Raw genomic sequence first — 57,671 nt, forward strand, 5'->3', positions numbered from 1 at the left:
CCTGCCGCAACAGCGCCGTCGCGCACCTGACCTATGCCAGCACGTCGAGTGTCTACGGCGCCAACACCGACATGCCGTTTTCCGAACATCGTCCGGCCGACCATCCGCTGCAGTTCTACGCCGCGACCAAGCGCGCCAACGAACTGATGGCGCACAGCTACAGCCATCTGTTCCGATTGCCGACGACCGGGCTTCGCTTCTTCACCGTCTATGGTCCCTGGGGTCGCCCGGACATGGCGCTGTTCCTGTTCACCAGGAACATCCTGGCCGGCGAGCCGGTCAAGCTGTTCAACAACGGCAACCACACGCGCGACTTCACCTATGTCGATGACATCGCCGAAGGCGTGATCCGTGCCAGCGACAGCCCGCCCACGGGCAATGCCGCCTGGGACTCCAGCCGTCCCGATCCGGCCACAAGCAGCGCCCCCTGGCGCATCTTCAACATCGGCAACAACAACCCGGTGAAGCTGACCGCCTATGTCGAGGCGCTGGAAAACGCGCTGGGCCGCAAAGCCATCGTCGAACTCTTGCCGCTGCAGCCCGGCGACGTGCCCGATACCTTTGCCGACACCTCGGCGCTGGAGCAGGCGGTCGGCTACCGCCCGACGACGACGGTGACCGAGGGCGTGGGGCGGTTCGTCGAGTGGTACAAGGCGTATTTCGGGCGGGGATAAGGCTCGGCGTTTCCCGGCTGATCCGCGCTGTTCCATGATCACGTAACCAGGAGCAGATGGAATCGATACGGCTCGCAAACAGGCAGTCTGCAATCCATTGCAGTCCCAGGCGCTATTGAGCGTCTGCATCCCCACGTTCAATCGGCGGGATCGCGTTGCGGCGCTGGTTCAGCAACTGTTGCGTACGGACTGCCCATTGCAGATATGCGTCCATGTCGACGGTTCGACCGACGGAACGAACGAAGCGCTTGCGGAAATCGCATCTCGCGATGCCAGTTTGGTGGTCACCACCGGCCCGAATGACGGCAGAGGCCGCGCGATGTTTTCGGCGATTGCTTCCGCCACTGGCGACTATTGCATGGTCTTCGATGATGACGACGATCTCTTCACCGATCGCTTGCCGGAAGTCTGTGAGCACCTCTCGCAGAGAAGTGTCGATGAGAAGATTGCGGGTTTTGTGTTCTCGATGGCTCTTGGCCACCCAGAGAGGGCAGCAGAGCCGTTTCCGTCGGAACGGACAAACCTGATAAAGATGCGGGCCGACGAACGGGTGGTCGGCGACAAGAAGGAGGTCATCAAAACTCCTTTGCTTAAACGGGTTGCCGTGCCCCCAGCGGGGCGGTTCCGCCGTGTTCCAACATCTCTTCTCTGGTCCAGATTGGCGATCGAATACGACGTTATCTGTGTCAATGTCGAGATTGGACGGAAACGATATTTGCCGGAGGGGATGACGGCAAGGATTCGGCTTCTTCAGCGGCAAAATGCATACCCGATGTTGTTGCTGAACTTGAACTACATCAAGGCGTTCTGGCTAGGACGATATCGGTCGGTTCGGTTCCTGGGCAAGGCGGTTCTTGCCTGTTTGAGCTTTGGTGCCTTGAGTTTCCCGTTCTTGCTCAAGAGGTCATTCGTGCGGGTGACTTCATGAAAGAAGCCAGCCTGTGGAAGTTGGTGGAAGCCATCGTAATACGAATTGTTCCTGGTCTTCTGAACATAGCGACGTTGCTGTACATCGGCAGCCATCTGGAGACTGGACAGTACGGTATTTTCAGCACGACGATTGCAACAGTTTCATTTATTTCGACACTTGTTTTTGGAGTCGCGACCTATTCGATAATGCCGGTTTCCGCAAAAATGCATGCCGCGGGAATGGGTAGAGAGTACGTATCGTCCATCTTGACCGTGCTGGCAGTTGTGGCGTTGTTTGTCGTCCTGTCTGGACTGGCACTGACGTGGCTGGGATTTGGCAATGCCGTTGCCGCGACCATCATCGTTTCTTTCGGCTTGCACACCGCACTTCAAGAGATTTTGAGGTCACAACTGCGCTTGTGGGCGTACGGTTGGTCGGCGATTGGCCAGGCCGTCGCATACCAGGCAGGAGCCATAGTCCTGCTTGTCGGAGATGCGAAAGTAGGCTCGGCTCTTGCAGCCTTTTCGCTCAGCTATTTCGTCGGAGCGCTGATTTCATTTGCCTTGCTGGGACCTAGGAATCTGAGACGGCCTGGCTTTTCCTATCTTGCCGGGTCTCTGGTCACTGGCTGGGGATTTGTGTTGAGCAATCTGGCCGAGAGCGGCGTGTTTGTCGGCATCCGATACATAGTTTTGTTGCTTGGCTCCGAGACCCATCTCGGTGTCTTCTCGTTTTGTGTCGATCTTTCACAACGGTCCGTCGGCTTCTTCATGAATGCGGCCAGCTTCGTTTTCGTGCCAAGGGCGTTTCTCAGCGCCGCAAATGGAAACGTCAGGGAGTTTCGGCGCGGACTGTTCGAGGGAGCGGCCATCGCACTCATTTTTGCGACCGCGGCGGCGGCCGGAATAGTTGGCCTGTTTTTCTCGGGCCATGCCTCCGGATGGCTGGGGAAGTCTTTTGACCCTGTGGTGTTCGGGATCGTTTCTTGTGCTGTTCTGGTCAACAGGACGAAAAAGGTGATCATCGATCCGTTTGCGCTTCGGTCGAGCAAAGCGATGACGTTGACCTATTCCTACGCGATAGGGGCGTTGGCTTGCTGTTGTCTGGCGGCATTGGGTCTTTGGTGGCGGGTGCCGCTTGGCAGTGAAATGGCGTTTTTGTTCGGATATGTCGTTGCCGCTGCCTGTTCCTTTTTCGCATTGAGGAATGTGATTGCAGACCAAGGGCCTGATGCGAAACAGCGCACTGTTTTGGTGGTCGGGCCGGATGCCAGAAATGAATGAGAAGAAAGCACTCTACGACGAGGAAAACAGGCGCATCGTCCATGTCGGCACGGTGGCTGATGACGACTATTGGGATTCTCACTGGGCCGAAGGGATTGTCTTGAGGCCGGATCGCTTTGTCGTTGAAACCACCAGGCGATACCTGACCGGATCGGCCAAGATCCTGGACGCTGGATGTGGCTTGGCCAATACGGTCCATGGCCTCCACCAGGCAGGCTTTTCCGCCTACGGGATCGACTTCGCGCAGAAGACCGTGGGGATGGTGAACCGTGCCGCGCCCCATTTGCAAGTGACCGTGGGGGATGTTCGAGCAACGGGCTTCGCGGACGAATTCTTCGATGGGGTGTGGTCTCTGGGGGTGATCGAGCACTTCTTCGACGGTTACGATGAGATCGCATTGGAGATGAGGCGCATCATCCGGTCAGGAGGAGTTGCCTTCGTGACAGTGCCGAGCATTTCTCCTCTCCGACGGCTGAAGATCAGAATGGGTCTCTATCCCAGGTTTTCAGGTGAACAGGCCGGATTTTACCAGTTCGTTCTTGAGCCGTCTTCGATTGTTTCCAGTTTCGAACAGCACGGCTTCAAGCTTCTGGGATCACAGCCAAGGGGAGGCTTCAAGGGGCTGAAGGACGAGACATTTTTCTCCAAGCCGATGCAGGCCTGGTACGACAGCAAGAATGGAATCCTGAGAGGTTTGCGTGCTGCCGCGGACCGGTTGCTCGGCCCATTTTCGCATCATACGCGGCTCTACGTCTTCCACAGGATATAGCGCGGATGTCAAATCCGAGTGGGCGCAGATCGCCAGACGAAACCGGTGGTGAAGCAGTGTCGATATTGCGAAAGTTTGTTCGCGCGAATGTGGCCATTTCCGAGCTCCTGGACAGTGCTCTGCCGCGGCGCCTTCGCATCGACGGCAACCGGACCTTTGCGACGGAGATAGCACCTCCCTTACTTACCTCAAACGCACGGGTTTACGATCTTGGCGGGGGTGCCAGGCCGTTCGTCAGTCTTTCGGAGAAGCGGCGCCTGGGGCTTTTTGTCGTTGGGCTCGACCTCGACGCGGAAGAGTTGTCGAAAGCGCCACGCGGAATATACGACGAGGAGATTGAAGCGGACCTTACCTCGTTTAGGGGGAGGGGCGATGCTGACGTCGTCATTTGCCAGGCAACGCTCGAGCACGTCCGTGATGGCGAGGGTGCCCTGCGCGGCATTGCCAGTTGCGTGAAGCCGGGAGGCATGGTTGCCATTTTCTCGCCCTCGCGCAACGCCGTTTTTGCCAGATTGAATCGGGTCCTGCCGGAGGGGATGAAGCGACGGCTGCTTTTTGCGATCTATCCTGAAAAGGGCATGGGTCATGACGGGTTTCCGGCCTTCTACGACAAGTGCTTGCCCAGTGACGTCGAGACAATCGCAAAACGGAACGACCTGGAACTTGTCGAGCGCCGTCTGTTCTGGAAAAGCTCCTACTTCTATTTTTTCGTGCCGGCCTTTCTTGCCTGGCGCATCTGGTTAGGCGTTTCGGCCCTGTTTCTCCGCAAGGATGCCGCGGAAACCTACGCCTATGTCTTTCGGCGAAAACAGTGAGTTCCCGCGGCTCATGAAAAGGAAGCTCGCGCTGATCGCCATTCCGCTCGACAGAAGAGGCGGTGCCGAAACCATCCTGAAACTTGTTGCGCGCGCACTCGCGAGGCGACCCGACTGGGACGTCGAAATCGGTTTCTTGGGTAGCCAGGCGGCGGGCGAGGCCGCTGGATCACACCAGGACGGAATTCGGTGCAGCTACGGCTTTGGCGGCGGCAAGGCCATGAGCGAGTTTTTGCTCGCCCCGCGGCTGCTCCGGCGTCGGTACGATTTGGTGTTCTCGAGTCACGCACGGGTAAACTCGTTTCTGGCTGCCGCCCGAAGCATTGGACTTCTCCGCAGCCATAGGCTGGTCGCCCGCGAGTCCACGGTACTTCTGGATCGCTTCAAGGGTCCTCGCGCGCTCGCTTACAAGGCGCTCTACGCTGCCTATGGCAGCCAAGACATGATAGTCGCGCAAACGAGCTATATGAATGAACGCCTGCGTGACGTATTGCCCCGGCGAGCAATCGCCAAGCTGTGTACTTTGCCCAACCCGGTCGACGAAGATCTCATCGTCAAAATGTCCATGCAGGCATTGTCCGGGCACGACGCCGAGATACTTTCCCGCCGTCCGCAGATAGTCTGGTGCGGCCGGCTGATCGATGTGAAGCGTCCGACGATCGCGGTTGATGTGCTGGCCGAAGTCAGACGAAGGACCGGCGAGGATTATGAGCTGACCATGGTTGGCTCTGGCCCCATGGAAGCGGAGTTGAGAGCCCGCGCCGGCAAGCTTGATCTGGCCTCGCGACTAAATCTGCTCGGCCAGAGAGACAACCCGTTTCCGCTGTTTCGCGCTGCGCGTGCCGGCTTGCTTACGTCGGCGACGGAGGGATTTCCCAACGTCCTTCTGGAAATGATGGCTTGCCGGATTCCCGGCATCGTCACCACCCCCTGTGCGGGAGATCTGGACATGCTGTCGGGCCTGGAGATTTCAGCCGGCTTTGGCGCGTCGGAAATTGCGGAAGCACTGCTGAAGGTCATTCAAGTCGGTGATCGGTCGGCCTTGTACGGAAAGACCTTGTCGGAAAGATCGCCGGATCGGTTTGCGGATATGCTGTTGAGAGCGCCGTCGTCATATCCGGGTGGGCAGAGATGACGGCCGTTGCTCGCAACAAGATAGTCGTCTCGATAAACACATCCTGGAATGTCGTCAATTTCCGCAAGGGACTGATCGAGGCGCTGCGGAGCCGTGGCTATGACGTGGTCGTCGTCGCGCCGAGAGACGAGTATTCTCCGCTGATTGGGGCCATGGGCTGCCGCTATGTCGAACTCGACATGGACAATTCCGGCACGTCACCGTTGCGGGATTTGGTCCTTCTGTGGCGCTACTGGCGTCTCTTGCGGCGCGAGAGACCGCTGGCGTTTGTCGGCTTCACGATCAAGCCCAATGTGTTCGGCTCCATCGCGGCCAATCTGAACGGCATTCCCGTCATCAACAACATTTCGGGATTGGGGACGGCGTTCGTCCGCGGTGGTCTGCTGCTCAGGATTGCCAAGGCCTTGTACCGGGTGGCATTGGCCCGTTCCAAAATGGTTTTCTTCCAGAATGACGATGACCGGATGCTGTTCGTCGACGAACGTCTGGTTCGCAAGGATCGAACCGCGCTTTTGCCTGGCTCCGGGATCGACCTCGTGCGTTTTGCCCCGTTGTCCGAAGCGCGCACCGGGTCTGGCGCCATCGTCTTTCTTCTCGTGGCCCGGCTTCTCTGGGACAAGGGTGTCGGCGAGTTCATCACGGCGGCCCGTCGGGTTTGCCGTGAGGTGCCCGGAGTGCGTTTCCAGCTACTCGGCTTTCTTGATGTCGAAAACCGGACCGCGGTCAGCCGCGAGCACGTGGAAAAATGGGTTGGCGAGGGATTGGTCGAATATCTCGGCTCCACCGACGATGTGCGGCCTTTCATGCGTGCCGCCGATTGTGTCGTGCTGCCCTCTTACAGGGAGGGAACGCCGCGCTCGCTGCTCGAGGCGGCTGCGATGGGCAAGCCGCTGATCGCAACCGACGTGCCAGGATGCAGGGAAGTGGTGGACCACTCCGTCAATGGCTTCCTATGCAAGGTGAGGGACCCTGATGACCTTGCGAGCAAGATGGTCGAGTTTGCGCGGCTGGACGGCTCGTCCAGGGACAGGATGGGGGCACAGAGCAGAAACAAGGTCGAGCGGCAGTTTTCGGAAACGATCGTCATCGAGAGGTACATGCAGCAGATAGAAAGACTGAGCGCCCTTGCGACGAAATGAGCGGACCGGCCGCACAGGGTCGGATGGAGGATGGTTTTGTCAGTCAGGAGCATAGCGTTGCTTGCCGTCGTGGCTGTTTTGTTTGGTGTTGGCTTTCTGGGCATCATCGTGATGCAGAGGGGCGGCCCGTCCCCCGCGAAGCCGGTAGCCGAGCTCAAGCCGTTTGACGGCAAGCTCGCAATCCCATCGGTCGATGATCTACGCGTCGGCGGTCGCAAGATCCTGCTGTGCGGAGCGGCGTTTTCCAGGCCTCAGGCTATGCGCCTCCTGGTGACGGAAGCGGCGCGCCGAGACTACCAGGGGCTCGTCCTGGCCTGCAAACCTGTCGGTGCCGGAACACCTTGCGACGGCAAGATCGCCTCCAGGGTTGGCGATACCCTTGTTGTGCAGTGCTTGACGGCCGAGGGCGAAGATTTGGCCACCATACTTACGCAGGGCGGAATTCTCTGCGGCCAGCCGGTTCAGGCCGGCGCAACGTACAAACCTTGCTGAGCAGGTCGCCAGTAAAGACCGGAGCCTCTTGCGGCGAAGTGAGTGGGTCTTGTTCTCAAGCTGGCCGGCTGCCCGTATTTGGGTATTTATGGGTCCTTTCTTGGGTATGTCGGTTCTTGAATTTTCGGGTATTTGTGGGTATATTTGTGGGTATGACCCTGAAGATCGACTCTCTGCAAATTACCACCGAAATCCTTGCCCTGGTCTCGGAGATCGACGAATTCAAAGGGGCTTGGCGAGCGATGGGCGCGCTCGCTCCGGAGCGCCTATCGGCTCTGCGCCGCGTTGCGACCATCGAGAGCATCGGCTCTTCTACCCGTATCGAAGGAAGCAGGCTTACTGACGGCGAAGTGGAGCGGCTGCTCGCCAACCTCGACATCAAATTCTTTGAGTCCCGAGACGAGCAGGAAGTCGCCGGATATGCGCAGGTCATGGGAATGATCTTCGCACATTTCGATGCGATTGATCTGACCGAAAACCACCTGACACAATTACACCGTGACCTGCTGGCGTTCAGCAACAAGGATGAACGCCATCGCGGTGCATATAAGACACTTGCCAATAATGTCAGTGCGTTCGATGCCGACGGAAAAGAGATCGGCGTCATCTTCGAAACGGCGACGCCTTTTGATACGCCGAAGCGGATGAAAGAGCTCGTCGAGTGGACACGCGACACACTCAACGAGCAAAGCCTTCACCCTCTGCTCGTCGTCGCAATCTTCACGGTGGTGTTTCTGGAGATACACCCATTCCAGGACGGGAATGGACGGCTGTCGCGCGTTCTGACGACGCTCCTGCTGATGCGCAGCGGATATGCGTATGTGCCTTACTCTTCCCTCGAAAGCGTGATTGAGAACAGCAAGGAAGGCTACTATCTGGCGCTACGCCAGACCCAGAAGACGATCCGCAGCCCGAACCCCAATTGGCAGCCATGGGCTGTGTATTTCCTACGCGCTCTGCAGCAGCAAAAGCGGAGGTTGGAGAAAAAAATCGAGCGGGAGCGCCTTGTGCTCGGCACGTTGCCCGAACTCTCGCTGCAAATCGTTGAGGCCATCAATGAGCGTGGGCGCATAACCATCAGCGAGATCGTCAACTTGACAGGTGCAAACCGAAATACCGTCAAAAAACACTTGGCCATTCTGGTCGAAGCGAACCATCTGGCCCAACATGGAACCGGCAAGGGAACGTGGTACGGCCAAAATAGGCGGTAAAGGCTCCAAGTCTGAGGCACGTCGACTTGGTGAATTGGATCGAGGTGGGGGCATGGAGCCAGATCTCCATGGCCGAGAGATGAGGAATGGGTAGCCGAGCCGGCCGTCTACCCCCGTTGGCCGCGATTGGTATCGAGCCGATCTCGAATTACATGCTGTCAGCAGGAATATCTACACCGAAAATGTATCTATAATTCAATATATTAGCTTGGGTGTCGGAAGGTTTGGCGCGCTCAGCTTGGTCAAATCTTATCGAGCCAGTCACCACAGAAAGGAGACGTCAAATTTTTGCCCGATAATAAGAAACCTGTGAAAGTTAGTCGAAAACTATTAATGCGATTTGGCTAAAGTACTGTGCTCGGACAGACACGCATCAGCTTAAATCGCTTCGCGCGCGCGAAACAGGTTGGAATTGTGGCCAAAAACTGGTACGCGCTGATGCACTGCCTTTGACTGGGTGCGTCTGAAGTGGTGCAGCAAGAAGGGATCGAAGACTGATGAACCTTGTGGTTAAAACTGCGCTTGCCGTATTTGTCGTGTCAATCGGGTTTGGTCCAGCTTCATCGTTTGCCCAGGATGCTTCGTGCAGCTGCGCGACACCCTATCAAGGTTCGGCAAACCCGATCGGATCCATCCGTTCCGCCATCGGTGATGTGATGGTGTCGCAGACGGCGGGCTATGGCGCTGCCAAGGTTGGAAGCGCGCTCGATTTCGGCAGCCGTGTGGTGGTTGGCGCCAAGGGCGAGGCCTCCGTTCTGGTCGGCGGCTGCAATCTGGAGGTTTCGGCCAATTCGAGCCTCGACGTTTCCCGCCTTGGCGACAACATTTGCCTCAAGCTTGTCGGCTCGGAGCAGACGGCTGCTATTCAGCCCTCCGGGGGCGGCGCTGGGTTCGGTCCGCCGGAGGCGATTTTCGCCGGGGCGCTTCTGACGTCTGGCGTGCTCGCGGCGACGCAGGACGACGACAACGGCGTCAGCCGCTGACGAAGATATGGCGGCGTCGGCCGCTGTAGAGAAGGGTCTGGATAGGTTGGCGGGGCCGGCTGGTTTGTTGGGTTTGTTAACCATATTGTTCTATTGCTTGGAGCGGGGCGGGCTGTAATTCGTACCAACAGGGCGAGTTACAGGTTTTGGTGGGGTAAAATGATGAGTTGCCATCGGTTCGGGGCTGCTTTTGCTTTTGTTGCATTCGTCGCAGGGGGCGTCCTGTTCGCCGCTCCCGAGGCTGTAGCTCAGCAAACCTGTTCCTGTCTTGCGCCCGTGCCGGCGTCCGAAGACGCGATAGGTCGTCTTACGCAGGTCCGGGGTGATGTCCAGATGTCCCAGGCCAGCGGCTATGCAGGGGTGGATGCCGAGGCGCCGGTGTATGCGGGCGCGCGCATCATGACCGGGGCGCATGCGTCTGCTTCGCTGGCTATCGGAGCCAATTGCGCGCTCGATATTCCAGCCAATGCCACCGTCAAGGTCGACCCTATCGAAGGCGGCATGTGCGTTTCGCTTGAGACACCATCTGCGACGATCGTACCCGCCAGCTCAGAACCTGGCATGCTGCCGGTTCTCTTGGGCGGCGCCGCCGTCGGTGGTGCCGTCGCCCTTATTATCGGCCTGCAGGATGACGACGACGCGGTCAGCCAATAGGCGGGATACGACCCCCGTTGTTTTGCGTAAATTTGTCAAATGCGTCATTCGCCTTCATGCGGGTGACGCGTTTCTATTTTTGTCGAGGCGAAGCTTTGCCTCCTCTCAACCAGAAACGCCAATGATCGACCTGCATTCACATATCCTGCCCGGTCTCGATGACGGTTCTCCTGACTTGGCCATGTCGCTGGAGATGGCACGGCTGGCAGTCGCCGACGGTACAACGCATATGGCATGTACGCCGCATGTAATGCCTGGGGTTTATGAGAACGCCACGCCAAACATTGCCGAGGCTGTTCAGGCGTTGGAACTGGAGCTTCATCGCGCTGCCATACCGCTTACCCTATACGTTGGCGCTGATGTTCATCTCGCGCCTGATCTTCCCGATCGGTTGAGGCTTGGTACGGTGCCGACTCTGAACGGATCCCGCTATTTCCTGTTCGAACCGCCACATCACATTCTGCCTCCGCGGCTCGAAGATTTCGCCGCGCGTCTCATAGGCGCCGGCTTCGTGCCGATCCTCACTCATCCAGAGCGGTTGACCTGGATCAAGGCGAATTACGACGTCATCGAGAGGTTGAATACGCTAGGCTGCCTTATTCAGCTCACGGCTGATTCTGTGACGGGGGCCTTTGGACGTACGGCGCTCTACTACTCGGAGAAGCTGCTGGATGAGGGCAGGGTGGATATTGTCGCCTCCGACACGCACGGCGCCAGCCGGCGGCGGCCAGGGCTTTCGCAGGCGGTTGTCGCCATCGCGAACCGGTGTGGGGAAGATGAGGCTTACAACATGGCAGTGAAACGCCCGGACGCGATATTGCAAAATCGGCCGCTCGTGCCCATCGGAAAGCAAAGCGCGAGGAAATCGGGCGGCAGCAGTGCGGGGCGGTTTGGCGGATTGGGCCGGTTGTTCAAGAGCGGGGCTCTTTGATGGGCATTTTCGATCTTGCAAGAAGTCATGCGGGCACCGTGCCCGCTTTGCTCGCATCGCTAGCAATATCTGCTTGCGCAAGCACTTCGTCGACATCGACGTCCTCCACCAGTTCTGTCGATGCGCTGCAGCCGATGGCGTCTTCATCGGCGCTCTCAGGCGGTGGTACGCTGCAGGTGGTCAAGGATCTCCCGCCGCCGCAGAATACCCAGAACGGCAGCGAGCAGCCGCTGTCTGCCAACGATGTACTCGAGGTCAGTGTGTTTCAGGTCGATAATTTGAACAGAACAGTTCAGGTCGACGCGGGCGGGCAGATTTCGCTTCCGCTGATTGGAACCATGACCGCAGCCGGCAAGACCGTTCGTCAGCTCGAGAAGGAAATCGAGACTGCCTACGGTGAAAAGTACTTGCAGTCGCCTGACGTGACGATTTTCGTCAAGGAGTCGATTGGCCAGCGCATCACGGTCGATGGTGAAGTCAACAAGGCCGGCATTTATCCGGTGTCCAGCAGCGCTTCCTTGCTCGACGCGATCGCCCTTGCCGGAGGGTTCAATCCGGTCGGTGATGCCGGTAAGGTCTTCGTCTATCGCAATGTCGGCCAAAACAAGCTGGTCGCAAATTACAATGTCGAGGAAATCCGCGCCGGCAAGAACCGCAACCCGCGGATCTATGGCGGCGACGTGGTCGTCGTTTTTGCTTCGAAGTCGAAAATCGCGATGAACAATTTGAAGGATGCGCTGGGCCTCGCCTCCAGCGCTGCCCGCATTGCGGTCATTCCGTAGACACGGACAACCCCAGGATCACCTCGCGTATGCTCGATCGCAACAGGCAGCCCCAACTTGCCGGACCCGGACATGGCCAGGCCCTGTCCGCGGACTCCTATTACGACGTGCCGCAAAACTACGGTCCCTATGGTCGCGACTATGCGGGCCAGGATGAGGGGTTCAACCCGCTCAAGCTGCTTTTATACATCGTCCAGTATCGCTGGCTGATCGTCATGATGGCAGCGGCCGGGCTCGTTGCCGGCGTCATCGTGACGATGATGCAGACACCAAAATATCTGGCGACGACGCAGCTCGAAGTTCTGGTGCCTTCGGCGAAAGTGTTTCAGGACATTGAGGTTGTTTCCGAAAACAGCGACGTCCGGGCCTTCCTGACCGCTCGGGAGAAGCTGAAGAGCCGGGCATTGGCTCAGCGCGTGGTGTTCCAGCTTGGGCTTAGCGAAAAACCGGATTTTCTGTTTCCGACGCCGAGCTTTTCCCCGAGCAATATTGTCTACCGTGCGTTCGGGATGTCCAAGTCACCCTCCATTGAGGAGAAAACGCCCGAAGAGCGCGAGGCAATTGCGATCAAGCGCATCCAGGAAGATCTGACGGTCAATCTGGTCACCAATACAAGCCTGCTATCGATCACCTTCGTCGATCAAAAGCCGAAATATGCAAGCGACGTTGCCAATCAGGTTGCGCAGAGTTTTATCGATCAACGTCTCGATCAGACCAGCGAGACCTCTGACCTGGCACGGCAGTTCATCCAGGAACAGGTTTTGCAAGTGAAGCAAAAGCTGCAGACCTCCGAAGAGGAACTGGTCACCTATGCAAAAGATGCCGGCATCACGGTTACCGGCGATGACAAATCGCTGATCGGCTCCAACATCGAAGCCCTGAACACCGCCCTGGCCACGGCAATCCAGGAGCGTCTTGATGCGGGGCGGGTGGTCGATCAGATAGAAAAGGGCCGCGGGTCGAGCCTCGGTCCGGTTCTGGAAAGCGAAGGTTTGCAGAAGCTTAGCGATAAGCTGGCGGATCTGACCAGCCAGTATCAGCAGAAATTGGGCATCCTGAAGCCCGGTTTTCCGGAAATGCAGCAATTGCAATCGCAGATCAAGGAACTGCAGCGACTCTACAACAACGGCGTGCTGGCGATAACCGATTCGTTGCGGCTGAAATATCAGGAAGCGCAGAACAAGGAAACCGACCTCAAGTCCAAGCTCGCGGAGATGGAGAGGCAGCAGGTCGTCTTCAACGACAAGAATATCAAATACACGATCCTAAAACGCGAAGTCGACTCCAACCGATCGCAGTATGACAGCCTTATCGCCAAGCTGAATGAAGTCGGCGTTAGCTCGGAGCTCAAGACGCAAAGCGCTGCGATAGTCGATTTCGCTTCGCTGCCCACAGCCCCCTATTCTCCACGTCTGAGCATCAATCTTGCAGTCGCTCTCGCGCTTTTCATGGCCCTGGCTGCATCGATCATCTACATCATCGAGTTGCTGAACAACACTTTCACCAACCCGGAGCAGATCGAGAAAGAGCTGGGGCTGGCGATGCTCGGCATCCTGCCGCTTGTCGGTGACCGCGAACTCATAGCCAGCATCGCCGATCAAAAATCCGGGCTCTCCGAGGCCTATCGTTCGCTGCGAACATCGCTGCAGTTCTCCGGTGCGGAGGGCGCGCCGCGATCGCTGCTGGTGACCAGTTCGGAACCGTCGGAAGGCAAGTCGACCACGTCGTTCAAGCTTGGCCAGGATTTCGCGGCACTCGGCGCAAGGGTTCTGCTTGTCGACGGCGATCTCCGCAAACCCAACCTGCACCGGCTGTTCGGCCTCGACAATGCGATCGGGTTGAGCAACCTGCTGACAAATACCGTTCGCAAGGACGATCTGCCGAGCATTTTCAGACCGACGAAATACCCCAATGTCACCGTGCTGACGTCCGGAACGATTCCGCCGAATCCGGCCGACCTGCTCTCGTCGCCGAAGATGGCGTTGATCTTGACCAATCTAGGCAAACGCTTCGATCTGGTCATCATCGACGCCCCGCCGGTCGTCGGTCTTTCCGACGCACCAATCCTCAGCCGGCTTGCCGAAGGCACATTGATGGTCGTTTCGACCAATCAGGTCACACGCAAGTCAGCCAAAACGGCACTCAAGCGTCTGCGCTCAGCCGGTGCGAACGTGATCGGAGCGGCGATGTCGAAATTTACGGTCAACAAGTTCGATTACAATTACGCCTATAAATACATGAACTATCAGTACTACGACTATGGCGCGAGTACCCCGAAAATTGAGGGCAAAGTCGATGACGGAGCAGGCCAGCCCGCTCACGCGAAATCTCCGGCGTTCAGGCGTTTGGTTCGTCGCCTCCGTTCTGGTGTTGGCGGTTTCGTCGATAGGGCTAAGTCGGCTTCTTGAGTCGGAAACGCCGGCCGTCTCGCTTGCGCTCGATCCCTTGAACACAGATGCCTTGATAGGCGAAATTGCCGGTCGGTTGAGCGAAACAGGCGACGGTGTTGATCTCGACGTCTTGGCGACAAAGGCGAAGGGCGCGCTTCGTTTCAATGTCGCGGATGCCCGGCTCTACAGCCTGATAGGCGAGATTGAGTATCGACAAGGTGAGAAAGACGAGGCTTTTGAACTCTTCGACCAGGCTCGAAAGCTGTCCAAGACTGAAATCCATTCGCTTCAGAGATCGATCGATCGCTCGATCGCAGTGGGCGATCTGTCAAAGGCCGTTGCCGAGATCGACACGTTGCTGCGTCGGTGGCCCGACAGATTTCCAGTCATTGCGGCGGGCATGCCGGCTATTCTTTCAAACCCGGACGGATATCAGGCTGTCCTGGCAGCCTTAAGGATCGAGGCACCGTGGAGGTCCAATCTTTTCTCCGCCCTTGGTAAGGATCCGCGGGGCCTGCGCGTCGCAAATCAACTGTTGCTGGACCTTGCCGGATCGAGCTCACAACCGACGTCGAAGGAGTTGTCTGCCGTAATCAACGGGTACATCCGGCAGAAGGAATACGAGGCGGCCTATCGGCTGTTCCTGTTCAGTCTGTCCGATCAGGAGCGGACACTGGCCGGATACATTTTCAACGGCGGCTTTGAGCATATCCTCAGCGACAAGCCATTCGACTGGCAGGTTCGCGACCCCTCCGGTCTGGAAATTACCTTTGCCGGGGCGCGCGATGTCGGCGAAAGCGATAGCGGAGCGACTGTTCGATTCCTGAATACGCCGGTGAAGAACGCCGCGCTCCAGCAATATGTCGAACTGCCTCCCGGCTCCTACAGGATTTCCCTGATCGCCTCCGCGAGAAACCTGAAGCTGCCCAAACAGTTGTTCTGGTCCATCAGATGCGCGGATCCGGCGGGCGAAATAGCGCGGTTCAACATTCCGGAAGGCACATTCAATCGGCGGCAGTTGAGCCTGGATTTCGCGATCGGACCAGGCGCGTGTCCCATGCAATTGTTGCGGCTGGAAACAGCTGCCATCGCTGAGAGCTGGCGATTTCGGTATGTTGGCACGCTGGTCATGCACAAATTGAGCATCGAAAGAGTTTCATCTTGAGAGAGCGGTCAACCCGGTCCACGGAATGGGAAAAATATCTGCTTGGGTCGGTTCTTTTCCTGTCAGTGCTGATTGGCGGCGGCACCGCGAGCGGTCTCTACACCGAAGCGCTGATCGAGGTGGCGGCGATTGCAGCGGCCGCGGCCGTCTTTTCAAGGCCGTCGGAGCACGGCATCCCTCGCTCGGCCCTGTGGTTGCTTGCTCTGGGCCTAGCCGTGTTCTGTTTTCAGATCGTGCCGCTGCCTGCCGCCCTGTTGAGCGGATTGCGGCCTGAGGTTTTACTTGCAAATCCATGGCTGAGCGGTGAAACCGGGCTGCGTTTCGTCAGTGTCGGCGTGGGACGTACGATCGAGTGTCTGTTGTACTTCGTGGCGATGGCTGCATTCTTTCTGAGCGTCACCCGCTTGCGCCCAGATCAGATCTACGGTCTTCTGCCCTTCTTTTTCATGGGTGTCATCTGTAACGGACTGGCTGCGGCGATCCAGTATTCGCTCTCCGACACGGTTGCCATACAGGGTTTGCTGCCGTTCACGATCAATGCGGGACTGTTTGCCAACCAGAACCATTTTTCAGCTTTGCTCTTCGTCTCCGTCCCCTTCGTCGTCTACTACGGCCTGTTTCGCGGGCACCTTCTGTCCGGGTCGCTCGGCTTGATAACGCTGCTGCTGTTGCTCCTGGCCGCCGGTTCGCGCGCCGGTATTCTGATAGGGCTGGCGATCACAATAATATCGGTTGTCTTTCTATCCGCGCGCTCGAGGCTGGGCGGGTATGGAATACCCGCTGTCTTCATCGGGCTTTCGCTTTACACGATCGGGGCGTGGACGAAGATCGATGAGGAAGTGGTTGACCCGGCCTTTGGACGGGCCGAATTTGCCCGCACGACGATCGCGGGAATTGAAGAGAACTGGGCGACGGGCGTCGGCTTTGGCAGTTTTCCGAAAGTCTACCAGATTTACGAAAAGGGAGAGATGATCTTCAAGCCCTACGTCAATCACGCCCACAATGATTATCTGGAATTGGCACTTGAAGGTGGCGCGCCTGTTGTCTTTCTGGTCGCGGCCTACTCGGTATTGGTTTTTGCGTTTTCCCTTGCGGCACGGCGAGATCCGCTGCAGAAAATGGCATTTCTCTCAGTATCGTTTCTGCTCGTTCATTCCCTGGTCGATTATCCCATGCGAACGGCGGCGCTTGCGATGACTTTCGCCTATATGAATGGCATCATCTTTCACAAGGGATTCGCTGGGCGGTTAAGCCAGAGAGGCGAGTCGACCGAGGCCCATGATGACAATCTGCTTGTTCCCGTCAGGCCGGCCTTGGCAAGACGATAGCAATGCGTCGCCTGGAATTGGCCATGGATTGGCGCTGGACCGTGACCCGGTCGTTTGCCGAACGCCGAGATTGACAAGCCATTGCATGGAACCTAAGCACGGGCGGCTGGGGCCGGGGGGTTCAGGCATGTCAAGGAGAGCTTCTTGAAAGGAATTATCCTTGCTGGAGGCAGTGGAACGCGTCTTTATCCACTAACATTAGCAGTCTCTAAGCAAATTCTGCCGATATACGACAAGCCGATGATCTATTATCCGCTGAGCGTTCTGATGCTCGCGGGTATCCGTGAAATTCTGATCATTTCGACGCCGCGTGACCTGCCGATTTTTCGCGATCTGCTTGGCGATGGATCGGAGTTCGGCCTCGACCTGTCCTATGCCGAGCAACCGCAGCCCAACGGGCTGGCGGAGGCCTTCATCATCGGCCGCAATTTCATCGGCAAGGACAACGTGTCGATGATCCTCGGCGACAACATCTATTTCGGCGACGGGCTGTCGCAGCTTTGCCGCGACGCAGCCTCGCGCGAAAAGGGCGCTTCGGTGTTCGCCTATCATGTCGAGGATCCCCAGCGTTATGGCGTGGTTTCCTTCGACAAGGCCACAGGAACGGCGCTGACGATCGAGGAAAAGCCGCAGGTGCCGAAATCCAACTGGGCGGTCACCGGTCTCTACTTCTATGACAACGACGTCGTCGACATCGCCCCTGCCATCCGTCCCTCGGCGCGCGGCGAGCTCGAGATCACGGCGGTCAACAACGTCTACCTCGAGCGCGGCCAGTTGCATGTGCATCGGTTGGGGCGCGGCTTTGCCTGGCTCGACACCGGCACGCATGACAGCCTGCATGAGGCCTCGTCATTCGTGCGCACCATCGAGCACCGCCAGGGCATCAAGGTCGCCTGTCCCGAAGAGATCGCCTTTGAACAGGGTTGGCTGACAGTGGACCAGGTTCTGCGTCGCGCCGACCACCTGGGCAAGAATGAATATGCCGCCTATCTGCGCCGGCGTGTCGTCGACCTGTCGGAGGGCTAGGCGTTGGAGGTCAGGCCCCTTGGCATCGATGGCGTGCTGGAAATCGTTCCGAAGCGACATGGCGACGCGCGCGGCTTCTTCGTGGAAACCTACAATGCCGAGCGCTTTTCGCAGGCCGGCATAGACCTGGCCTTCGTGCAGGACAATCATTCCTATTCCGCCGCGGCGGGCGTCTTGCGAGGGCTTCATTATCAGCTTGCGCCGCGCGCGCAGGACAAGCTGCTGCGCGTCATCCGGGGCAGCATTCTCGATGTGGCGGTCGACATTCGCCGCGGTTCGAAAACCTTCGGAAAATGGGTCGCTCTCGAAGTATCGGCCGAGAAGGGCAACCAGATTCTGGTGCCAAAAGGCTTCGCGCACGGCTTCGTGACGCTCGTGCCCGACACCGAGGTCCTGTATAAGGTGACCGACACCTATTCGCAGGCGCATGATCGGTCGATCCGTTTCGACGATCCCGACATCGGCATCGAATGGCCGTCATTGACCGGCGGGTTCCAGCTCTCGGACAAGGACCTCAAGGCGCCGCTGCTGGCCGCCGCCGAGGTGTTCGCCTGATGGGTTACGTGAGGACAGCGGCATGAATTTTCTGGTGACGGGCGGTGCGGGCTTTATCGGTTCGGCGGTGTGCCGGCATCTGTGCGCCAACCCGGCCTATCGGGTGACCAATCTCGACAAGCTTACCTATGCGGGAAACCTGGCCTCGCTGCGGCCGATCGAGAACGCACACAATTATCGCTTCGCGCAGGCCGATATCTGCGACGAAAAGGCGGTGCTCGACATCCTCCGGCGCGACGATATCGACATCGTCATGAACCTTGCCGCCGAGAGCCATGTCGACCGCTCGATCGATGGGCCGGGCACCTTCATCGAAACCAACATCGTCGGCACCTACAAGATGCTCAATGCCGCGCTGGAATACTGGCGCGGCCTGCCCGAAGACAGGAAGAGCCATTTCCGCTTCCATCATGTCTCGACCGACGAGGTGTTCGGCGATCTTCCCTTCGACGGCGGCATGTTCGTCGAGGAAACGCCCTACGCCCCATCCTCGCCCTATTCCGCCTCGAAAGCGGCCTCGGACCATCTGGTGCGGGCCTGGCACGAAACCTATGGCCTGCCGGTCGTGCTTTCCAATTGCTCGAACAATTACGGGCCCTATCACTTTCCCGAAAAGCTGATCCCGCTGGTCATCCTCAATGCGCTCGATGAAAAGCCGCTGCCGGTCTATGGCGCCGGCGCCAATGTGCGCGACTGGCTGTTCGTCGAGGATCACGCGCGCGCGCTGGAACTTGTCGCGACCAGGGGACTGCCGGGCGAAAGCTACAATGTCGGCGGCAATTCCGAGCGGACGAACCTTGGCGTCGTCGAGACGATCTGCGATCTCCTCGACAGCAGGCGGCCGCGGGCAGGGGGCAAGAGCTATCGCGACCTGATTTCCTTCGTCACCGACCGCCCCGGTCACGATCGCCGCTATGCCATCGACGCCTCGAAGATAGGCCGGGACCTGGGCTGGGCGCCCAATGAGAATTTCGACAGCGGCCTCGCCAAGACCATCGACTGGTTTCTCGACAACACATGGTGGTGGGGACCGATCCGCGAGCAGCGCTATGCCGGTGAACGGCTGGGCGAAGCGCGCAAGGGGGCGGCGTGAGGCTGGTTGTCACAGGACGCGACGGGCAGGTCGCGGCAAGCCTCCTGGAGGCCGGCCAGGCGACCGCCGGCGTTGAGGTCATCGCCATTGGCCGTCCGCAACTCGACCTTTCAAGACCCGACACCGTGATCGAAGCCATCGCGGCCGCGAAGCCGGATATCGTCGTGTCGGCTGCCGCCTACACGGCGGTGGATCAGGCCGAGGATGAGCCCGATCTGGCATTCGCGGTGAACGCCATCGGCGCCGGCAAGGTGGCGGAAGCGGCGGCGCTGCTTGGCGTTCCCGTCATTCATCTTTCGACCGACTATGTCTTCGACGGCACCAAGGACGCGGCCTATGTCGAGACCGACGCGACCGCATCAGCCAGCGTCTATGGCGCCTCCAAGCTTGCCGGCGAGCAGGCGGTTGCATCGGCCAATCCGCGCCATCTGATCCTGCGCACGGCATGGGTCTACAGCCCGTTCGGCAAGAATTTCGTCAAGACCATGCTGCGGCTGGCCGCCGACCGCGACGAGATCGCGGTGGTGGCCGATCAATGGGGAAATCCGACATCTGCACTTGATATCGCAGACGCAATCCTGCATGCGGCGGCACAGCTGCACGAGGGCGCCGCCACATCCGGCATCTATCATCTGGCCGGAACCGGCGAGGCCAACTGGAGCGGCTTTGCCCGCCATATCCTCGACACAAGCCGCGTGTTGGGTGGTCCCTGGGCGCGGGTACGGGACATTGCTACGATGGACTACCCAACCAAGGCGCGCCGCCCCGCCAATTCCCGGCTGTCGAGCGCGAAATTCGCGGCGGCGTTCGCGTGGGATGCGCCGGACTGGCGGCAATCGACGGAGGCGGTGGTGCACCGACTCCTAGCCAGTGAGATGAAACAAGTATTGACGGCATGAACAAGCACCCGTCACCCGAGACCTTGCGCGATGCGATGCCTGCTGGCAAGGCACGCGCCAAAGCCAAAACGGCAAGGCCTGCAAAGCAGGCTCTTTCACTTCGTGACCTGTACGACGCGCATCGCGGCAAAGTGTCGGATAAATGGTCGATCTATCTCAGCACCTACGACGATATTTTTTCAGAGTATCGAGACAGGCCGGTTCGAATCCTGGAAATCGGAGTTCAGAATGGCGGATCCCTGGAGATATGGCAGAAATATTTCCCCAATGCTGAAATAATCGTTGGTTGTGACGTCAATCTGGCTTGCGGGAATCTCGTTTTCGACAGCCGGAAGATAAAGATCTCCGTAGGTGACGCCAATACTGATGAAACAGAGCGCGACATCATCTCGATGTCGGAAAAGTATGATATTATAATTGATGACGGATCGCACCTATCCTCGGATATAATACGCTCGTTCGCACGATATTTCCCCCATCTTTCCGAAGGGGGCATGTACATCGCCGAGGATTTGCATTGCAGTTACTGGCAGGAGTTCGAGGGCGGTCTCTACGATCCGCTTTCCTCAATCTCGTTTTTCAAACGCCTGCTTGATGTAGTCAACCATGAGCATTGGGGACTGGATCGTCGTCGGGTCGATGCCTTGGCGACTTTCGCCGACAGGCACAAAGTCACATTCGATGAGGCTTCTCTCGCGTCGGTTCATTCCGTCGAGTTCTTGAACTCGCTTTGCATTGTCACGAAGCTGCCTATTCCGGAAAACGTCCTGGGCGCGCGCAACGTGCACGGGCGGGTCGCGCTCGCCGACGGGAGCGTGGTTCTTCTCGACGAGACGAAGAGCAAGGCGATCGATCAAACCGGAAATCCATGGTCGTTGAAGGCAACAACGATGGAGGAGGAGATCGAAACCAACCGGAAATTGGTGGGGCATCATGGGGCGCGTATCGAGGCTTTCTCCAGCGAGATGGCTGAAATGCGAGAACAAATCCGGACCTACAAAGACGAGATCTCAAGCGCAAGGACACAAGTCAGCGCAAGAGACGACGAGATTGCTCAAGGGCGGACACAGATCATTGCGAGAGACAAGGAGATCGAGCTCCTGCAACAAAATTTGTCGATGGCGCACAGGGCGACGAGTGCGCTGCTTGCGGATCGCGACGAGGCGCGATCCGAGGAAATCCGGTTGCATGAGGTTCTCGATGCCGTTTATGCCAGCACATCCTGGCGAGTGACCAAGCCTCTGCGGGGGATTGGGAGCCGCGTCCGCGCTATCGGCGATGTTCGCATACGGGTCCGCCGCTTGGCGATTCGGGGTGCCTACGGTTGTTGGCACAATCTGCCGCTCTCCATCGACCTCAAGCGAAAATTGAAGAGAGCGGCGTTTTCGACCTTTCCTTCGCTGTTTGGCGTTACGAATGCCTACCGCGCCTGGAGAAGCATGGAGGCACCCCAAGCGCCTGTGGGCAGCAACGAGATGGTCTTGCGCGGGGCGCTGGTCAGTTCCGGCCCGATCTTCTCGCCCGAACCAGTCTATGTGCCGCTTCTCGATGCGCCGCCGTTGCTCCAGAAGCCGGTGCGCGTCATCGCGTTCTACCTGCCGCAATTCCACCCGATCCCCGAAAACGATGAATGGTGGGGACAGGACTTCACCGAATGGTCTAATGTCCGGCCCGCTGAGCCGCAATTTATCGGTCACCACCAGCCGCACGTGCCGGATACGCTCGGCTACTACGACTTGCGCGATACTGCTGTGCAGCATCGCCAGATCGAAATGGCAAGGCTCTATGGAGTGGAAGGCTTCTGCTTCTATTTTTATTGGTTCGGCGGCAAGAGGCTCCTGGAAAAGCCGCTCGAAAACTGGCTCGAGGATAAGCGCCTCGACATGCCATTCTGCGTCTGCTGGGCCAACGAGAATTGGTCGCGCCGCTGGGACGGAATGGACCAGGAGATCCTGATCGCTCAGGATCACTCCCCCCAGGATGATCTCGCGTTCATCGCCGAGGTCGCGCCCTATCTTCGTGACCCTCGCTACATCCGCATCAATGGCAAGCCGCTGTTGCTCGTCTATCGGCCAAGCCTGCTCCCGGCGGCGGCTGAGACAGCGCGGCGCTGGCGGACTTGGTGCCGGGAGAACGGCATCGGCGAGATTTTCCTGGCCTACACCCAGTCCTTCGAATCTGTGCCCCCCCATCGCTACGGGTTCGATGCCGCCGTGGAATTTCCGCCAAACAATTCCGCGCCGCCAAATGTCACGCATACAGTGACGCCGCTGCATGAGGATTTTGCCACGACCGTCTATGACTGGTCGGTATTCCCACAACGCAGCGAAACCTATTCATCCCGCAAATACAAGCTCTTCCGTTCGGTTTGCCCGGGCTGGGACAATACCGCACGCCGCAAGCGCGGCGGCACGGTGTTCATCAACAACACCCCCGAGCTGTATCGCAGATGGCTGGACAATGCCATTGAGGACACCTTGGCCCATATTAGCGAGCCATCCGAGCGGGTGGTTTTCGTCAATGCCTGGAACGAGTGGGCGGAAGGCGCTCACCTGGAGCCCGATAGCGTTAACGGCCACGCCTATCTGCAAGCGACCCGCGACGCTTTGGAGGCGGCGAAGGGGAAGTCCAAGGCCAGGATTGCAATCGTTTCCCACGACGCCCACCCGCATGGGGCGCAATTGCTGGCTCTCAATCTGGCCAAGGGATTCAAGCAGCTTGGTTTTGAGCCCGATCTCATCGTGCTGGGCGACGGGCCGCTGCTCGGCCGTTTCGCCCACGCCGCGACCGTGCACAGGATCGACTTGCCTGAACAAGGCGATGCCGATGTGTTGAAACGTCTGGCCACCATTAGAAACAACGGTGCCGAGGTCGCCGTCGTGAATACCACCGTATCCGGAAAGCTCATCCCGCTGCTGAAGCAGGCAGGGTTCCGCACCGTTTGCCTCGTCCATGAACTGCCCGGAATATTGGCGTCCTACGGTCTTGCTGACGCAGCCGCAGCCATTGTTGAGAACGCTGAAACGGTCGTTTTCCCAGCCGAGATCGTCAAAGCCGGATTCGAAGAGTTTGTTGGCCAACCGGTCAGCCAGTCGGTAGTCAGGCCGCAAGGACTCTATCTGCGTACGCCCTATCTCGCCGATGATCGCCGACAGGTCCGCGAGGCGGTTCGCGCAAGATTAGGGCTTTCGACAAACGCGAGCATCATCCTGTGCGCGGGCTATGCCGACCATCGCAAGGGCCTCGATCTTTTCCTTGATGCTTGCCTCAAGGTTGTGGCATCCAGGCCGGATGCGGTTGCAGTCTGGGTCGGTCATGTCGATACTGTCTTTCACGCCAAGCAAATGCGGCGGGTGAAGGAAGCGGGACTTGAGGGCAGCTTCGTCTTTGTCGGATTGGTGGAAAATCCGCAGGAATACTATTTCGCCGCTGATATCTACGCCTTGACCTCGCGTGAAGATCCATTCCCTTCGGTGGTGCTTGAGGCGCTGGATGCCACAGTGCCGGTCGTTGCCTTTGAGGGCGCTGGTGGCTTCCAGGATCTGCTGAAGCGGGATTGCGGAATCCTCGTGCAGGCATTCGACACCGATGCGATGGCCGAGGTCATTGGCAATCTGCTCGACAATCCAAGTGAAGCCCGGCGTCTCGCCAGCGTTGGCCGCGATATCGTCCGCCAGGAGTTCAGCTTCAGCCAATACCTGCATGATCTGCTGATTTACGCCGAAAAGCCATTGCCGCGGGTGTCGGTCATCGTGCCTAACTACAACTACGCCCGATACTTGGGCGCACGTCTAGGCTCCATTGTCGATCAGACGATAAAGCCCTACGAGTTGATCGTGCTTGACGATGCTTCGACCGATGATAGCGTCGAAGTCATCGAGAAATTTCTGGCCGGTTGCGACATTCCATACCGGCTGGTGGCCAATGCGCAGAATTCAGGATCGGTATTCCGCCAATGGATGCGGGGGGTCGAAATGGCGCGCGGCGATTATGTCTGGATCGCCGAAGCCGACGACCTCGCCGATCCCGATTTTCTGGCCGAGCTTCTGCCCGCCTTCGAACGCGAGGAGGTGGTGATGAGCTATTGCCAGTCGCGACAGATGGACGGCGCCGGCCGGGTCTTGTCCGAACACTATCTCGACTATGTGTCGGACATCGACCGGTCTCGCTGGACGAAACCCTACGTCGTGGACGGCCGCCGGGAAATCGCCGAGGCACTTTACCTCAAGAACACCATTCCGAACGTCAGCGGCGTCTTGTTTCGAAGGGAGGCGCTCAGGAATGCGATGGCCAAACACAGCGAAGAGATCATGTCGTTGCGCAACGCCGGGGATTGGGTGACATATTTGCGTCTGCTCGAAAATGGTTCGATCGCTTTTTCCCCGCGTTCGCTCAATTCACACCGCCGGCATCAGTCGAGCGTAACCATAGGAAATTTCGATCTCAGGCACCTACAGGAGATCAGGCAGGTACAGGCCGATACAATCCGCAGCCACGATCTTGGACCTGCCGCGCTCGAACGAGCGAGCATCTACAGCCGTGAACTCAGTGAACGATTTGGTATTCCAATTCAAGAATGACGACGCTGGTGACTGTGGGGAATTAGATGTCTACAGAGCGTCGAGGAGACTTTAGTGAGAGTTCTTTTTCTGGGAGCGTCAATAGCTCCGCATCCCGACCCGCAGATTGCCTTTGAAAAGAAATTCGAAGTCATTGGATATAACACCGGAAATCTTCTGATAGGACAGTCTCTGTTCGAGGAACTTCGCTTTGAAGAATTCGGGCAGGGGTTGGGCTATTCCCCGCAAGAGGCAAACGAACGTTTCGACATCATAGCTATCTCAGCGGCAAATTTCATTTTCAAGAATTTTGATTTGTCCTATTTGGCTGACTTCATAGAACCGACCAAGCTGCCATGCGTGGTCGCCGGCCTCGGTGCGCAAGCACCCGCCATCGGCAACAAAGTCACCGATATTCCCGAGGGCAGTAAACGCTTTCTTCATATAATATCCGAACGCAGCAAGACCGTGGGCGTGCGAGGTCATTTTACGGCCGAGGTCATGAATGACTTTGGGATAAAAAACGTCAGCGAGGTAGGATGTCCCAGTCTGTTTCGCAAATTGCGTCGTGACCTGAAAATAAAGCGGCCGGGAACAGACGCCAGCCTGAGGGTTTCGGTGAACGGATCACGAAACGTATTTTTGCATTCGGCCAATCCCGAAGCTGCCCGGCGCGTTGAAGCTGATCTTTTGAAATTATCTATCGATAGAAAGTATCCCTACGTCCTGCAGAACGAAGAACCAGAAATGGCAATGCTCCGTTCTGGAGAGGGGAATAAAACCGATTTAGAGAACGCTCAGGCAATTATCAACCAGCTGAATATGGGCATGGACCCGTCGCTCTATGTAAAGCATATCAAAGAGAACGCAAAAATGTTCTTCGACCTGGCGGAATGGGATAGTTACATATCAAGGTTTGATTACACTGTCGGGACACGCTTCCACGGAAACCTGATCGCGTTGACCAACGGCGTTCCCGCGACCATAATTTCCCATGACTCAAGAACCACGGAGATGGCGGAACTTATGAGCATCCCGCACGTCCCTGTCGGTAAAGTGGGACAATTGGACGTCCGCGAGCTCGTGCAGGCTGGCGACTATGATGCCTTTCAGCGCAAGTACACCGTTCTATATGATCGTTTTGCCCAGTTCCTTTCGAACAATGGAGCCAACCACAGGCTGGAATAGCACCATGAAGTGGTACTTTTTCGCGATGCGAACCGATCCGCGCGAGCACGCCAAGTGCGCCGCCGTCTCGGTTAAACGCGATCTCCCGCTATCCCTGCCGCGAAGTAGAAAAGGTGTGCCCATTTGGGAGAGTTGCCCCAAAGTGCGGCGACCCACCTTCGTTGCTTGCCAAAGCCCAGTCGCTAAACGGAGGGCTGCATCAGCACCGACACTTGGAACGGGTCAATGATCGATCGATCATGTCCCACTATATCCCAACCGTCACCGCCCAAAAAGTCGATCTCGCAAGAGATGTCCCCATAGGTTTCGCCTTCGACGCCACCGTGAGGAAGATAAGCAAATCCGTTAAGGCGATGGTTCGACTGCATTTTCGCAGCGACCGAAGTCTTTCGAATCCCATCGATAAAAGGCCAGAATTCAATTGGTCGAATAGTGGCCACGAACAATCCACCAGGCTTGATGTGTTTGCGAACTGCCATAAGGCAGGCTTTCGCGCTCGAAGGCGCCAGATGTGTGAATACCGAGAATGCGAAGATCAGATCGAACTTCTGGTCGTCGACTGGTAGCACGGAAGGAATCCGCTCCGATTGAGCGAACATGCCAGGCAATCTTGCCTCTCTACACAAGCTGAGAGACTTATCCCAGGCGTCAATACCCCATATGGACGATGGATCGCTGTAGTAGTACATCATGCGCAAGATGCGTCCGTAGCCACATCCAAAGTCGAGAATATCAGAGCCCGCCAGCGGCTTTTTGGTATGTCGGGTATAATTGTTTTCAAGTTGTCGGGCGAACGACGCGGTTTGCCGGTACAGATCGAGACCGGATGCCCCGGTCCAGGTCTTCTGGACTTCGTCACTGGCCATCGCGGGCAGAAGACGTGACAAACTGGGATAATCCTTGTTCGGCAAGGAAATCATGAAGAGGCCGAAGTCGTCCAGGCTCATTCGGCGAAGAAAAACGAGAGCCTCTTCAGTTGTGCACCCGTTGGCCGCCTCGCGTTCGGCGGCATTCAAATGTGGGAAGGCTGTTGAGAACATGCTAATATTCTTGCTCTTTCTGGCGCTGCCTGGGAACACATAGCCGTCTAACATGCGACGGATTGCGGTCAACGAATTAATAGTCAAAGAAATCACCACAGAATACTAGCCCAGCTGGACTCGCTGATCCACGATCCAAATGGTTGGACTAACAATCTCGAATCGAGGGTTCTCCGTACCCTAAATGTAACACGCTGCCGCAGCCGGGCGATATCGGCGACGCCAAGGTTCGAAAGCGAAAAGGCCATTAAGCTGGCCAGACTCGACCGAAGCGAGATCGTAAGGCCATGCCGGGCCTTTCTATATACCGATAACTCAGCAAGGATAGTGGTATCAACATCGCAAGAGTTGCTACCACTGAGGCAAGGAACGGCAAGGATGCTCCATCGAAGGATGCGTAAACCGTCCGGTACAGGCCCACCCGATCCAGGATGACGATAACGACCGGATGCCAGAGGTAAATGCTGAAACTGGCGTTGCCGAGCAGCTTCGCAGCCGGATTCACGAACCATCTTTGCGGATACAGGGAAACTCCCACGACAGCGCTCGCCAACGTCACCGCCCAAGCGGTTTTGACGCCGGAACCGCCGCTTGACCCAAGTATCGTTCCGAAGAGTACGGCAATCTGGCTCGTGAAACAGATCAGGCCAACGATTGTCAGAAGACTGGCAGCAAAGACTATTCGGCCAATCTGGGGGGAAGTGCGACAAACCCCCAGCCAGACATAATATCCCGCTATCCCTGCAGCAAAATAGAACAGTTGAGCCACTAGAGAAAAGTGGCCAAAGAGCGCTAACGCGCCCCCCGTTCCTTGGAATGCCAACGCCCAGTTGGCCGCCAAGAATACTGCTACCGCAAGAAACACCACAGAACGAGCTAGACCGGTGATGGCAAACACCAGCAGCGGCAGGATGGCATAGAACGCCATCTCGACACCGATGGACCATGACGCCATGACGAATCCGGTCACGTGGTTCGGCACAAAGTTGAAGATGAACAGTGCTGAACTGAGGAATTGGGAAAGAGGGACTGTCGTCTTCCATACTATCCAGCAGAACGGTATGTAGAACAGCATTATGAAATAGAATAGAGGCGCGATGCGCAGCAAACGCCGAAGGTAAAATTCTCGCAATTCCTGCCGCGTCTCGATCCTGCCACTATACCCGACAAAGAGACCGAATGCGCTGACTATGTAAAACAGCGGCACTCCGTTGCCGAAATGCGTCGGCACGAACCATAGGTAGCCGGGGATCTGCAGTTTTGGCAGCGCAATCAGATGAACAAGGACAATCGACAACGCCGCGTAGCAACGCATTGCCAGAAGTCCCGGGAGCTCAATTCGCGAATGCGCATCCTTTACTACGAATCTCCTATCGATCTCGACGTTCATTCTGCCCTCGACTATCTTGCAGCGACCTTAATAATTCCCACACTGCTTCACGACGCTCAACGGCTAGCTGCTCCCTCAAGAGCTTGCTGATTTGAGGAGCTGGGCGTCTCACCGAGCCGTATCAGTACGATGTCGTCTTTGATTTCCACGCTACCGGGAGCCGGCCAAACAGGCATGGTCGAAAGATTGACGATCGTTTGAAGTACCTGTTCTTGGTTAGAACCACTCAAATTTGAATAGCCAAGCAATTTCATATAGTAGGCGATCCGCCAGGAATTACCCCCATTCCATTCGAAGAAAGAATAACCGACCGTCGAGTCGGAAGGCTTCGGATAGTTGGTCACAAATGGCTGCGCGCCAAACACACTTAAAGCATAACTGCGCTTTGCGTCAAAACCGGGCGTGGCCGACAGCCTGTCGTATATGGCTCCCGCCAAGAGAGTATCGTGCTTGTCGACCAGATAATTGGATGCTTGGCGATAGTTCTGAACGACCTGAATCTGGAAAAGCGCCACCGCCAGCAAGATGGCCGAGGCTGCGCGGATTCTGGAGTTTCTGCTCGTCACCGCGACATAGGCAAACAGCCATACGGCAATCGGCACCCCGATGAGGCTCCTGACAGGCATGCTGCCCGCGGCAAGGAAGTGAAAGCCGAAGGGAACAAGCAATGAAACGAAGGCAACTGCCGTCAACAGCAATTTCGTGCGGGGCAATTCCTTCAAGAGCGCCCAGCCGCCCAGGAGCAACAAGAGCGGGATTGCCCACAATGCAACGCCGTATGTGCGCTGGTCCAGGCCATAGATCCCGCCTATCGCCTCAATCACGCGCCCGACAACGGTGATAGGATGTTGAAGCAGAAAGTTTGGCTGGGAAAGCGAGTCGAAATACTCGTTTCTGCCGGGGGCGAACGATCTGAAAATGATGTCGCCGATGACATAGAACAATATTGCGCCGGCCAGCAGAATACCGATCCGAAGCAGGTCTTTCGGCAACGATACGCTGCTGCCGGACCGTGCTTGCAGAATTGAGATCGCAATGCCCAGGACCAGAATTGCCGGTGCGAAACTCTGATAGATCGAGATTGCGAAGGCGCCGACTCCCACAGCTCCGAGAAAGCGAGGGCTGAGTGGGGAAACCTCCTCCTTTCGGATCAGCCAAAGCGCTAGAGCGGTCGCGAACAGGCCGACGCCGATAGCGGCAATGTTCGAATAAAATTCGACGATAAAAAACCAGGTCGGGAAAGCACAGAAAATCGCAAAACATGCGTACTCAGCGATGGAGAGCTCTTGCTTGTTGATGACATCCATGACGAGGAGGTAGGCGGCCACGCAACCGGCGCCAAAGACGGCCGGAGCCAGGAAAGGCATGACCGGATGAGGAATAAGGAATCTCTCGATCAGATACGCGCCCCAGCGTCCCTGAAGAATCCAGATCGACGCGTCCGTTCTGAAGGCGGTTACTTCGTCATCGATTGACAGCGGAAAGGAAGCCAATTCGGAAAAATACATCGCGACGAAAATCGCAAAGAGATTAATGGCTGGTCGTATTGTGCTCGGTCGCGTCAGCATGATCTGCGGAGTATCCATCGAGAAATCACGAAGTTGAGGATGGTCGTGATGGCAAGGGTGACAAAGAAGGCTGCTGCAGCATTTTGCAGAACGCTTTCAAGCGTTTTGAGGGCTGCTAGGCCGAGCACGAACACGACCGCAATCGACGCCCCGATTGCCAGTCGATCGGCGATGCCCGTGCGGCCGCCGGGAAAGACGCGATCGGGATAGAACACCATTACGAACACAAGTCCTGTCAGCCAAGCGAGCGCGTAAGACAAACTTGAGGGCAGGACGACAAGGCCGGCAAAATAGACAAGGCTGGTCAGGGCGGTATTCAGTCCGCCGGCGACAAGAAACCGGACGGCGTCTCCGCCAATGCGATCAGCGGTCATCCTGCCTGACCGTATCCAGGAAATCCGCATAGTCCCTGATGTAATCGCCAGCATCATAGTTGTGCGAAGCCATGACCAGCAATGCTGTATCGGGTTGGAATTTATACTGAATTCCCCAAATGCCGGGCGGAATGTAGAGGCCGATCGAGGGTTCGGTCAACGAAACCTCTTTTCTCTCATGGCCGTCGTCAACGACAACGGACAGGCGGCCATGGGCCGCGATCAGGAATTGATGGCACTCGCGATGCGCATGCTCACCCCTGACCTTGTCGGAGGGAACGCCATAAACCAGAAAGGACCGGGCCGGCTTAAACGGTAGGTTTGCACCGAATTCGAGCGGGGCGAGTTCGCCTCGCAGATCGCTAAAATGCGGCAGCCGCCAGAGCTCGGTACCACCGACCCCAAGCGACATTTTCTCGCCCACTGCGCCGGGGAGGGTTTGCGTCAAGGCTGGCACGATCTTCGGGCCGGTCTGGTAGCCGACGATGACTGCGGGATTTCCGACCACGACGGCATTGGCAGGGACGCTCTTGGTCACCACGGCGCCGGCGCCGACCATCGCCTGGCGGCCGACGACTATGCCCGGCAGGATTGTGGCATTGGCGCCGATGGAAGCGCCGTCCTCGATCATGGTCAGCAGAAACGCCTCGGGATATTCCTTGGAGCGTGGGAAGCGATCATTGGTGAAGGTCGCATTCGGGCCGACAAACACACGATTGCCCAGGCGCACCCCGTCCCACAGTTGGACGCCGCTCTTGAGAGTCACGTCATCGCCGACGATCACGTCGTTCTCGATGAAGACGTGATCGCAGATGTTGCAGTTCGAGCCGAGCACGGCCCCAGGCAGCACGTGAGCGAAGGCCCAAATACGCGTTCCGTCGCCGACATGGGAGCTTTCGCAGATACCCCGTTCGTGCACGAAAAATGGCTTGGCGTTCATTTCGCTGTTCCGTCAACGACGCGGCTGATGATCCGAAGTGGGCGCGATTTGGTGTTTTCAACTGCCCGCCAGAGATAGCAACCAAGAATCCCTTGGACTAGAAGGCTGGCCGAACCGAAGCCCGTGATCAGCAGCACCAGTGTCGTATAGCCAGCGGGGTCTATATTGCCAAGCAGCCGTGCAATCACGGTAACGACTGCAAATAGGAGACTTAGCGCACAGCCGGCAAATCCTACCCAGAGGGTGAGCATTATCGGAAAATCAGAGAACGAGAAAATGCTGTCCATCATGTATCGGAACCGCCGTGCCATGCCCCAGGCGCTTGTTCCGTGCTTTCGTTCGCGCCGCCGATAAGGCACGAATTCCCGCCTGAAGCCGACCCAGAAAAGTTGTATGACAAGCGAGCTGTTCGGCTCCTCGATCGAGAGGATCGCTTCCAGAACCTGACGGTTGCAGGCGAAGATATCCACTCCGCCACTCGGCATGCTGGGCAGGACGAGCCTGCGGTAGGCCGACCAGAAAGCCCTCGACAGAAATTTGGTCAAGGGCGGATCGCTACGCCCGGTTCGCTGCCCAAACACGACGTCAGCCTCGTCCTTTTCCAGCTTCGAAAAGAATTCGACGATCAGTTCAGGCGGCTCCTGCAGGTCGGCGGCCATCGCAGCGACCTGGTCACCCGAAGCGTGTTCGAGCCCGGTTCGAATAGCAGTGAACGAACCAAAGTTCCGGCTATGGAAGATGATCTTGTAATCATAGCCCGAGCCTTTCAATTCCTTGATCAGCAGCGGGCCGGATTCGTCCGGCGACCCGTCGACGACGAAGACGAACTCGATGTCGCTATGATATCTGGAGTGGAAATCGGCGACTGCGCCCAGGAGGGAAGGGATGTTCGCCTGATTTCGATAGATCGGGAAAACGATCGAGCGTGTTGTCACATTGTCTCCCATTCGCGGAGGGCCAGGCAAACCCGCTCTACCTCGTCGTCCCTCATATCGGGATAGCAGGGGACCGAACAGAGACGGCTGACGCTGGCCCTCGAAACGGTGAGATTTTCGCTCCCCATCATCGGTAAGTCCGCCCAGCCGACTTGGTCGCAATCCAGCACAGGGTAGTGTATGTCAGTGTCGATGCCGCGCTCTTTCATGAACGCCCTGAAGGCGTCCCGGTCGTCGCAAAGCGCGACCGCGAGGTGCGCGACAGCGCCTTCGCCACCTTCCAGGAACTGGAATCGACGCCCGGCAACCGACTTGTACTGGTCTAGGATGCCACGCCGCTGCTGGTTGCGTCTATCCACATCGCCCAGCAAAACGTCCAGTATCGCGGCTTGAACTTCATCCATGCGGGAGTTGCGGCCGTTGGGCACGCCGACATGATATTTTGAACTCCAGCCATATTGTTGCAGTTGCCGTACATGCGCGGCGGTTGCCGTGTCGGAGGTAAGAACAGCGCCGCCGTCCCCCATGGCTCCGAGATTTTTGGTTGGGTAAAAGCTGAACGTGGAGATATCCCCCAGCGAGCCTGCAACGTCGCTTCCGATTCTCGCCCCGTGCGCCTGCGCGCAATCTTCCACGATTGGAATGTGCGAGAGGCCAGCCTGCTCAAGTCCGTCCCGGATGGCGCGGACATCAACGACGCCACCATAGAGGTGGGTGGCGACGATCGCAGCGGTGTCTGCGCTGGCTGCTTTCAGTACCGATTGAAGGGCTATGAGTTGGCTGGCTGGTTCGATATCGACGTAGTGCGGAACGAGATCATTCTGCCAGCAGGCACAACTGGCATAGCCCCCCGCATTGGCGGCGACGATCACCTCGCGCCCGTCGTAGCGCTTGGTCACTGCGGCCAATGCAAGTTCGAGCGCATCCGTCCCATTGGCCACGAGAACGCATTCCGAAACGCCTATGAATCTGGAAAAATTTGCCGCAAATCTTTTGCCGATAGCGCCATTGAGCCACCATCCCGAACGTAGCGTGTTCACTACCTCACTCTCGATTTCGACCTGGTAGCGCTGATACAGGCGCTTCAGATCATTCATGGGAACAGATTCTTGTCTCGTCATCGGTAACTCAACGGCTCGAGCGCAATTCATTTTAGTACGTCCGCAGGGCGCAACGCTGGCATACTCAACTACAGCAGGTGCGACGAATTGGGAATCTGAACTGCGAGCATATAGTATCCGGGAAGAGTACCTTTAAGACTTAGCTCGCGTTCCAGCCCTCTTTGCAGGTTTCGTCGTGAAGGCTTCGACCCTTCCGTTCTTAAGCGTCATTCTCTTCGTACATACGCTTTCGAGCAGGCTCTCATTGTGGGTCGCCAGGACGATGATGCCTGCCTTCTCTGCCAGTTCATCCATGCGTCGCTTGGCTTTTTCTTGAAATTGGGCGTCGCCGGCGCCGATCCACTCGTCCATCAGCAGAATTTCGGGGTCAAGGGCTGTAGCCGCTGAGAAAGCAAGGCGAGCGGCCATACCCTGGCTATAGGTTTTGAAGGGGACATCGATAAAGTCGCCAAGTTCGCTGAAGGCGATGATCTCCGGCATTTTTTCTTGGATCTCGGCCTCGGTCCACCCGCTGATCAAACCCCTCAGAACAATGTTTCGCCGCCCCGTCGCTTCGGGGCGAAATCCTATGTTGATGTTGAACAAAGCGTCGACTTTGCCTTCAATGGCTACTGTGCCGGCCGATGGCTGATAGATGCCGTACAACACCTTGAGCAGTGTCGTCTTGCCGGCCCCGTTTGGGCCGACCAAGCCCAAACGGTCGCCCGCTTTGAGTTCAAAGCTGACATCTTCCAGCGCCTGCACGACCTGCTTGCCGCCGGATCGTCCGATTTTGCCTCCAAGACCACCCAGGCGCCGGTCAGGCGCCGTAAGCGTCAATTTTTCGTAGAGGCGGTAGGCGAGGCTGACATTGTCCAGCTTGATGGAAATCATTTTGAGCTCAGATCAGGAAAACGACGCGCTTGCGATATCCGCCCAGCAGCAGCAACGCAACCGCCCAGAAAGCCAAGGAGATGTAGGCTGTCACAACAAAGGGATGGGTTGGGAATTCGCCGCTCGCGATTGGCGCACGCACCACTTCCAGGAAATATGTGAACGGATTCCAATGATAGGCATAGTTCTGTATACCGCCTTGCCCATGATAGGCCCAGAAGACTGGCGTAAGAAACGTGCCGACTCGCATGATGTTGCCGACGATGAACTGAGCATCGGGAAAGAATGCGCCCAGGAATGCGAAAACCATTACGATTGCAGGGGTCGCGAGCACAATCAGCAACAACCCCGGGATCGACAAAAGCCACTCAGCGCTGATTCCCAAACCGCTCAGCAGCAGGATGACGATGCAACCCGCGACCGAATAGCTCGCTCGGATGATACATTGCACCGTCAGCCGCATCACATACACGAAGAGTGGCAGCCTCGTACCTTGAATGAAACTGGCTTCGCGCGAGAACAGGGGCACGCTCAGGCTGATCATCTCCATAAGGTAGAACCAGACAACTAGGCCGATCGAGGCATAGGCCGTGTATCCGGCCGAATCCGTGTCCTTGGTCTTGAAAACGAAGATGAAAGTGCCGATGAATGCCAGATAATTGACCAGCATCCAAAGCGGGCCGAGCGTCGTGCGTCTGTGTTGGTCGCCGATGTCCTCATGGGCAAGCGCAATCCAGACCCGGTGTAACCTCATGGCCTTTGAGATGTCGTCAAAAGCGCCGTTTAGTGCCGAAATCATAGCTGGGAGTATCGCAATCCGTTGTTCTGGCGCATTATTCTTCGCTGGCCATAGCGAACCACCAAGCCCGTCTCTAATAGCCATTTCGATAGGCATATGGCAACGCATTGCGTCGTAACGCGGTGGGGAGCAGAGTCAACTGCGGCAAAACTGAACGCATGCTGTCTAGATTACTTTAGCTTTTGATAATGTTGACTTTGCGGCAATCGCCCGAGCAAGATCCATGTTCTCCACTGGACGCTTCTTGTCCGAAAAAAACTCTGGCTATGCCCTCGCCCCCGCAGTATGCGATACAGCACGGCGGGGGCCGGGGATGGCACTTGAGTAAGGTGATCGGTCGCGAAGTATCTTCGTGTCGCACCTCGCTGGTGTCGATACCCCTGAGCCTGGAGTCTAGTGCCGTCCAATGAATTCCCACCTCGAAGCTGTGTTCGGGCTCAGGCCACAGATGCGGCGCGCCTTCATCATGGTCCAGGACGTGGTCATGGTCCTGGTCGCCGTTGCGCTCAGCCTCGTGCTTTCGCGGTCTAATCTTTCGTTCGACGCGCTCTCCAAGGAGGGTCTGGCGACATGGGCGGGCATCGTCGTCATCAGCCATTTGCTGTTCCGCTACAGTGGCCTCTACACCACCGTCTGGCGCTTCGCCTCGACGCCGGACTTTTTCAACATCCTGAAGAGCTGCGCGATCTTGACGTTCACTCTTTACATGGCGTCGCTGCTGCTGCGGTTTTACCGGCCGGTCGCGGGGCTCAACGAGCGTCAGTTCATCGTCTTCTTCCTTGTCTCCTTCACCATCATCTCGGCACCCCGGCTGTTCTACCGCTTCCTGCGTGACGGCGCGAGCTGGGGGATTCTGAGCCGTAAGACCGACATCAGGCAGGCCAAGCGCGCTCTGTTCGTCGGCCGGCTCGACGAGGCCGACCTGATCATTCGCTTCACCCGCACGGCGCAACCGGCGGACTATTCCATCGCAGGCATCATGGCGACCGAGCGCGGCGCACCGTTGGGCACGCGGATTCAAGGTGTTCCCGTGGTGGCGGCCATGCCGCGCCTGATCGATGTCCTGGAGGACTATGCGACCGGCACCAAAAGCCTGGACTTGCTGATTTTCGGCAGCGGCGCCGAGCACGAAATCGAGGACTATTCGGAACTCGTGCGCATTGCCCGGCACGGCGACATAAATGTGGTGCAGTTCTCAGGCCTTTCGGAGTTGGAACAGCACGGAAAGCTGGTTCTCGACACCGTTGAGATGGAAACGATCCTGCGCCGTCCGGCGGTCGCGTCCGACATCCAGCGCATCGGCGCCTTTGTCAGCGGCAAACGCGTTCTGGTGACCGGCGGCGCCGGTTCTATCGGCCAGACGCTGGTCAAGCGGTCGCTGGAATTGGGAGCCGAGGCGGTGCTGGTCGCCGACAACTCCGAGTTCGGCATTTTCCAGTTGAGCCAGTATGTTGACGAGAAGGACCATGACCGGCTCAAGGTCCGCATCGTCGATGTCTCGGACCGGCGCCAGATAACGCGTGTCGTCACGGAATTCCGGCCGGACATCATCTTTCACGCCGCGGCGCTCAAGCATGTTCCGCTGCTCGAGGAGAACTGGGATTCAGCCATCCAGACCAACATTTTCGGAACGCTCGTCTGCGCCGAGGTTGCCGCCAAGTGCGGGGTTGCGCAATTTGTCCTGATATCGAGCGACAAGGCGGTGGATCCCTCATCAGTGCTCGGCATGACGAAGCGGGCCGCCGAACAGATCATCAGCGCCTTGCATGGCCAGACGGGCGGGCGTGACCCGGCCACCAAGTTCATTGCAGTGCGGTTCGGCAATGTCTTCGGCAGCAATGGTTCGGTGGCGACCATATTCCAGGCGCAAATCGAGGCTGGGGGGCCCGTCACCATCACCGACCGGCGCATGACGCGCTATTTCATGACCGTGGCCGAAGCCGTCGATCTCGTCATCATGTCGGCGGCCGATGCCGCGTCGCGGCAGAGCGGACACGATTATGCCGTCTATATGCTCGACATGGGCAAGCCGGTGCCGATCCTTGAAGTGGCCGAAACGATGATCCGCTTGTCCGGAAAGAGCCCATACAAGGACATCGCGATCCGGTTCACCGGCATCAGGCCGGGCGAAAAACTTCACGAAACGCTGCATGGCGAAGACGAGGAACTCGTCGAACTCGGCATCTCGAAGGTTTTCGGCCTCAGCACGGACGTCGTGGAATGGTCGGATGTCCAGGTCGCGCTCTCGGCCCTGCAGCAGTCGACGAAAAACCAGGACAAGGCTGCCGCGCTCGCCGCATTGGCAGGTCTCGACCGCGCCAAGAAGGCCAGGGCAAGTGCACGTCAAGATGCGATTCCGAAAACAGCCGGGCAGGCGACCTAATCAGAAAGCAGAAAGCGATCTTGCTGGTGAGCAAAGAAGATCTGCGCGTCGTGGTCCTGATGGGCACGAAAGACGGTGCCGCCTTCATCGACGAGCAGTTGCGATCCCTCTTCGCGCAGTCGCGTCTTCTGGTCGACCTGTGGGTATCCGATGACGGCTCCGTCGACGGCACGACCGCCATCATCGAGACATGGAAATCCCGCTGGCGGCCCAAGGGTCGGATGACGCTCGTAGAGGGGCCGCGGCAAGGCTTCGCCGCGAATTTCCGCTCCATGATCGTCGATCGACGCATCGAGGCGGACTGCTATGCCTTCTGCGACCAGGACGATATCTGGGAGCCCGACAGGCTGGAGAGCGCTATCAGCTGGATGCGGACCCAGGATGCGAAAACCCCGCTGATGTTTTGTTCGCGAACCGCAACCATGACGGAAACAGGAAGCCTTGTCGGCCATTCGCCGCTGTTTGCCCGGCCGCCAACCTTTCGCAACGCGCTTGTGCAAAGCATCGCCGGCGGCAACACCATCCTGCTCAACGCGGCGGCACGCGACCTGCTGGCCAGGGCCTCCACGCGGACCGGGTTCGTCAGCCACGACTGGTGGGCCTATCTCATCGTGACCGCCGCCGGCGGCATCGTCCGCTACGATCCGCGGCCGCTGGTGCGCTACCGGCAGCACGCGGCGAACCTGGTCGGCGCCAACGTGTCCTGGAAAGCAAGGTTCTCCCGGCTTGGCCGCCTGTTCAAGGGGGAATTCGCCGGCTGGACAGACCTTAACCTCGACGGTCTCGCCCTCAATCGCGACCTCCTGACCGAGGACGCGACGGCGTGCCTCGACCTTTTCACCCGCGGGCGCAACGGCGGTCTTTTCCGGCGTTTGGCGGGCTTGCGCCAAAGCGGCGTCTATAGGCAGACAGTTTCCGGAAACCTAGGGCTCTATCTCGCTTTCGTCCTGGGGCGCATCTGAACATTGGCACGAGTGCGTGGCACGCTTGGCCAAAAGATCGGCTCATGCTACGTCGACCGGATTGACGGCATTTGCCTGCGGCGTTGCCTCGGGACTTCGGCAGGGAGCACTATCGGCCGTTCATGAAGGCAGCCAAGCAAATCTTCGATATTGCCGGTGCGGCTCTGCTGCTGGTGGCCACATCTCCTGTCTTGGCGCTCACCGTCCTTGCCGTTCGGGCATCGTCGCCGGGCCCGGCTATTTTTTCACAGGTGCGGGTCGGCCGTGACGGTCGGCTTTTTCGCTGCCACAAGTTGCGCACGATGTATGTCGGGACGCCGTCACTGCCCTCGCATGAGGCGCCGGTGGATTCCGTGACATCGGTCGGGAAGGTCTTACGGAAGTTCAAGCTCGACGAGCTGCCACAATTCTGGAACGTCCTGAAGGGCGAAATGAGCCTGGTCGGGCCGCGCCCCTGCCTGCCGACCCAAACGGAGTTGATCGAGTGTCGCAGGCGGCTGGGGGTTTTGGCGGCGCTGCCGGGCATAACCGGCCTGGCCCAGATCAGGGGCATCGACATGTCGAACCCGGAGCTTTTGGCCGAAACGGATGCTGCCTACCTCCGCACTGCGTCGTTCTGGCTCGATTTTCGGATCCTGTTTGGAACGCTCTACCGAAGCGGATAGGTCACCAGGGAGTCAGGATCTACCGAGCCGCGCCAGCTCGGCCAGCCGCTCGACCGTGCGAGCTTCAGGCGTCCACCCCTGCGATACCAGCAGGGCGGGGTCGCATATCTGTGTCGCAGTCAGGCTGTCCCAGAACGCCCGCCTGCCGAGCGCGGCCACGACCGGCCGTATCAGGCCGGCCGGCACAGCCATCAGACGCACAGGCCGCCCCAAACCTCTGCGAAAGGCGACGATAACGGTCTCGACGGTGACCGGCGGCACATCGGCGCCGACGTAGATCGGGCGAAGCGGTCCGGAATGGCTGAGCAGGTGCGACACTGCTCGCACCGCGGCCTCGGAAGACATCAGCGAGCGGATTCCGGTCAAGGCACCCGTCGGCAGCGGCAGCGGCGTATCGGCAAGGCGCATCAGCGTTGCCAGATTTCCCCTCATGCCGCTTCCATAAACCGGAGGCAGGCGCAACACGGCGGCGTCCGAGCGGCCGTGTAACGCGTAGGCGTCCAAAACCTTGATCTCGCCTTCGCGCTTCGAGCGTCCATAGGCGCATTGTGGGGCAGGAAGCGTGTCCTCGTCGATCGTTGCGCTGACGTGCGCGCCGATCACCGCTCGGATCGAGGAGAGATGGATGAAGCGTCCGCTGGCCTGTGCCGCCGCTGCATGCGCCAGCCGCGCGCTCAATTCCACATTGACTGCCCTGTAATCGGCTTCGGTTGCATTTCCCTGATCATTGTTGAGGCCGGCGCAATGGACGACGTCAGTCATATCCCGGGTCAGTTCCAGGAAGGCGGCGGCCGGCGCGTCGAAACCGGGCATCGGCACAGTCTCGTTTTCCGAACCCAGCCTCTCGGGATGGCGGGAGGCGAGGCGAAGCTCGGCACCGGCTTCGCGAAGGTGGCGCACGACAAGACGCCCGATGAAACCTGTCGCTCCCGTGACCAGAACCTTCATGGTCTTGCCCGAAACTCTTTGCTGACTACTCGCTCTTCCATCACTGGCGCAGGTGCCTGCTCTTCCAACAACGGAACCTGACGGCCGGAGGCGAGATATGTTCCACTCACCAGGAAGACCATCAGCACCGAGTCCAGAATGTCATGGCCGATCAGGATGCCTGTCATTCCGGCCGTCAGATAGGTGATCACCACGACGACAATCATGGTCGCGCCGAACCGCTCGCTCGGATCGCTGCTGTTTCGCAAGACCCGGACGGCATTTCCAGCGGCAACGATAAAGATCGCCGCCAGCGTCACGGCGCCCAGAATTCCCGCTTGCACCAAGGCGGTCAGGAAGCCGTTGTGAAAATGGTTGAAGCCTGTGTCCATCGCGAACTGCTCATGAAAGCCCTGCTTGATCAGAAGCTGGGTTGCACCCACACCGTGCCCGAACAGTGGCATGTCATGGAATGCTTTGAGTCCGATCTCCCAAAGCGCAACACGTATTCCCAGCGAGGTGTCGTAGTTGCCGCTGGCTCCAAGCGCACCCCAATCGGAGCGCAAAAAGTCGACCCGCCCGGATATCGCCTGGAAGCTGGAAGCGGCGATCACGACGCCGACCGCCGCCAGCAGCAGCAGCAGGCGAACGGCATTCCTGCCTCTGAGCCTGTGCCGGTTGATCAGCATGACGGCGATACCGGTGATCAGCAGTGCCAGCCAGACGATACGCGAGCCGGAATAGATGACGGCGATCGTCCCGGCCAGTGCCGCGTAGAAGAGGGGTGTCCGGGCTTGCTCAATACCGGACAAGGCGCCAGCCACACACATGACCACGGCAAGGCAGACGACGGTTGCGAAGACGATCGGATTTCCAGCTCCTCCCTCGGCCCTGACGCCAATCCAATATTGCTGGATGACGGCTATGAGCAGCGCGACAAAGCAGGCGGCCATGCTGGAAAGCACGATGATGCGGGCAAGCGTGGTTTTCTGCGTGATGCTCCAGGTCGAATAGGACACGGGGAAAAACAGGAAGGTCACCAGCGGGATAAGATGCGGCGCATCCCGGGCGAACGAATTGTTGACGATGGAAGCCAGGAGATTGGAGGCGCAGTAGGCATAGATCGCGACCGTCATCCAGATCATGGGCCGGTCGGCGTTGAAGCGCCTTTTCCGTAAAGCAATCAGCAGGACTGACGAAAGGCCTCCGCCATTGAATACAAAGCTGACCACCGATCCCAGAACCGGTGGAAAAAAGAAGCAAAGGATGGAGAAGTAGTTGTTGATCCGCGAAGGCGTGAATTGCTGTCTCAGGGATGAAAGCCGGGTCAATTTTCGGGCTCGCTGTCTTCGGCAAGTTTCTTGCGGCGGATCTGTTTAGCGAAGTTGAATGCGCTCGCCTCGAAATTGCCCATGCCTCATGATGCACTTGCCTGCTTCCCGAGGCTGGTATAGCGGCTGCCCCCCATTTTCGATAGTGTATAGGGCAGATTGCCACCGAAAATCGGCGGCAGGCGCGGGCCGACCAGAGGAAGTCCCTTGAAAGCCGCAACTGGTCCATTCAAGCAATATTTTCCCCGCGTTTTCTGGGCCGTTGAGCTTGCGGGCAGGAATTTCCGGGTTTGCCGGCATCTGTGGAAAATTCATTCTCGAACCATGTGCGGCCGGGCCAGTCTTGCATTGTTCTTGACAATGGCGATCTGCTAGAACGCCGGCACGAGAAAGATTGTCCGGAAACAAGGCTCGAACCGGGCGCGAAGAGCTCGGTGATTTGAGGCAAGGTCTTCTGTTGGAAGATACGAAAGAACGCCCACGGCCCATGACAACAGCGCTTACGCATCTTCAGCGGCTTGAAGCCGAGTCCATCCATATATTCCGTGAGGTTGCGGCCGCTTTTGCCAAGCCGGTCATGCTCTATTCGGTCGGCAAGGATTCATCCGTGTTGATGCATCTGGCGATGAAGGCGTTTTATCCCGCCAAGCCGCCGTTCCCCTTTCTTCACGTCGACACGACGTGGAAGTTCCGCGAGATGATCGCCTTTCGCGATCAGATGGCGCAGAAACTCGGCTTCGATCTCCTGGTTCATGTCAACGAAGACGGCGTGCGCGACAACATCAATCCGTTCGACCATGGTTCGAACACCCACACCCATGTCATGAAGACCGTGGCGCTGCGCCAGGCGCTCGACAAATACGGTTTCGATGCGGCCTTTGGCGGCGCTCGTCGCGACGAGGAGAAATCGCGCGCCAAGGAGCGCATCTTTTCCTTCCGCAACGCCCAGCATGTGTGGGATCCGAAGAACCAGCGCCCCGAAATGTGGAAGATATTCAACACCCGCATCGCATCGGGTGAATCGATCCGCGTCTTTCCGCTGTCGAACTGGACCGAACTCGATATCTGGCAGTACATCCTGCAGGAAAGTATCCCGATCGTGCCGCTCTATTTCGCCAAGGAACGGCCGGTGGTGGAACGCGACGGCATGCTGATCCTGCGGGACGACGAGCGCATGAAACTGCGCCCCGGCGAGACAGTGGAGAACAGGCTGGTGCGGTTCCGCACGCTGGGTTGCTATCCGCTGACCGGCGCCATCGAATCGGACGCCGACACGCTGGAAGCCATCGTCGGTGAAATGCTGACGGCACGCACGTCCGAACGGCAGGGCCGCCTGATCGACCGCGATGAAGCCGGCTCGATGGAAAAGAAGAAGCGCGAGGGGTACTTTTGACCATGCGCCACATCATGGCAAAGAGCCTCGCTCCCACCGACGGCGTTCGCGACTATCTGGCTGCGCAGGAGAAGAAATCGCTGCTGCGCTTCCTGACCTGCGGCTCGGTCGATGACGGCAAGTCGACGCTGATCGGGCGCCTGCTGTCCGACACCAAGCAGATTTTCGAGGATCAACTCGCCGCGCTCGAACGCGATTCGCGCAAGCATGGCACGACGGGCGACGACATCGATTTCGCGCTGCTGGTCGACGGTCTGGAGGCCGAGCGCGAGCAAGGCATCACCATCGACGTCGCTTACCGCTTCTTCGCCACACCGAAACGCAAATTCATCGTTGCCGACACACCTGGCCACGAGCAATACACCCGCAACATGGCCACCGGCGCTTCGACCGCCGACCTGGCGATCGTGCTGATCGATGCCCGGCAGGGGGTGCTTCGCCAGACAAGGCGGCATTCGATCATCGCCTCGCTGCTCGGCATCCGCCACGTCGTGCTGGCCGTCAACAAGATCGATCTTGTCGATTTCGATCAGGCGGTTTTCGACCGGATCGTCGAAGACTACGGGCAATTCTCGCGCGATCTCGGCTTCCAGACCATTGTGCCGATCCCAATGTCGGCCCGTTATGGCGACAATGTCAGCCGCCGGTCGGAAAACATGGAATGGTATTCCGGCCCGACGCTGATCGAGCATCTCGAAACCGTGTCGGTCGACGAAGCGATGGTCGAACTGCCGTTCCGTTTCCCGGTCCAGTATGTCAATCGTCCCAATCTCGACTTTCGCGGCTTTGCCGGCACGGTCGCCTCCGGCTCGGTTGCGCCCGGCGACGAGGTCGTTGTCGCCAAGTCCGGCAAATCCTCGCGCGTCAAGCGGATCGTCTCGTATGGCGGCGATCTCGCCCAGGCGGCCGCCGGCCAGGCCGTCACGCTCGTCCTCGATGACGAAGTCGAAATCTCGCGCGGCAACATGCTGGTTTCGCCTGCCGCACGGCCGCAAGTCGCCGACCAGTTCGCCGCCAACATCGTCTGGTTCGACGAGCATGCGTTGCTACCAGGCCGCTCTTACATCCTGCGCACCGAGACCGACCAGACCAGCGCCACCGTCACCGACCTAAAATATCGGATCAACGTCAATGACTTTGCCCATGAAGCGGCCAAGTCGCTCGAAATGAACGAAGTCGGCATCTGCAACATCTCGACGCGGACGCCGATCGCCTTCGATCCCTTCGCCGAAAACCGCACCACCGGCGCCTTCATCCTGATCGACCGCATCTCCAACGCCACGGTCGGCGCCGGCATGATCCTGCACTCGTTGCGCCGTGCCGAAAACATTCATTGGCAGTCGCTCGATGTCGGCAAGCGCGTGCGCGCCGACATGAAGAACCAGCGGCCCGCCGTGTTCTGGTTCACTGGGCTGTCGGGATCCGGCAAGTCGACCATCGCCAACCTGTTCGAAAAGAAGCTGTTCGCTACCGGCCGCCATACCTATATCCTGGACGGCGACAACGTCCGTCACGGTCTCAACCGCGATCTTGGTTTCACCGACGCTGATCGCGTCGAAAACATCCGCCGCGTCGCCGAAGTGGCGCGTTTGATGGCCGATGCCGGGTTGGTCGTCATCGTGTCGTTCATTTCGCCGTTCAGCGCCGAACGGCGCATGGCGCGCGAATTGATGGCCGATGGCGAGTTCATCGAGGTGTTTGTCGATACGCCGTTCGAGGAATGCGCCAGGCGTGATCCCAAGGGCCTCTATGCGCGCGCACTGAATGGCGAGATCAAGAACTTCACCGGCGTCGATTCCCCTTATGAAGCGCCGGAAACCCCGGAGATCCATCTGCGGACACTCGGCAAGTCGGCCGAAGAGATGGTCGACGCCCTGGAACACTGGCTGAACGAGCGCGACATTGCCGAAGACCAATACGATAGCGGCGGCGGCATCTGACGACAGGCTGATGCTCGAAATCTTCGAGCGCCTGGCCTTGTCGGCCGGGCGCGAGGTGATGCGCGTATTCCACGCCGGCTGTGCGGTTGACCGCAAGTCCGACGCCTCGCCGGTGACCGAGGCGGACCGCGAGAGCGAAAAGATCATTCTCGCCGGACTGCGTGCCGCATTTCCCGATATCCCCTGCGTGGCCGAGGAAGAAGCTTCCGCCGGGATCGTGCCGCCCGACCTGGACGGGGCTTTTTTTCTGATCGATCCGCTCGATGGGACCAAGGAGTTCGTTAACCGCCGCACCGATTTCACCGTCAACATAGCGCTGGTTCGCGATGGCGTGCCGGAAGTCGGCGTCGTCTTTGCGCCCTGTACGGGGCGCTTCTTTTCCGGCCAGCCGGGCAGGGCGGAATCACTCGAAATCGATGGCGATTACCAGGTCGTCGGCCGCCGGTCGATCGCGGCGAGAACGGCCGCGACGCCGCTGGCCGTCGTCGCCAGTCGGTCTCACAACACACCGGAAACCGAGGCCTATATTCGCGACCTGGGTGCCGCCGAAATCGTTTCGGTCGGTTCGTCCTTGAAATTCTGCCTTCTCGCCAGTGCCGAGGCCGATGTCTATCCGCGCTTCGGCCGCACCATGGAATGGGACACAGCGGCGGGCGACGCCATCCTGCGCGCCGCCGGCGGCATGACGCGCACGCTCGATGGCCAGCCTCTGGTTTATGGCAAGCGCAGGCAAAGCGACGACGAGGATTTTGCCAATCCGCATTTCATTGCCAGCGGCAGGGCTGCGGGCCCCGGCTGAGAAAGGCTCGGCAGCTTACTCCGCTGCGGCCTGCGCTGAATTCGAGCCGATATAGTTGCGGATCGTCTCGATGATTTGGTCCTGGTCGGCTTCGCTGAGATAGGGGTGCATCGGCAGGCAGAGGATACGCTTCGGCAGGTCTTCCGAAACGGCCAGGCCGGTCGGCGTGCGCGGGTAGTCGCGATAGGCGACCTGGGCATGCAGCGGCTTCACATAGTAGATGACCGACGGAATGCCCTTATCGCCGAGATGCGCCTTCAGCCCGTCGCGCTTGGGTGTCTCGATGGCGTACTGCGCCCAGGCCGAACGGCTGCCGTCCAGATTGCGGGCCGCGGTGACGATGTCGCCAAGCCCGTCGGCATAGCGCTTTGCCACCACCTGGCGCGCAACCATCTCGTCTTCGAGGATGGCCAGCTTCTCGATCAGGATCGCCGCCTGTATCGTGTCGAGCCGCGAATTGATGCCGACGCGGACATTGTCATATTGCGTTTCGCCCTTGCCGTGGAAGGCGAAGGATCTGAGCTGCTCGGCCAGCGCATCATCATTGGTGAACATCGCGCCGCCATCGCCGTAGCAGCCAAGCGGCTTGGCCGGATAGAAGCTGGTCGATCCGACATGGCCGAAAGCACCGCACATCTTGCCGTCGAGCGAACCGCCCATCGACTGGGCGGCATCCTCGATCACCATCAGCCCTTCGCGGTTGGCGATCGCCATGATCGCCTCGTAGTCGGCGGCAAGGCCGAACAGATCGACGGGAATGATTGCCTTCGGCTTCAGCCGGCCTTGCTTCTTGATCATGGCGATGGCCGCTTCGAGGCTGGCAATGTCGATGTTGTAGCTATGCGGGTCGACATCGACGAACACCGGCTCGGCCTTGGCCAGCGCCACCACTTCGGCGGTGGCGGCGAAAGTGAAGCTCGGCACGAACACCGCGTCACCCGGGCCGATGCCGGCCGCAAACAGCGGCAACAGCAGCGCGTCGGTGCCGTTGGCGCAGGCCACGACATGCTTGGTGCCGATATAGGCGGCAAGCTTATTCTCGAATTCGGTGACTTGCGGGCCAAGAATATAACGGCCTTCGTCGACGACACGGTCGATCGCGGCCTTCAGCCGGTCGCGGATTCGTTCGCGCTGCGCGCCAAGATCGATGAACTGCATGTCGGCCTCAAAACGGGTTAGCCAGATAATCGGCCGCTGGTACCAGAGTTGCGCTTGCCGAGAAAGCCGGGCAGGCGGAGCCCTAAATTGCCCAAGTGTCGCAGTCCGTTACCAGTATTTCCCGGCGAATGTCAGCCAGATGCCGGAAATCCGGGCTTCGTCGGGCGCCATCCCGCCCTCATAGCCCTGGAAAGAGCCCCTGCGAAACATAAAGTGATCGATTGGGCTCAGCTTATGTTGAGCGTTGCTCAGGCGATTTCATGTCGCCAGGGTGGATTGGCGCCGGCCCGCGACACGGTCACTGCCGCCGCCTTCGCGCCGAGCGCCAGCGCCTTGTGGATGGCGTCTTTCGACAAGCCGGAAATCGCCGCCTTGGTCAGCAGGCCCTGCTCATGCAAGGAGGCGAGGATGCCGGCGTTGAAGGTATCGCCGGCACCGACCGTGTCGACCACCTCGACCTTTTCCGGCATGACGGTGACGGCATGTTCCCTGGTATAGCCGACGGCGCCTTCGCTGCCATGGGTGACGACGATCAGCTTCGGGCCTCGATCCAGCCAGTTGCGGATGACATCCTCGTGCGAGCCGGCTTCGCCGAACCAGTTCAGGTCTTCGTCCGACAATTTCACGATGTCGGCCATCGCCATCATCGCGCGAATGCGCCTGAGGTGCTTGGCCTTGTCCGGTATGAAGTTCGGCCGGATGTTAGGATCGAGCATCATGACTCGACTTTGATGCTCGCGCCGCATGAATTCCTCATAGGCACTGCCGGCGGGCTCCGAAATCAGGCTGATGGCACCGAACAGCATGGCTTCGATCTCGCTGCCAAGCTGCGGCAGGTCGTCGACGGTCAGCATGCGGCCGGCGGTGTTCTCGTCATAGAAAGTGTAGGTCGCCTGGCCGTTGGTGAGCTTGACGAAGGCCAGCGTCGTTGGCCGTGGTGAGGTATGCGCATAGGTGGAGCTGACCTTGCTTGCCCCCAGCGCATCCCGGAATTGGCCGCCGAACAGATCCGACGATAGACCCGAAAAGAAGCCTGCCGGCGCGCCGAGCCGGCCAAGCGCGATCGCCGTGTTGAACACCGCGCCGCCGACATAAGGCGCGAAGGCCGGCTCACCCGCTGTCGTCGTGCGCGGCAGCATGTCGATCAGGGCTTCGCCGCAGCAGAGGATCATGGCTTCCTGGTCTCCGGCGGATGGATCACGCCCTTGCGGATGATGATGTTGGCGTAGAGCCGCGGCTCGCTTGTCGCGACGATGGCGTGCGCCGATTTGACCCGTGCATAGAAGTCGGCGCCGGCCAGCGCAACCACCTTGCGGCCTGGCGCCCGTTTGGCGCAGATCGCCTCGATCTCATGATGGACGGGATCGGCAAGCGAGGGATCGCCCTTGACCGAGGCGCGAAACAGCGCCTCCGGCACGGCGTCATCGACAGGCAGGACACTCAATATCGCGTCGAGTACGGGGATAAGAGGGTGGCCATCGGCGCGCACCAGCCGGGTTGCCTGCTGTTCCGCCGGATAGTTTCCGTCGACAAGGGCGATTTCGTCGCCATGCCCCATGCCGCGCAGGATCGCCAGAAGCTCCGGACCGAGCAGCGCCGGAATTCCGATCAGCATCAGGCGCTCCTGGAAATCGTCGTCGAGCCGATCAGGAAGCGTTCGGAAAGTGGCAGGCTGGCGCCGCCGAGCGCCCGGGCATGGATGCCGACGGTTCCCTCGCGAATGGCGGGCAGCTTCAAGCCTTCGCCATCGATCGTGGCGATTGCCGCGATGATGGCGTCGACCAGCCGGCGACGCACCGCCTTCGGCATCCAGCCGTCGATCACCGCCGCTTCGAAATCGATGATCGAGGATGCGGCGACGATGGCGTAGGCGAGCGCTTGCGAGGCGCTGGCGATCCAGTCGTCGAGCTCGGGTCCGATCTCGCCCCAGTCTTCCGGCGAGGTCCACAGATGCGAAGCCTCGATGCCGCGCGCATTGAGCGCCTTTTCGAGCATGGCGATGGAAGCGACATCGATCAGTTGGGTCGGCTTGCCGTCCGGCCCGGGCACCGGCATGGAGCCGAGCGCTCCGGCATTGCCGGTCGGGCCGCCAAAAAGCCGGCCGTTCAGCACAATGCCGCCACCGGCAAAGGCACCGATATAAAAATAGACGAAGTCGCGCGCGGCGCCAGCCTGGCCGAAGACGAGTTCGGCGCCGCAGGCCGACGTGGCATCGTTCTGCAAATAGACCGGAAAATCGCATTGCGCCTGGATGTCGGCCCTGATGTCGCGGTGACGCCATTCGTCCATGACATCGCGCGGGGCGCCGGCGGTATCGGCCCAGTTCCACAATTCGAACGGCATGGCGATGCCGAGCCCGGCGATGCGCTTGTCTTGCGCGGGCGTCAGCTCGCCGCGCATCTGCCGCATGCCGTTGGCGACGAAGTCCACCGTCTCGCGCGGCGCCGGGTAGCGATAGGAATGCTGCAGCATCGAACGGACATGGCCAAGGAAATCTATCAATACCAGTTCAGCGCTGCGGCGGCCGATCTTCAGGCCAATGAAGAAAGCGCCTTCGGGATTGAGCGCCATCGGGATGGAGGGCTGGCCGATCTTGCCGCGCAACGGCGCCTGGCGCAGCAGAAGGCTTTCTTCCTCCAGCTCGCGCATGATGACCGAAACCGTCTGCGCCGAAAGCCCGGTCATGCGGGCGATGTCGGATTTCGCCAGACTGCCGTGCTGGCGCACCAGCGACAGCACCAACCGCTCGTTGTGGTCGCGCATGCCGCTCTGGTTGGTGCCGCGGTGAATGAGGCTGTCACTCACCTCGGGCGAACCGTGCCTCGCAATGGCGGTTTCCACCCTGTTCCTCCCGTCGTTTCCCCTCAATGCTTTTGGGCCAGAATGGGTGAATGAAGCAAGGCTGTCAATAATAAATAAGAGTGATTTAATTATTGACAGAGGCTTCGGCCTGGTGTCTGTTGAGGCAGCGTCCACGCTGGGAGAATTTCGTTGGATGCGCTGCAGGTGCCGGTTGGCCGGCATCGGAATGTTCCACTGGGAGGAAAATCGTGACCAATACAAAACTGTTGAAATCGACCGTGTTTGCCGCCGCGGCTCTGGGGTTGGTGGCGTTTGCGTCGTCCGCATCCGCGGCCGGTGTCGGTGCCTGTCTGATCACCAAGACCGACACCAATCCCTTCTTCGTCAAGATGAAGGAAGGCGCCACGGCGAAGGCCAAGGAACTCGGCGTCGACCTCAAGACCTACGCCGGCAAGATCGACGGCGACAGCGAGAGCCAGGTCGCGGCGATCGAAAGCTGCATCGCCGACGGCGCCAAGGGTATCCTGATCACCGCATCCGACACCAAGGGCATCGTACCGACCGTGAAGAAGGCGCGTGACGCCGGCCTGCTGGTGATCGCGCTCGACACGCCGCTCGATCCCATCGATGCGGCCGACGCAACCTTTGCGACTGACAATCTCGAAGCCGGCAAGCTGATCGGCGCCTGGGCAGCCGCCACGCTAGGCGACAAGGCCAAGGACGCCAAGATCGGCTTCCTCGACCTGACCCCGTCGCAGCCGACCGTCGACGTGCTGCGCGACCAGGGCTTCATGATGGGCTACGGCATCGATGTGAAGGATCCCAACAAGATCGGCGATGAGGACGATGCGCGCATCGTCGGCCACGATGTCACCAACGGCAACGAAGAGGGCGGCCGCAAGGCGATGGAGAACCTCCTGCAGAAGGACAACACCATCAACGTCATCCACACCATCAACGAGCCCGCCGCTGTCGGCGCCTACCAGGCGCTCAAGGCTGTCGGCCTCGAAAGCCAGGTGCTGATCGTCTCCGTCGACGGCGGCTGCCCCGGCGTGAAGTCGGTGGCCGAAGGTGTCATCGGCGCCACGTCGCAGCAATATCCGCTGCAGATGGCAGCGCTCGGCATCGAGGCGATCGCCGCCTTCGCCAAGGACGGAACCAAGCCGAAGCCGACCGAAGGCAAGAACTTCTTCGACACCGGCGTCAACCTGGTGACCGACAAGCCGGCCACCGGCGTGAAGTCCATCGACACCAAGGAAGGCCTCGCCAAGTGCTGGGGCTGATCCCGGTCTGACAGGCATCCAGGGAACCTGAGCGGCCGGGGCTTGATCCCCGGCCGCTTCGGGTGGACGATGGCTCGCGTGACCGCGAACAATCCCGGCAGCAGACCGGAAAGGCGTGGACTGGCGTCGGCGTTTGGCTGAAGCCTACGGGGAGTAAACATGGCTCAAGCTCAGGAATTCGAGAAGGTTCTCTCGAGCAGCGATACAAGCGTTGCCGCTTTTGACGAGCGCAAATCGGCCGTCAAGCGCATCCAGCATTTCCTGCATTCGACGCCGGCCGCGGTGCCGCTGATCGTGCTGGTTCTGGCGATCATCGTCTTCGGCATCACCATCGGAGGGCGGTTCTTTTCGTCCTACACACTGACGCTGATCCTGCAGCAGATCGCCATCATCGGCATTCTGGGTGCTGCGCAGACATTGGTCATCCTGACCGCCGGCATCGACCTGTCGATTGGCGTGATCATGGTGATTTCAGCGGTGATCATGGGCAATTGCGCGGTCAGCTATGGCATGCCGAGCGCGCTCGCCGTGGCGATCGGGCTTGCCGCCGGCGCGGCCTGCGGGCTGCTCAACGGGGTGCTTGTCGCCTACATGAAGCTGCCGCCCTTCATCGTGACGCTTGGCACCTGGAACATCGTCATGGCCACTAACTTCATCTATTCGGCCAACGAGACGATCCGCGACACCGATGTCGACACCCAGGCGCCGCTGCTGCATCTCTTTGCCATCAGCTTCAAGGTCGGCACGGCGGTGCTGACGCTCGGCGTCATTGCCACGGTCGTGCTCGTGATGATCCTCTGGTACGTGCTCAATCACACGGCATGGGGCCGCCATGTCTACGCCGTTGGCGATGATCAGGAGGCGGCGAAGTTGTCGGGCATCCAGACCAAGAAGGTGCTGATGACGGTCTACACCCTTGCCGGGCTGATCGCCGCTTTCGCTGCCTGGGTCTCCATCGGCCGCAACGGCTCGATCTCGCCGTCGGCCGCCGTCACCGACTACAATCTCCAGGCGATCACCGCGACGGTGATCGGCGGTATTTCCCTGTTCGGCGGACGTGGCTCGATCCTGGGCACGCTGTTCGGCGCGATGATCGTCGGCGTCGTCTCCATGGGCCTCAACATGCTGGGCGCCGATCCGCAATGGAAGGTGCTGCTCACCGGTGTGCTGATCATCGGCGCCGTGGCAGTCGACCAATGGATCAGAAAGGTTTCGGCATGACCACGACCCAGGAACCCATTCTCACCGCGCGTGGCCTGGTCAAGCGCTACGGCCGCGTCACCGCCCTCGACAACGCCGACTTCGACCTTTACCCCGGCGAAATCCTTGCGGTCATCGGTGACAATGGCGCCGGCAAATCGTCGCTCATCAAGGCGATTTCCGGCGCTGCCGTGCCCGATGAAGGCGAGATCCGGCTTGAAGGAAAACCCGTCTCCTTCAAATCGCCGATGGAGGCCCGCGAAGCCGGCATCGAGACCGTCTACCAGAACCTGGCGCTGTCGCCCGCGCTGTCGATCGCCGACAACATGTTCCTTGGCCGCGAAATCCGTAAACCGGGTTTTCTGGGCGATTGGCTTCGCATGCTCGATCGCCCGGCGATGGAAAAGCGCGCCCGCGACAAACTTACCGAACTTGGCCTGATGACCATCCAGAACATCAGCCAGGCTGTGGAGACGCTCTCGGGCGGCCAAAGACAGGGCGTTGCCGTGGCACGTGCGGCCGCCTTCGGCAGTCGGGTGGTGATCATGGACGAACCGACGGCCGCGCTTGGCGTCAAGGAAAGCCGCCGCGTGCTCGAATTGATCCTCGACGTCAAGAAGCGCGGCCTCCCGATCGTGCTGATCTCGCACAACATGCCGCATGTCTTCGAAGTGGCCGATCGCATTCACATCCATCGGCTGGGCCGTCGCCTCGCCGTCATCGACCCCAAGCAATATACGATGTCCGATGCCGTCGCCTTCATGACAGGAGCCAAGGCCCCGCCGGAGGCGGCGCTGGCGGCTTGATACATGTCGCCCAAAGTGGCTGGTGCTTGGCAACAGCGGCAAGCACGGAACAGGAATTTGAAGCGCGTCGCGCGGCCGTCTTGACGCGTCACACTTCAGAATTGCCAAATTGCCGCAGGGGGCAAGCCGGATCGAACCTGTTTAAATCGATTGAATATATGGCGGTATCAGCTAGCATGGGCTGGGAGGAGCGATGAAAGCCGGTATGATCATGGCAACCGCACGAGAGGCATCATGACGAGCGCGATGACATCCGAACCCCTTCCGCCACTGCTCGAAAATCCTGATCCAAAGACACTCGCACGTGAAGTCTTGGTGGCCCTCAAATACAGGGTCGGCAAGGACACCACCGTTGCGACCCAGTACGACTGGCTGACCGCCTCGATCAAGGTCGTGCGCGACCGGATCGTCGATCACTGGATGCAGGCGACGAGAGAGGCTTACGACCAGAAGGAAAAGCGCGTCTATTATCTGTCGCTGGAATTCCTCATCGGCCGCCTGATGCGTGATGCCTTCTCCAATCTGGGCCTGATGGACAACATGCGCGAGGCGCTGTCGTCGCTGGGTGTCGACCTCGACTTGATTGCAGCACTCGAGCCCGATGCGGCGCTCGGCAATGGCGGCCTCGGCCGGCTCGCGGCCTGCTTCATGGAAAGCATGGCGACCGTCGACATTCCGGCGCATGGCTACGGCATCCGCTATGCCAATGGCATGTTCCGGCAGGAGATTCACGACGGCTGGCAGGTCGAACTGCCAGAGACCTGGCTTGATCACGGTAACCCGTGGGAATTCGAACGTCGCGAACGCTCCTTCGAGGTTGGTTTCGGCGGTTCGGTGGAATCGATCACCTCCAAGGACGGGCGCCTCGAACGCCATGTCTGGAAACCGACCGAGCATGTGCTGGCCGTCGCCTATGACACGCCCGTCGTCGGCTGGCGGGCCAACCGCGTCAACACGCTGCGGCTCTGGTCGGGGATGCCGGTCGATCCGATCCTGCTAGACAAATTCAATGCCGGTGACCACATCGGCGCGCTAGCCGAAAGCAACAAGGCCGATGCCTTGTCGCGCGTGCTCTATCCCGCCGATTCCCACAAGGCCGGGCAGGAACTGCGGCTTCGGCAGGAGTATTTCTTCTCCACCGCCTCGCTGCAGGACATCGTGCAGCGCCATCTGAGCCAATATGGCGACCTGAAGTCGCTGCCCGACAAGGCTGCGATCCACTTGAACGACACCCATCCCGCCATCGCCGTGCCGGAGTTGATGCGCCTGTTGATGGACGTCCACGGCATGGACTTCGACCAGGCCTGGGATATCACCCAGCGCACCTTCGGCTACACCAACCACACACTGCTGCCCGAGGCGCTGGAAAGCTGGCCGGTGCCGCTGTTCGAGCGGCTTTTGCCGCGCCACATGCAGATCGTCTATGCCATCAACGCTGAAGTGCTTCTGGAGGCGCGTGCTTCCAACCAGTTCTCGGACGAGCAGATTGGCCGCATCTCGCTGATCCAGGAAAATGGCGACCGCCGGGTGCGCATGGGCAATCTGGCCTTTGTCGGCTCGCATTCCATCAACGGCGTTTCGGCTCTTCACACCGACCTGATGAAGGAGACGGTGTTCGCCGACCTGCACAAGCTCTACCCCAATCGTATCAACAACAAGACCAACGGCATCACGCCGCGGCGCTGGCTGATCCAATGCAATCCCGGACTGACGTCGCTCGCCCGCGAGGCGATCGGCGACCGTTTTCTCGATGACATCGACGCCATTAAGGATCTCGACGGTTTCGCCGGCGATGCCGTCTTTCGCGACAAGTTCGCCGCCGTCAAGCGCGCCAACAAGGCGCGATTGGCCAACCTCGTCGCCGACCGGCTCGGCATCAAGGTCGATCCTTCGGCGCTTTTCGACATCCAGATCAAACGCATCCACGAATACAAGCGCCAGCTTCTGAACATCCTCGAGGCGATCGCCCTCTATGACCAGATCCGCTCGCACCCCGAGCGCGACTGGATGCCGCGCGTGAAATTCTTCGGCGGCAAAGCGGCGCCCAGCTACCACAATGCCAAGCTGATCATCAAACTCGCCAACGATGTCGCAAAAGTCATCAACCGCGATCCGGCCGTGCGCGGTCTGCTGAAGGTAGTGTTCGTGCCGAATTACAATGTCAGCCTTGCCGAGATCATGATGCCGGCCGCTGACTTGTCCGAGCAGATCTCGACCGCCGGCATGGAAGCGTCGGGCACCGGCAACATGAAGTTCGCACTGAACGGCGCGCTGACCATCGGCACGCTCGACGGCGCCAATGTCGAGATCAAGGAATGCGTCGGCGACGACAACATCTTCATCTTCGGCCTGACCACCGCCGAGGTCGCCGAGCGGCGCAACAACGGCTACGATCCGCGCGCCGTCATCGAAGGATCGCCCGAGCTGGCGCAAGCGGTCGCGGCTGTTTCGTCAGGCGTCTTCTCGCCGGACGATCCGGAGCGTTACCGCGACCTCGTCAACGGTCTCTACAACAGCGACTGGTTCATGGTCGCCGCCGATTTCGATGCCTATGCCACCGCCCAGCGCGAGGTCGATGCGGTCTGGCGCAACAGTCCCGACTGGTACGCCAGGGCAATCCGCAATGTGGCGCGTGTCGGCTGGTTCTCCTCCGATCGCACGATCCGCCAATATGCGAAAGAAATCTGGAACGTGCCTGCCTGATGTGATTGCATGAGGCCGCAAACAATGTGGTCCCGGTGGTGTGAACTTGAAAGTCGGATCACACCACTAGAAACAAACACTCGGTGCCGGGGAGGGACACTGCCTGATGAAGAAGCTGCGCGCGACCGCTGCGACAAGCGGGCCGGACGGACTGGCGGCAGCCAGCGATGTTGCGGCGATTGTTGCCGGCACGCATGGCGATCCGTTTGCCGTTCTCGGTGTTCAGGAGGCTGGGAAGGGTTTTGTGGCCCGCTGCTTTGTTCCGAATGCCGAATTCGTCACCGCTTATACGCTGACCGGCACCATCGCGGGTGAATTGTCCAGGCGCGACGATGGCGGCTTTTTCGAAGGCAAGCTCTCGATCAAGAAGCGGCAACCGCTTCGCTATCACGCGGGCAACGCCGGCGGCGACTGGTGGCTGACCGATCCCTATTCGTTCGGTCCGGTGCTCGGGCCGATGGACGACTACTACATCGCCGAGGGATCGCATCTCAGGCTGTTCGACAAGCTCGGCGCCCATGTCATCGAGCACGAAGGCGCCACGGGCGTGCATTTCGCCGTCTGGGCTCCCAATGCGCGGCGTGTCTCTGTGGTCGGCGATTTCAACGAATGGGACGGCCGCCGGCACTCGATGCGCGACCGCCGCGACACCGGCATCTGGGAGGTGTTCATTCCCGATATCGGTGCTGGCCGGCCCTACAAATACGAGATCATCGGCCCCGACGGCGTCAGGCTGCCGCTGAAGGCCGATCCGTTCGCCTTCAAATCCGAACTGCGTCCGGCCACCGCTTCGGTCGTTGCTGTGCCGCCGGCGCATGAGTGGGGCGATGAGGCGCATCGCAATTTCTGGCGCAATGCCGATCACCGGCGCGAAGCCATTTCGATCTACGAGGTTCATGCCGGCTCCTGGCAGCTTCGCGACGACGGTACGTTCCTGTCATGGGACGAACTGGCCGACCGGCTCATCCCCTATGTGGTCGAGACCGGCTTCACCCATATCGAATTCATGCCGATCTCTGAACATCCCTATGACCCGTCCTGGGGCTACCAGACGACCGGGCTCTACGCGCCATCGGCCCGCTTTGGCGATCCGGACGGCTTTGCCCGCTTCGTCGACGGCGCCCACCGTGCCGGCGTCGGCGTTATTCTCGACTGGGTGCCGGCGCATTTCCCGGTCGATGAGCACGGCCTGGCCAATTTCGATGGCACCGCGCTCTATGAACATGCCGATCCGCGCAAGGGGTTTCATCCCGACTGGAACACCGCGATCTACAATTTCGGCCGCCGCGAGGTGGTGTCGTTCCTGGTAAACAATGCGTTGTTCTGGGCCGAGAAATACCATGTCGACGGACTTCGCGTCGATGCGGTCGCCTCGATGCTGTACCTCGACTATTCGCGCAAGGCCGGCGAATGGATCCCCAACGAGAAAGGCGGCCGCGAGAACCTTGAGGCGGTCAGCTTCCTGCAGAAGATGAACAAGGAGGTCTACGGCCACCATCCGGGCGTGATGACCATCGCCGAGGAATCGACCTCTTGGCCGAAGGTCTCGGCACCGGTGCATGAAGGCGGGCTGGGCTTCGGCTTCAAGTGGAATATGGGCTTCATGCACGACACGCTGGAGTATTTCTCCAAGGAACCGATCTTCCGAAAGCACCACCACAACGACCTCACCTTCGGCCTGACCTACGCCTTCTCCGAGAATTTCGTGCTGCCGCTCTCGCATGACGAGGTCGTGCACGGCAAAGGCACGTTGCTTGGCAAGATGGCCGGCGACGATTGGCAGAAGTTTGCGACGCTGCGCGCCTACTACGCTTTCATGTGGGGCTATCCCGGCAAGAAGCTGCTTTTCATGGGGCAGGAGTTCGCGCAGCGCCGCGAATGGAGCGAGGCGCGCGCGCTCGACTGGAACCTGCTTGAATTCCGGCCGCATCGCGGCGTCTGGCAGACGGTGCGCGATCTCAACTATCTCTACCGTTCGCGCCCGGCACTGCATGGCCGTGATTGTGAGCCGGAAGGGTTTTCCTGGCTGATCGTCGATGACAGCCAGAATTCGGTTTTTGCCTGGCTGCGCAGTGCACCGGGCGGCAGCCCGGTGGCCGTCATTTCCAATTTCACGCCGGTGCCGCGTGACAATTATCGCGTGCCGTTGCCGATATCAGGCAAATGGCGCGAAATCATCAACACCGACGCTTCCGAATATGGCGGGTCCGGCAAGGGCAATGGCGGCATGGTCGAGGCACGGGCGGAGGGAGGAAGCATCTCCGCGACGATGCTTTTGCCGCCGCTGTCGACGATCAT

The 57,671-nt window shown here is 59.2% G+C and carries 48 protein-coding genes (1 of these 48 running past the window's edge); 33 read left to right on the top strand and 15 right to left on the bottom strand.

The genetic code is table 11. The features are described from left to right. The 22 genes from NKH95_RS03760 to NKH95_RS03865 form a co-directional block, all read left to right on the top strand. Positions 1-674 (top strand): NAD-dependent epimerase/dehydratase family protein (locus NKH95_RS03760; protein WP_352891102.1); only part of this gene is annotated, 674 nt, incomplete at its 5' end. 97 nt (positions 675-771) lie between these two features. Then, positions 772-1,602 (top strand): glycosyltransferase family 2 protein, encoded by an 831-nt coding sequence (locus NKH95_RS03765; RefSeq protein ID WP_164892844.1) that lies wholly within the window; start codon positions 772-774, stop codon positions 1,600-1,602. Further along, on the top strand, positions 1,599-2,867 hold the full coding sequence (locus NKH95_RS03770) for a polysaccharide biosynthesis protein (RefSeq protein WP_128302896.1): 1,269 nt from the start codon (positions 1,599-1,601) through the stop codon (positions 2,865-2,867). The genes NKH95_RS03765 and NKH95_RS03770 overlap by 4 nt, the downstream gene beginning before the upstream one ends. Next, entirely contained in the window at positions 2,860-3,636 is a 777-nt protein-coding gene (locus NKH95_RS03775; protein WP_352441361.1) for a class I SAM-dependent methyltransferase, read from the top strand. Before NKH95_RS03770 ends, NKH95_RS03775 begins: the two co-directional genes overlap by 8 nt. A 5-nt stretch (positions 3,637-3,641) precedes the next feature. Continuing rightward, positions 3,642-4,451, top strand: coding sequence for a class I SAM-dependent methyltransferase (locus NKH95_RS03780; protein WP_128302898.1), 810 nt, complete (start codon positions 3,642-3,644; stop codon positions 4,449-4,451). After that, positions 4,429-5,586, top strand: coding sequence for a glycosyltransferase (locus NKH95_RS03785; protein WP_352441360.1), 1,158 nt, complete (start codon positions 4,429-4,431; stop codon positions 5,584-5,586). The genes NKH95_RS03780 and NKH95_RS03785 overlap by 23 nt, the downstream gene beginning before the upstream one ends. Continuing rightward, complete coding sequence (locus NKH95_RS03790; RefSeq protein WP_352891103.1) at positions 5,583-6,725, top strand: glycosyltransferase family 4 protein; 1,143 nt, start codon at positions 5,583-5,585, stop codon at positions 6,723-6,725. The genes NKH95_RS03785 and NKH95_RS03790 overlap by 4 nt, the downstream gene beginning before the upstream one ends. Before the next feature lie 57 nt (positions 6,726-6,782). Further along, a complete protein-coding gene (locus NKH95_RS03795) occupies positions 6,783-7,217 on the top strand; it encodes a hypothetical protein (RefSeq protein ID WP_127295725.1) in 435 nt (144 codons plus the stop codon). Between the two features lie 152 nt (positions 7,218-7,369). Next, the gene (locus tag NKH95_RS03800) at positions 7,370-8,428 is read left to right on the top strand and encodes a Fic family protein (RefSeq protein ID WP_352441358.1); all 1,059 of its coding nucleotides are present in this window, start codon (positions 7,370-7,372) and stop codon (positions 8,426-8,428) included. Positions 8,429-9,084: 656 nt separating this feature from the next. Beyond that, positions 9,085-9,411 (top strand): hypothetical protein, encoded by a 327-nt coding sequence (locus tag NKH95_RS03805; protein WP_352441357.1) that lies wholly within the window; start codon positions 9,085-9,087, stop codon positions 9,409-9,411. 333 nt (positions 9,412-9,744) lie between these two features. Further along, complete coding sequence (locus NKH95_RS03810) at positions 9,745-10,065, top strand: hypothetical protein (protein WP_352441356.1); 321 nt, start codon at positions 9,745-9,747, stop codon at positions 10,063-10,065. Positions 10,066-10,186: 121 nt separating this feature from the next. After that, positions 10,187-10,996 (top strand): tyrosine-protein phosphatase, encoded by an 810-nt coding sequence (locus tag NKH95_RS03815; RefSeq protein ID WP_352441355.1) that lies wholly within the window; start codon positions 10,187-10,189, stop codon positions 10,994-10,996. Beyond that, positions 10,996-11,778 (top strand): polysaccharide biosynthesis/export family protein, encoded by a 783-nt coding sequence (locus tag NKH95_RS03820; protein WP_031212196.1) that lies wholly within the window; start codon positions 10,996-10,998, stop codon positions 11,776-11,778. The genes NKH95_RS03815 and NKH95_RS03820 overlap by 1 nt, the downstream gene beginning before the upstream one ends. A gap of 29 nt (positions 11,779-11,807) precedes the next feature. After that, on the top strand, positions 11,808-14,186 hold the full coding sequence (locus NKH95_RS03825; protein ID WP_352441354.1) for a GumC family protein: 2,379 nt from the start codon (positions 11,808-11,810) through the stop codon (positions 14,184-14,186). Continuing rightward, a complete protein-coding gene (locus tag NKH95_RS03830; protein WP_352441353.1) occupies positions 14,074-15,333 on the top strand; it encodes a tetratricopeptide repeat protein in 1,260 nt (419 codons plus the stop codon). The genes NKH95_RS03825 and NKH95_RS03830 overlap by 113 nt, the downstream gene beginning before the upstream one ends. After that, positions 15,330-16,661 carry an O-antigen ligase family protein gene (locus NKH95_RS03835; RefSeq protein WP_352721789.1) on the top strand — a complete coding sequence of 444 codons (1,332 nt, stop codon included), beginning with the start codon at positions 15,330-15,332 and terminating at the stop codon, positions 16,659-16,661. Before NKH95_RS03830 ends, NKH95_RS03835 begins: the two co-directional genes overlap by 4 nt. Before the next feature lie 144 nt (positions 16,662-16,805). Next, the gene (gene rfbA, locus NKH95_RS03840; protein ID WP_023808535.1) at positions 16,806-17,687 is read left to right on the top strand and encodes a glucose-1-phosphate thymidylyltransferase RfbA; all 882 of its coding nucleotides are present in this window, start codon (positions 16,806-16,808) and stop codon (positions 17,685-17,687) included. A gap of 3 nt (positions 17,688-17,690) precedes the next feature. Further along, a complete protein-coding gene (gene rfbC, locus NKH95_RS03845) occupies positions 17,691-18,242 on the top strand; it encodes a dTDP-4-dehydrorhamnose 3,5-epimerase (protein ID WP_023808534.1) in 552 nt (183 codons plus the stop codon). 22 nt (positions 18,243-18,264) lie between these two features. Next, positions 18,265-19,335, top strand: coding sequence for a dTDP-glucose 4,6-dehydratase (gene rfbB / locus NKH95_RS03850; RefSeq protein WP_352441351.1), 1,071 nt, complete (start codon positions 18,265-18,267; stop codon positions 19,333-19,335). Next, complete coding sequence (rfbD, locus tag NKH95_RS03855) at positions 19,332-20,234, top strand: dTDP-4-dehydrorhamnose reductase (RefSeq protein WP_352441350.1); 903 nt, start codon at positions 19,332-19,334, stop codon at positions 20,232-20,234. The genes rfbB and rfbD overlap by 4 nt, the downstream gene beginning before the upstream one ends. After that, positions 20,231-24,814, top strand: a complete 4,584-nt coding sequence (locus NKH95_RS03860) for a glycoside hydrolase family 99-like domain-containing protein (protein WP_352441349.1) — start codon at positions 20,231-20,233, stop codon at positions 24,812-24,814. Before rfbD ends, NKH95_RS03860 begins: the two co-directional genes overlap by 4 nt. 54 nt (positions 24,815-24,868) lie before the next feature. Continuing rightward, entirely contained in the window at positions 24,869-25,981 is a 1,113-nt protein-coding gene (locus tag NKH95_RS03865; protein ID WP_352441348.1) for a polysaccharide pyruvyl transferase family protein, read from the top strand. Positions 25,982-26,163: 182 nt separating this feature from the next. On the opposite strand, the gene NKH95_RS03870 is transcribed toward NKH95_RS03865, so the two are convergent. From NKH95_RS03870 to NKH95_RS03910, 9 genes are all read right to left on the bottom strand, one after another. Further along, a complete protein-coding gene (locus tag NKH95_RS03870) occupies positions 26,164-27,075 on the bottom strand; it encodes a class I SAM-dependent methyltransferase (protein ID WP_352441347.1) in 912 nt (303 codons plus the stop codon). 193 nt (positions 27,076-27,268) lie between these two features. Next, the gene (locus NKH95_RS03875; protein ID WP_352441346.1) at positions 27,269-28,411 is read right to left on the bottom strand and encodes an acyltransferase family protein; all 1,143 of its coding nucleotides are present in this window, start codon (positions 28,409-28,411) and stop codon (positions 27,269-27,271) included. A gap of 56 nt (positions 28,412-28,467) precedes the next feature. After that, positions 28,468-29,979, bottom strand: coding sequence for a glucosyltransferase domain-containing protein (locus tag NKH95_RS03880; protein ID WP_352866467.1), 1,512 nt, complete (start codon positions 29,977-29,979; stop codon positions 28,468-28,470). Beyond that, positions 29,973-30,353, bottom strand: a complete 381-nt coding sequence (locus NKH95_RS03885) for a GtrA family protein (RefSeq protein WP_164748973.1) — start codon at positions 30,351-30,353, stop codon at positions 29,973-29,975. Before NKH95_RS03885 ends, NKH95_RS03880 begins: the two co-directional genes overlap by 7 nt. Next, positions 30,343-31,293, bottom strand: a complete 951-nt coding sequence (locus NKH95_RS03890) for a WxcM-like domain-containing protein (RefSeq protein WP_352891104.1) — start codon at positions 31,291-31,293, stop codon at positions 30,343-30,345. The genes NKH95_RS03885 and NKH95_RS03890 overlap by 11 nt, the downstream gene beginning before the upstream one ends. Further along, positions 31,290-32,228, bottom strand: coding sequence for a glycosyltransferase family 2 protein (locus NKH95_RS03895; protein WP_206517162.1), 939 nt, complete (start codon positions 32,226-32,228; stop codon positions 31,290-31,292). The genes NKH95_RS03890 and NKH95_RS03895 overlap by 4 nt, the downstream gene beginning before the upstream one ends. Next, positions 32,225-33,325 (bottom strand): DegT/DnrJ/EryC1/StrS family aminotransferase, encoded by a 1,101-nt coding sequence (locus NKH95_RS03900; RefSeq protein ID WP_164748809.1) that lies wholly within the window; start codon positions 33,323-33,325, stop codon positions 32,225-32,227. Before NKH95_RS03900 ends, NKH95_RS03895 begins: the two co-directional genes overlap by 4 nt. A 156-nt stretch (positions 33,326-33,481) precedes the next feature. Next, the gene (locus tag NKH95_RS03905; protein ID WP_352441343.1) at positions 33,482-34,222 is read right to left on the bottom strand and encodes an ABC transporter ATP-binding protein; all 741 of its coding nucleotides are present in this window, start codon (positions 34,220-34,222) and stop codon (positions 33,482-33,484) included. Between the two features lie 7 nt (positions 34,223-34,229). Then, entirely contained in the window at positions 34,230-35,117 is an 888-nt protein-coding gene (locus NKH95_RS03910) for an ABC transporter permease (RefSeq protein WP_352891105.1), read from the bottom strand. 310 nt (positions 35,118-35,427) lie between these two features. Between NKH95_RS03910 and NKH95_RS03915 the strand changes: the two genes are divergently transcribed. From NKH95_RS03915 to NKH95_RS03925, 3 genes are all read left to right on the top strand, one after another. Continuing rightward, a complete protein-coding gene (locus NKH95_RS03915) occupies positions 35,428-37,404 on the top strand; it encodes an SDR family NAD(P)-dependent oxidoreductase (RefSeq protein WP_352891106.1) in 1,977 nt (658 codons plus the stop codon). Between the two features lie 26 nt (positions 37,405-37,430). Then, positions 37,431-38,366, top strand: a complete 936-nt coding sequence (locus NKH95_RS03920; protein ID WP_352891107.1) for a glycosyltransferase — start codon at positions 37,431-37,433, stop codon at positions 38,364-38,366. Positions 38,367-38,488: 122 nt separating this feature from the next. After that, positions 38,489-39,031, top strand: coding sequence for a sugar transferase (locus tag NKH95_RS03925; RefSeq protein ID WP_023808522.1), 543 nt, complete (start codon positions 38,489-38,491; stop codon positions 39,029-39,031). 12 nt (positions 39,032-39,043) lie between these two features. On the opposite strand, the gene NKH95_RS03930 is transcribed toward NKH95_RS03925, so the two are convergent. After that, complete coding sequence (locus NKH95_RS03930; protein ID WP_352774640.1) at positions 39,044-39,979, bottom strand: NAD-dependent epimerase/dehydratase family protein; 936 nt, start codon at positions 39,977-39,979, stop codon at positions 39,044-39,046. Continuing rightward, positions 39,976-41,289, bottom strand: a complete 1,314-nt coding sequence (locus tag NKH95_RS03935; RefSeq protein ID WP_352891108.1) for an O-antigen ligase family protein — start codon at positions 41,287-41,289, stop codon at positions 39,976-39,978. The genes NKH95_RS03930 and NKH95_RS03935 overlap by 4 nt, the downstream gene beginning before the upstream one ends. Before the next feature lie 487 nt (positions 41,290-41,776). Between NKH95_RS03935 and cysD the strand changes: the two genes are divergently transcribed. The 3 genes from cysD to cysQ are packed head-to-tail and all read left to right on the top strand — an operon-like array spanning position 41,777 to position 45,421. Further along, a complete protein-coding gene (gene cysD / locus NKH95_RS03940) occupies positions 41,777-42,682 on the top strand; it encodes a sulfate adenylyltransferase subunit CysD (protein WP_027035869.1) in 906 nt (301 codons plus the stop codon). 2 nt (positions 42,683-42,684) lie between these two features. Further along, positions 42,685-44,622, top strand: a complete 1,938-nt coding sequence (gene cysN, locus NKH95_RS03945; protein ID WP_352891109.1) for a sulfate adenylyltransferase subunit CysN — start codon at positions 42,685-42,687, stop codon at positions 44,620-44,622. A 10-nt stretch (positions 44,623-44,632) separates the two neighbouring features. Next, positions 44,633-45,421 (top strand): 3'(2'),5'-bisphosphate nucleotidase CysQ, encoded by a 789-nt coding sequence (gene cysQ / locus NKH95_RS03950; protein ID WP_023808517.1) that lies wholly within the window; start codon positions 44,633-44,635, stop codon positions 45,419-45,421. Positions 45,422-45,436: 15 nt separating this feature from the next. Here cysQ and NKH95_RS03955 read toward each other — a convergent pair whose 3' ends face one another. From NKH95_RS03955 to NKH95_RS03970, 4 genes are all read right to left on the bottom strand, one after another. Beyond that, positions 45,437-46,579 carry a DegT/DnrJ/EryC1/StrS family aminotransferase gene (locus tag NKH95_RS03955; RefSeq protein ID WP_023808516.1) on the bottom strand — a complete coding sequence of 381 codons (1,143 nt, stop codon included), beginning with the start codon at positions 46,577-46,579 and terminating at the stop codon, positions 45,437-45,439. Positions 46,580-46,827: 248 nt separating this feature from the next. Then, entirely contained in the window at positions 46,828-47,751 is a 924-nt protein-coding gene (locus tag NKH95_RS03960; RefSeq protein ID WP_352891110.1) for a carbohydrate kinase family protein, read from the bottom strand. Next, positions 47,748-48,194 (bottom strand): RbsD/FucU family protein, encoded by a 447-nt coding sequence (locus NKH95_RS03965; protein ID WP_023808513.1) that lies wholly within the window; start codon positions 48,192-48,194, stop codon positions 47,748-47,750. Before NKH95_RS03965 ends, NKH95_RS03960 begins: the two co-directional genes overlap by 4 nt. Then, positions 48,194-49,420, bottom strand: coding sequence for an ROK family transcriptional regulator (locus NKH95_RS03970; protein WP_352441335.1), 1,227 nt, complete (start codon positions 49,418-49,420; stop codon positions 48,194-48,196). Before NKH95_RS03970 ends, NKH95_RS03965 begins: the two co-directional genes overlap by 1 nt. A 209-nt stretch (positions 49,421-49,629) precedes the next feature. Here NKH95_RS03970 and NKH95_RS03975 point away from each other — a divergent pair, with 209 nt between their 5' ends. The 5 genes from NKH95_RS03975 to glgB form a co-directional block, all read left to right on the top strand. Beyond that, entirely contained in the window at positions 49,630-50,664 is a 1,035-nt protein-coding gene (locus tag NKH95_RS03975; RefSeq protein WP_502895158.1) for a sugar ABC transporter substrate-binding protein, read from the top strand. A gap of 159 nt (positions 50,665-50,823) precedes the next feature. Beyond that, the gene (locus NKH95_RS03980) at positions 50,824-51,885 is read left to right on the top strand and encodes an ABC transporter permease (protein WP_352441334.1); all 1,062 of its coding nucleotides are present in this window, start codon (positions 50,824-50,826) and stop codon (positions 51,883-51,885) included. Further along, positions 51,861-52,670, top strand: coding sequence for an ATP-binding cassette domain-containing protein (locus tag NKH95_RS03985; protein WP_352441333.1), 810 nt, complete (start codon positions 51,861-51,863; stop codon positions 52,668-52,670). Before NKH95_RS03980 ends, NKH95_RS03985 begins: the two co-directional genes overlap by 25 nt. Positions 52,671-52,904: 234 nt before the next feature. Next, on the top strand, positions 52,905-55,373 hold the full coding sequence (locus NKH95_RS03990; RefSeq protein ID WP_352609893.1) for a glycogen/starch/alpha-glucan phosphorylase: 2,469 nt from the start codon (positions 52,905-52,907) through the stop codon (positions 55,371-55,373). A 106-nt stretch (positions 55,374-55,479) separates the two neighbouring features. After that, positions 55,480-57,671 carry the 5' portion of a 1,4-alpha-glucan branching protein GlgB gene (gene glgB / locus NKH95_RS03995; protein WP_352891111.1) on the top strand. The gene runs 22 nt beyond the window's last position, so only the first 2,192 of its 2,214 coding nucleotides appear in the window; the start codon lies at positions 55,480-55,482; the stop codon falls past the right edge of the window.

The sequence above is a fragment of the Mesorhizobium sp. M0848 genome (assembly GCF_040319805.1).
Lineage (GTDB): Bacteria > Pseudomonadota > Alphaproteobacteria > Rhizobiales > Rhizobiaceae > Mesorhizobium.

Excerpts from the sequence above, each read along its gene's own strand:
- NKH95_RS03770 (WP_128302896.1), top strand. The coding sequence starts at position 1,599 with ATGAAAGAAGCCAGCCTGTGGAAGTTGGTGGAAGCCATCGTAATACGA.
- NKH95_RS03775 (WP_352441361.1), top strand. The coding sequence starts at position 2,860 with ATGAATGAGAAGAAAGCACTCTACGACGAGGAAAACAGGCGCATCGTC.
- NKH95_RS03780 (WP_128302898.1), top strand. The coding sequence starts at position 3,642 with ATGTCAAATCCGAGTGGGCGCAGATCGCCAGACGAAACCGGTGGTGAA.
- NKH95_RS03785 (WP_352441360.1), top strand. The coding sequence starts at position 4,429 with ATGTCTTTCGGCGAAAACAGTGAGTTCCCGCGGCTCATGAAAAGGAAG.
- NKH95_RS03790 (WP_352891103.1), top strand. The coding sequence starts at position 5,583 with ATGACGGCCGTTGCTCGCAACAAGATAGTCGTCTCGATAAACACATCC.
- NKH95_RS03800 (WP_352441358.1), top strand. The coding sequence starts at position 7,370 with ATGACCCTGAAGATCGACTCTCTGCAAATTACCACCGAAATCCTTGCC.
- NKH95_RS03805 (WP_352441357.1), top strand. The coding sequence starts at position 9,085 with ATGGTGTCGCAGACGGCGGGCTATGGCGCTGCCAAGGTTGGAAGCGCG.
- NKH95_RS03810 (WP_352441356.1), top strand. The coding sequence starts at position 9,745 with ATGTCCCAGGCCAGCGGCTATGCAGGGGTGGATGCCGAGGCGCCGGTG.
- NKH95_RS03815 (WP_352441355.1), top strand. The coding sequence starts at position 10,187 with ATGATCGACCTGCATTCACATATCCTGCCCGGTCTCGATGACGGTTCT.
- NKH95_RS03820 (WP_031212196.1), top strand. The coding sequence starts at position 10,996 with ATGGGCATTTTCGATCTTGCAAGAAGTCATGCGGGCACCGTGCCCGCT.
- NKH95_RS03825 (WP_352441354.1), top strand. The coding sequence starts at position 11,808 with ATGCTCGATCGCAACAGGCAGCCCCAACTTGCCGGACCCGGACATGGC.
- NKH95_RS03830 (WP_352441353.1), top strand. The coding sequence starts at position 14,074 with ATGACGGAGCAGGCCAGCCCGCTCACGCGAAATCTCCGGCGTTCAGGC.
- rfbB (WP_352441351.1), top strand. The coding sequence starts at position 18,265 with ATGAATTTTCTGGTGACGGGCGGTGCGGGCTTTATCGGTTCGGCGGTG.
- NKH95_RS03860 (WP_352441349.1), top strand. The coding sequence starts at position 20,231 with ATGAACAAGCACCCGTCACCCGAGACCTTGCGCGATGCGATGCCTGCT.
- NKH95_RS03870 (WP_352441347.1), bottom strand. The coding sequence starts at position 27,075 with ATGTTAGACGGCTATGTGTTCCCAGGCAGCGCCAGAAAGAGCAAGAAT.
- NKH95_RS03875 (WP_352441346.1), bottom strand. The coding sequence starts at position 28,411 with ATGAACGTCGAGATCGATAGGAGATTCGTAGTAAAGGATGCGCATTCG.
- NKH95_RS03880 (WP_352866467.1), bottom strand. The coding sequence starts at position 29,979 with ATGCTGACGCGACCGAGCACAATACGACCAGCCATTAATCTCTTTGCG.
- NKH95_RS03885 (WP_164748973.1), bottom strand. The coding sequence starts at position 30,353 with ATGACCGCTGATCGCATTGGCGGAGACGCCGTCCGGTTTCTTGTCGCC.
- NKH95_RS03890 (WP_352891104.1), bottom strand. The coding sequence starts at position 31,293 with ATGAACGCCAAGCCATTTTTCGTGCACGAACGGGGTATCTGCGAAAGC.
- NKH95_RS03900 (WP_164748809.1), bottom strand. The coding sequence starts at position 33,325 with ATGAATGATCTGAAGCGCCTGTATCAGCGCTACCAGGTCGAAATCGAG.
- NKH95_RS03905 (WP_352441343.1), bottom strand. The coding sequence starts at position 34,222 with ATGATTTCCATCAAGCTGGACAATGTCAGCCTCGCCTACCGCCTCTAC.
- NKH95_RS03910 (WP_352891105.1), bottom strand. The coding sequence starts at position 35,117 with ATGCCTATCGAAATGGCTATTAGAGACGGGCTTGGTGGTTCGCTATGG.
- NKH95_RS03915 (WP_352891106.1), top strand. The coding sequence starts at position 35,428 with ATGAATTCCCACCTCGAAGCTGTGTTCGGGCTCAGGCCACAGATGCGG.
- NKH95_RS03925 (WP_023808522.1), top strand. The coding sequence starts at position 38,489 with ATGAAGGCAGCCAAGCAAATCTTCGATATTGCCGGTGCGGCTCTGCTG.
- NKH95_RS03930 (WP_352774640.1), bottom strand. The coding sequence starts at position 39,979 with ATGAAGGTTCTGGTCACGGGAGCGACAGGTTTCATCGGGCGTCTTGTC.
- cysD (WP_027035869.1), top strand. The coding sequence starts at position 41,777 with ATGACAACAGCGCTTACGCATCTTCAGCGGCTTGAAGCCGAGTCCATC.
- cysN (WP_352891109.1), top strand. The coding sequence starts at position 42,685 with ATGCGCCACATCATGGCAAAGAGCCTCGCTCCCACCGACGGCGTTCGC.
- cysQ (WP_023808517.1), top strand. The coding sequence starts at position 44,633 with ATGCTCGAAATCTTCGAGCGCCTGGCCTTGTCGGCCGGGCGCGAGGTG.
- NKH95_RS03955 (WP_023808516.1), bottom strand. The coding sequence starts at position 46,579 with ATGCAGTTCATCGATCTTGGCGCGCAGCGCGAACGAATCCGCGACCGG.
- NKH95_RS03960 (WP_352891110.1), bottom strand. The coding sequence starts at position 47,751 with ATGATCCTCTGCTGCGGCGAAGCCCTGATCGACATGCTGCCGCGCACG.
- NKH95_RS03965 (WP_023808513.1), bottom strand. The coding sequence starts at position 48,194 with ATGCTGATCGGAATTCCGGCGCTGCTCGGTCCGGAGCTTCTGGCGATC.
- NKH95_RS03980 (WP_352441334.1), top strand. The coding sequence starts at position 50,824 with ATGGCTCAAGCTCAGGAATTCGAGAAGGTTCTCTCGAGCAGCGATACA.
- NKH95_RS03985 (WP_352441333.1), top strand. The coding sequence starts at position 51,861 with ATGGATCAGAAAGGTTTCGGCATGACCACGACCCAGGAACCCATTCTC.
- NKH95_RS03990 (WP_352609893.1), top strand. The coding sequence starts at position 52,905 with ATGACGAGCGCGATGACATCCGAACCCCTTCCGCCACTGCTCGAAAAT.